This is a genomic window from Geothrix terrae, from assembly GCF_022808775.1.
In the GTDB taxonomy this organism is placed as follows: domain Bacteria; phylum Acidobacteriota; class Holophagae; order Holophagales; family Holophagaceae; genus Geothrix; species Geothrix terrae.
Genome location: NZ_JAKZLA010000001.1, coordinates 393,249 through 449,938 on the forward strand (window position 1 = coordinate 393,249; position 56,690 = coordinate 449,938).

The window sequence follows — 56,690 nt, forward strand, 5'->3', positions numbered from 1 at the left end:
GCGGCAGGCTTCGGCCCTCCACCACCGCCGTCCCCGCCACGACGTCCAGGTCGAAGCGGCGCTTCTCGTTGATGAAGAAGCCCGAGGCCCGGCCGCGGTTGGGATCGACCTCGATGGCCAGGTCCAGCAGGCGGCACAGCTCCCCCAGGGGCACCAGCACGCCGTCCTTCGCGGGAAATCCAGGGAAGGTGCTGCTGACGGTCGACTGGTCCAGACGCAGGGCGAAGAGGAAGACCTCCTCCTCGGAGCGGTTCACGAGCATCCCCGGCAGGGCGGTGGTGTCTGCGGGAGCCAGGCCTCCGGCATGCAGCATGGCCGCCACCCCCAAGAGGGCCGGGCCCAGGAGGGCCTTGCGGACGGCGGGACGGCCCATTCAGGGGGTCGTCATGACGGTTTCCGCGAGCAGGCGGCCGCCATCCAGAACGGGCTGGGAGTAGGCGATGCGGATCCGGCTGCCGGGAGGGATGGGCTGGCCACTCCGGATGGGCAGGGTGACGGTCCGGCCGGAGTTCGGGGTGTATACGGCCAGGCCTGAGGCTTCCGCCAGGACTTCCGGGGCTCCGGCGGCCGGGAGGAGCGTGGCTTTGAGGTCGCCGTAGACCGACTGGTTGCCGCTGCGGTCCAGGCGGAAGCGCAGCACGCCGCCCTTGGCGTCGAAGGTGGGCGCGGTGATGGATATGCTGGCGGACGTCTTGCCGTGTCGCACGATGAGGGGGATGGCGATTCCATAGACGGGCGTGAGCTTGATGGCGATTCCCTTGGGCGCCTCCGCCACGGCCTGGGGCGCGGGCACGGGAGCGTCCGGAGGTACCGCCCGGAAGGTCATGTGCAGGCGGTATTCCCCCTCGGGCAGCTGGGCCGGCTTGCGCACCTGGATGCGCACGGTCTGGGATTCCCGGGGGTCGAGGGTCACCTGCCGGGGGGAGAAGCGGAACAGCGGCCGGAGGTTCTCGGTGCCCGGGTCGAACGGCAGCTCCTTGATGCCGCCCATCTCGTCCATCTCCATGCGCACCAGGGAAATCCGGAAGGTGGCCCGGGCCTGCCCGATGTTCGAGAGGTTCAGCTCGGCACTCCGCTTGCGCTCCTCGAACACCACCCGGGTCGGGGCCACCAGGAGGTCACCGATGCCCCCGTCGGCTGGCGGGGGTGGCGTCTGGGCCGGAAGACCGAGCGCGAGCAGGCCGAGGAACAGGCTGGAGATGACCCGGGAGCGGAGATGAAGCATGAGACCTCAAGTACGGAGAAAACCCAGGGCGCGGGTACGCCCTGGGTGGACCAGCGGATCAGCGGGCCTCAGTTATAGGCGACCGTGACATTGAAGGTGCCGGCGTAGTCGCCATCGGTCTGATTGGCGCCGAGGGTCAGGGTGCCGCCCACCGTAAAGGTCTGCGAGGCGTTGGCCGCGGAGGGGAGCAGGCCGGTGGCCGTGGTCGTGGCGGCGGCGCCCGCGACGGAGGCGGTGAACTTGCTCACGGGCATGGGGGTGCCGGAGCCGGTCAGCGTCACGGTGCCGTCGGCCGGGAGGGTGATGGCATAGGTGGCGCTGCGCTTCCCGGTCACCTTGAATTCCGCGGCGCTGACGGAGCCGGTGGTGCCCAGGGTCGGATTGGTGCTCGTGCGGGTGTTGTTCTGGGGGTCCAGCGTCACGTCGCCACCAGTGGTGCTTGCGAAGATGTCGCCGAAGCTCAGGCCGCCATTGGTGAGGCTCACCGAGATCGGCACGTAGATGCGGGCCGAGGCGGGGACATTGGACGCCGTGGCGGTGGCGGACTGCGCGAAGGCGGCCGGCGCGGCCAGAAGAAGGGCGCCCGCGAAGATACGGGAGAGGGTGTGCATGTGTGGCTCCTTGAGGTGTTTAGAGGGATGGACATGAGCGGGGGTGCCACGTGGCTCCCACATCTCAGACCCGATGTGTTTCTGTTAGGGTTGCATAAATAAATAGTGAATATTCATGGGAAATTTATACTGAGTGCGGTAATTGCCTAAGAGGCTCGATGCCCGGCAATTTTCTTCCTGGGGCGATCGCATGAATGGGCTATGCGTGCCCTGCCAGCATCCAGGCCAGTCGAGTTCAGGCGACGGATCCACCAGGTACGCCTGGGGCGGCACCACGCGCGGCGCCACGCGCGAGACTAGGCCTGGCGCGCCTTCGGGATGGAGGGCGCGGGGTTGACTCGGGGATGGGCGAACTCGTCATATCCGGCTTGACGGCCAGCTTCGCCCCACACCTGAGTTTTGGCCGAAAAGCCTGCGGGTGCCGGGACACTATGCATCCCGACACCCGCAAGGCGCCTTCGGTTGTTCCGGACTGGATCAGGCCATGGCGTCGATGATGGCGTTCAAGGTGGCGCTGGGCCGCATGGCGGAGCCGGTCTTGGCCTTGTCGGGGTGGTAGTAGCCGCCCATGTCCACGGGCTTGCCCTGGGCCGCGATCAGCTCCTCGTTGATCTTCGCCTCGCTGTCGCCTAGCTGCTTTGCCACCTTGGCGAACCGGGCCTGGAGCTCGGCATCCTTCGCCTGGGCCGCCAGGGCCTGGGCCCAGTACAGGGCCAGGTAGAAATGGCTGCCACGGTTGTCGATCTGGCCCACCTTGCGGGCGGGGGACTTGTCGTTGTCGAGGAACTTGGCGATGGCCTGGTCCAGCGTCTCCGCCAGCACACCGGCCTTGGCGTTCTTGAAGGCGTTGGCCACATGCTCCAGAGAGGCGCAGAAGGCCGAGAACTCGCCCAGCGAATCCCAGCGCAGGTAGCCCTCCTTCTGGAACTGCTGCACGTGCTTGGGGGCGGAGCCGCCCGCGCCGGTCTCGAAGAGGCCGCCACCGCCCAGCAGGGGCACGATGGAGAGCATCTTGGCACTGGTGCCCAGCTCGATGATGGGGAACAGGTCGGTGAGGTAGTCGCGCAGGACGTTGCCGGTGACGGAGATCGTGTCGAGGCCCTTCCGGATGCGCTCGCAGGACACCTTCATGGCCTCGTCCGGAGACAGGATGCGGATGTCCAGGCCCTTGGTGTCGTGGTTCTTGAGGTAGGTCTCCACCTTGGCGATCATCTGCGCGTCATGGGCCCGGGCCTTGTCCAGCCAGAAGATGGCGGGGGCGCCGGTCAGGCGGGCGCGGGTGACGGCCAGCTTGACCCAGTCCTGGATGGGGGCGTCCTTGGCCTGGCAGCCGCGGAAGATGTCGCCCTCCTCCACCTTCTGGGAGAGCAGGGTGGCGCCGGACTCGTCCACGATGCGGATGGTCCCGGCGGCCGGGGCGAAGAAGGTCTTGTCGTGGGAGCCGTACTCCTCGGCCTTCTGCGCCATGAGGCCCACGTTGGGCACGCTGCCGATGGTGGCGGGATCGAAGGCGCCGTGCTTCTGGCAGTCCTCGATGACGGTCTTGTACATCGTGGCGTAGCAGCGGTCCGGGATCATGGCCAGGGTGTCGTGGAGCTTGCCGTCGGCGCCCCACATCTTGCCCCCGTCGCGCACCACCACGGGCATGGAGGCGTCCACGATGACATCGTTGGGCACGTGCAGGTTGGTGATGCCCTTGTCGGAGTCCACCATGGCCAGGGCCGGGTGGGTGGCGTAGACCGCCTGGATGTCCGCCTCGATGGCCGCGCGCTGGGCCTCGGGCAGGGCCTGGATCTTCGCGTAGACATCACCCAGCCCGTTGGCGGTGTTCACGCCCAGCTCCCGCAGGGTGGCGTTGTGCTTCTCGAAGACCGGCTGGTAGAAGACGGACACGGCGTGGCCGAACATGACGGGATCGGAGATCTTCATCATGGTGGCCTTCAGGTGCAGGGAGAGCAGGAGGCCGTCCCGCTTGGCCGCGTCGATCTGCTCCGCGTAGAAGGCGCGGAGGGCCTTGACGTTCATCACGGAGGCGTCGAGGACCTCGCCGGCCTGGAGGGGCAGCTTGTCCTTGAGGACCTTCACGGCGCCATCCGCCCCCACGAACTCGATGCGGGCGGTCGTGGCCTTGCCGAGGGTGGTGGAAGTCTCGCTGCCGTAGAAATCCCCGGCGGTCATGTGGACCACGCGGGCCTTGGAGTCGGGGCTCCAGGGCGCCATCTTGTGCGGGTGCTTCTTCGCGTAGTTCTTGACGGACAGCGGAGCCCGGCGATCGGAGTTGCCCTCGCGGAGCACGGGGTTCACGGCACTGCCCAGCACCTTGGCGTAGCGGGCCTGGACGGCCTTCTCCACTTCCTCAGTGGGCTGCTCCGGGTAGTCCGGCACGTTGAAGCCCTGGGACTGCAGCTCCTTGATGGCGGCCTTGAGCTGGGGGATGGACGCGCTGATGTTGGGGAGCTTGATGATGTTGGCCTCGGGCTTCAGAGCCAGAGCACCGAGGGCGGCCAGGTTGTCGGGGACGCGCTGGGCCGGGGTCAGGTTCTCGGGGAAGTTGGCCAGGATGCGGCCCGCCAGGGAGATGTCCGAGGTCTCGACGGAGATGCCGGTGCCCTTGGTGAAGGCCTGGATGATCGGCAGCAGGGAATAGGTCGCCAGCGCGGGCGCCTCGTCGATCTCCGTCCAGATGATCTTCTGCGTGGTCATGGGCTCTCCTTATGGGCGTTTACGGCAGCGCCGGGGCCTGGACCCCCGCTGTTCCGGCACAGGGCATTCAAGGCAGGCTCCCACGGGGAAAGCCTGCCATCAAGCGGGTTTCCCTGTGGGGACGGGGAATTGGGACTTCCGTCACTCCGGCCCTGGGCAGATCTCTCAGCCCACCACCGGCATGGCAGCTCCGGAAGCGGCCCTGACCTCGCCGCGGGCCAGGGTGAAGTCCATGCGGCCGAGGTTCACGCCGCCGAATCCGACCTGGAACACGAGGGTCTCCCCCTGGGCCTGCTTCACCTTCACCGGAGCGTCCAGGAAGGTGTGGCTGTGGCCGCCGACGATGGCGTCGATGCCCGCCACCTGGCCGGGCAGGCGCAAATCGTCATGGGCGGCGTCCTTCACGTCGTAGCCCAGGTGGGAGAGGACCACCACCAGATCCACCTTCTCGACCTCCCGGAGCCGCTTCACCACGGGCTTCAGACTCTCGTAGGGATCTCTCCAGACGATCCCCTCGTGGTTCTTCGGGGCCACCAGGCCCGCGAAGGCCACGCCCACACCGGTGATGCCGACCTTCACGCCCGGGAACTCCCGGACCATGTAGGGCCGGATCCGCTTGGCCAGCTCCGGCGCGCCTTTGCAGTCGAAGTTGCAGTTCAGAAAGGCGAAGGGCGGGTTCCTGTGCTGGAGCTTCTCCATGGACGCCATGGCCTCCACCAGCATCTCCACCCCGTTGTCGAAGTCGTGGTTGCCCAGGGTGGTGGCGTCGTAGCCCACCATCCGCATGAGCTGGTAGTCCAGGCGGCCTTTGTAGCGGTTGAAGTAGGGCGTCCCCTGGAAAGTGTCACCGGCGTCCAACAGCAGCACGGGCCCCAGCTGGCTCCGGAGCTGCTTCACGAGGGTGGCCCGCCTAGCCATGCCGCCCTTGCCGCTGATGGCGCCGTTGCCGGGGCCGAAGGGCTCGATGCGGGAGTGGGTGTCGTTGGTGTGCAGCAGGGTGATGCGACCTGCGGCCGGGCCTTCCGCCGCCTTCATGGGCACCTGGGAGGCGACGGCGGCGGCGCTGAGGGAGGCGAGAAACGTGCGGCGCTCCATGGTCTCTCCTACAACTTGAACGTCTTGTCGCGGATGGCTTCCAGGATCGGGACAGGCACGGTGTAGCGCCCCGGCGCCGGCGGCAGCAGGTCCTTGCCCGCCTTGCCCAGGGCGGCGCACTGGTCCAGGAGCATCTGACGGAGGGTGACGCCCGTGGTGAAAGGCCTGCGGCCCTTCTTCAGGGTGGGGATGGAGTCACCGCCACCATAGAGGTAGTCGGTGGTGGCGACCTTCACCACGGCCGCGGGATCGATGGGGCTGCCATCCTCCCAGGTGACGGTGAGGACGGCCTGCTGCGGCGTCCCCTCCACCTTCACCTTCACGCCGGAGCAGGGCTCGCCGCCCCGGCGGAGCAGCCCCTCCTTCACCACCTGGATGACCTCGGCTCCGGTGAGCTCGATGACGATCAGCTCGTTCTCGAAGGGCATCAGCTCGAAGATGTCGCCCACCTTCAGCTGGCCGGGGCGCAGGTTGGCCCTCAGACCCCCGGCGTTGGTGATGGCGAAGCGCACTGGCGCACCAACCAGGGGCTGGGCCGCGTGGCGCATGACGTCGGAGACCCAGTAGCCCAGCAGGTTTTCCTCGCCCCGTCTCCCGCGGAACACGCCCTGGGGCGCCTGCACCAGCGGCTGGCCGAAGCTGGCCCGGATCTCCTCCGCCAGGGGCGCGATGATCTTCTGGATCTCGGGATCATCCGGGATCGTTTCGGTGACGGGGATGACTTCGGCCTTGACGCTCGGCGGCTGGGCCGTCACGGGGACGGCAAGCAGGAGGGCGAGCAGGACGCTAGCTGGCGATGGCTTCACGGGACAGGTCCTTCAGGGCGGCGCGGGCGGTGCGCACATCGGCATCATGGGCCCAGAACAGGGCGGTGGTGCGCAGCAGCCAGCCCATCAGCCAGCCGTTGAGCAGGGTGACAGCCAGCTGCAGGGCGAGGAACAGGCCGACGCGGAAGGGAGTTCCGCCTCCCATCCGCCAGGCCAGGACCAGGACCAGGAAGGGCAAGAGCGACCTCAGGGCCGCGCCGCCGAGGGAGAGGAGGCTCCATTGGACGGGGTGCGTCCACAGCCGCAGGAAACAGTCGGTCAGGTGGGCGCGGTAGCCGCGGGTCGGGCCGGCTGCGCGCCCCAGGCGGCAGAACCACCACTGGAGGTTCAGGGCCGCCACCGCCGCCATCCAGAGCAGGGGGCGGCCGAAGAAGGCGATCCAGCCCAGACCGTCGATTCCGAGGCCTCCAAGCCAGGTCAGGACGACGTCCCCGAGCCACGCGAGGAGGCCCACGGGAAGGAACCCGATGAGGACCGTGTCCAGCGCGCCCAGCAGCCAGGAGCCCAGGCGGGCCTTCAACCCCGCCCGCTCCGCTTGCATGCGCCAGCCGCACCATAGGACGATCACGAGCCCCAGGCCGAAGAGGTGCACCGTCGGGGAGTTCGCCAGGCGGTGCTGAAGCCCGCCGTTCTCCCATAGCTCCCAGATGTCGCGGGCGCTGATGCGCTCGCCCCAGTGGCTGGGCAGGGCGCTCCAGCCGGCGGCCCGGCGCAGATGGCCGGCCCAGCCCAGCACGGGACCCAGGAGCACCAGCAACCACCCGATCATGAGGCCCCAGCCCCAGCGGCTGAAACCGCCGCGCAGGCCCAGGCGCAGGAAGCGCCAGGGGTCCCTGGGCGCGAGGGCGTCCTCCGCATGGATGGTGGTGGGGCGTTCCTCTGCTGGATCCATGGCCGTCCGCAAGCAATCCTTCATCAAACCACACTTGACAGGGCCTGCGCGGATGGGGTTTCATCGGTTTCATGACGCTGTCCTTCCCGACCCTTCGCCAGGGCTTCCTTCAGGGGGCTTGGTGGTGGCGTGCGGGCTCGGACGGCTCCCTGTGCGAGGCCTAGCGGCCCACGCCAACCCGGACCTTCCGAGCCCGACCTTCCGGTCGGGCTTTTTCTTTGATGTTCTCCGGTGGTTCCGCGCTTCGCGCACACCCCCGGACCCCCACACCCCATCCCGGCAAAGCCGGTCTGTGGTCTTCCAAGGTTTTCCTCATGCACCTGATCCGCCACCCGCTTCCCGCGGACCTGCTCACGCCCCTCGCCGCCTACCTGGCCCTGCGCCCCGCTGGTGCCAGCCTGCTGCTGGAATCCTGCGACCAGGGCGAGCGGGTGGGCCGCCACAGCTTCGTGCTGCTGGAGGGCTCCGCCGAGTGCCGCCTGGACCCGCCGGCCCGGGGCTGGATCGAGTCTCTGCGGGCACTGGCCGGGCCACCGCCCGCGGGCACCGTCCATGATCCTGTCGCGGAACTGCCAGCTTTCAAGGTCCCCCTCCCCATCGGCGTGGGCTGCGCGGGCTACCTCGGTTTCGAGGCCGTGGGGGCCCTGGAGCCCACGCTCCCCCAGCCCGCCCGGGACAGCCTCGGCCTTCCCGGCCTCTGGGTGCGCCGCTTCGACACGGCCCTCGTCTTCGACCACCTGCACCAGGTGGCGGAACTCCAGACCCTGGACGCGGATCCGGAGGCGGGGTCCCGCCGCCTCCGCCGCCTCCGGGCCCAGCTCCTGGCGGGTGTCCGCGATCCAGGTTCCGCCAAGCCGGCTCCGCGGGTGGCCGCCCAGGTGGCCCGTGAAGCCTACGAAGGCATGGTCCGCACCGCCCAGGAGCGGATCCTGGATGGCGACGTCTACCAGCTCGTGCCCAGCCAGCGGTTCCGCATCGAGGACCCGCCCCCGCCCCTGGAAGCCTACCGCCGCCTCCGCCGCTTGAATCCCAGCCCCTACGGCTTCCTGCTGGAGTGGGGGGACTTCTCCCTGGTGGGCGCCTCGCCGGAGATGCTGGTGCGCGTGCAGGACGGCGAGGCCGAGACCCTCCCCATCGCGGGCACCGTGCCCCGCGGCGAGAGCGCCGAGGAGGATGCCGCGCTGTTCGAGGCCCTGAAGCGCGACCCCAAGGAGCTGGCCGAGCACCAGATGCTGGTGGACCTGGCCCGCAACGATCTGGGCCGCGTGGCCGTTCCCGGCGGCGTCCGGGTGGAGAAGCCCCTCGCCCTCCAGCGCACGAGCCACGTGCTGCATCTCACCACCACCGTGAAGGCGAACCTGCGGGAGGGCGTGGATGCCCTGGACGTGCTGGCGGCGGCCTTCCCGGCGGGCACCGTGAGCGGCGCCCCCAAGCTGCGCGCCTGTCAGCGCATCGCGGAACTGGAAGGGGAGATGCGCGGGCCCTACGGCGGCGTGCTGCTGCGCCTCGGGGCGGATGGCGCCCTGGACACGGCCCTCATCCTGCGCACGGCGGTCTATGCGGGCGGTGTCGCCCACATCCAGGCCGGCGCCGGCGTGGTACGGGCCTCCAAGCCCGAGTCCGAGTACTTCGAGACCCTGCACAAGCTGGGCGCCATCGCCCAGGCCCTCGGTGTCCAGCTGCCCGGAGCCTCCCGATGATCCTCCTCATCGATGTCCCGACTCTGCGCGAGCAGGGCGCAGCCCAAGCGCGCAGGAGCGGCGCGGAGGAGCGCCGCGATAGGAGGGAGAGGGCATCGGCTCCCGAGCGGAGGTTGGCATGATCCTCCTCATCGATGCCCTGGATTCCTTCACCTACAACCTGGTGCAGGCCTTCGAGACGTTGGGCGCTCCCGTGAAGGTCGTCCGCCACGACGCCATCACCCTCGACGAGGCCCGGGCCCTCCGGCCCGAGGCGGTGGTGCTGTCGCCGGGCCCCGGCCACCCCACCGAGAGCCCGGCCCACATGGCCCTGGCGGGCTCGGATTGGGGCATTCCCATGCTCGGCGTCTGCCTGGGCCACCAGGCCCTGGCTGCGGCCAGCGGCGGCCGGGTGGTCCGGGCCCTCGAGCCCCTCCACGGCGAGGCCACTCCGCTGGAGCACGAGGGCGACGGTCTCTTCCGGGGCCTGCCTCAAGGTCTCTCCGTGGGCCGCTACCACAGCCTGATCGCGGATCCTGCCGCGCTCCCCGGCTGCTGGCGTGTCACGGGCCGCAGCCCCGGCGGAGAAATCATGGCCATGGCCCACCGGCATCTGCCCCGCTGGGGCGTGCAGTTCCACCCTGAAAGCATCCTCACGCCGGACGGCCCGGCCATGCTCGCGAACTTCCTCCGCCTCGCCAAGGAATCCCACCGATGACCCTGCTCACCACCCACAACCCCATCCGCCCGCTGCCCGAGGCCACGGCGTCGGAGCTCATGCGCATCTTCATCGACCAGGGCACGGACGCCCTGCTGGTGGGAGCCTGCCTGGCCCTCCTGGCCCAGCGGGTGCCCGAGGCCCATGAGCTGGCAGCCTTTGCCGATGCCCTTTCGGAGGTCGCCGTGTCCTTCCCCCAGGTGCCCGACGGCGCCATCGACGTGGTGGGCACGGGCGGCGATGGCGCTTCCACCGCCAACCTCAGCACCCTCACGGCGCTGTTCCTCCCGACCCTCGGCGTACCCGTGGTGAAACACGGGAACCGCGCCGCCACAGGTGTCTGCGGCAGCGCGGACCTGATGGAGGCCCTGGGCTACGATCTGGCCCGCCCCAGCGCCGACCTTTCCCAGGACCTGAAGGCCCACCGCTTCGCCTTCCTCTTCGCCCCGGCCTACCACCCGCTCATGGGCCGCCTGCGGGAGATCCGCCGTCGCCTGGGCATCCCCACGATCTTCAACCTGCTGGGCCCGCTCATCAATCCGGCGAACCCGCCGCTGCAGCTGCTGGGTGTGGCCCGGGAGGATCTGCTGGCGCCCATGGCCGGGGCCCTGGCCCGGCGGCCGACGCTGCGGCGGGCCTTCGTGATCCACGGCAAGGACGCGGAGGGGAAGGGCCTCGACGAAGCCTCCATCGAAGGCCCCACGACGATCCTGGCGGTCACCGATGGCCGGGTCCGGGCGCCTCAGGTGCTCGTCCCCCGGGAGCTGGGCATCACCCAACCCGGCCGCCACGCCCTGCGCGTGGCAAGCCGGGCCGAAGCCCTGACCGTGGCCCGGGGGATTTTCGCTGGCGCCGGCCACGTGGACTTCCGGCCCGCCGTGGCAGACGCCGTGGCCCTCCAGGCGGCCCTGGGACTGGCCCTGCATCGCGACGGCTCGCTGGAGGGTGTGGACGCCAGCTTCCGCGAGATGCGGAGCGCCCTCGACGGCGGCTTCGTCCCGCCCTTTTCCGTGGCGGGGGTGAACCCATGAGCGCCCTCCCGGATCCCGCCTCCCTGGTGCGTGGTACCGGCCTGCCGAAGAGTTCGCACCTCCAGCGGGTGCTGATGTCCGAGCTGGCCCGCCTGTCCTCGACGGGGACCGTGGCGGGGCCTGTGGCGGCGCCCGCCCGGGTCCGCCTGGACGGTCCCGGTCCCTTCGAATCGGCCCTGCGCCGGGATGCCGCGGCCCGGGGTGGCGCCGTCATCGCCGAGTACAAGCAGGCCTCGCCTTCCCTTGGCCCCTTCGCCGCCGGCACACCGCTGCAGGCCCAGCTCCAGGCCTACCGGGAAGGCGGCGCGGCGGCCTTTTCCATCCTGGCGGAACCGACCTACTTCCGCGGGGCGGCCGCCCACCTGACCGCCGCGGCGGCCTTCGGCATGCCGCGGCTCTACAAGGGCTTCGTCATCTCCGAGTCCCAGCTCGCGGAGGCTGAAGCCTGCGGCGCGGAGGCGGTGCTGCTCATCGTCCGGGTGCTGAAGGACCACACGGCCGCCTTCCTGGAAGTGGCCCGTCGACGGGGGCTGGAGGCCCTCGTGGAGCTGCACGACCTCACGGAGGTGCCTTTCGCCCAGGAGGCCGGGGCCCGCATGGTGGGCATCAATGCCCGGGACCTCTCCACCTTCACCCTAGGGGAGCCCACCGCCGCGCCCCTGCGCAAGGCCTTCCCGGAGGCGGTGCTGGTGCGCGAATCGGGCCTCGCCACACCCGAGGACGCCCAGGTCTCGCTGCGGGCGGGTTTCGACGCCGTGCTCATCGGCGAGGCGCTCATGCGCAGCCCGGATCCCAAGGGGTTCCTGGAACGCGTCTTCGCGGACCTCCGCCAGGAGGCCCGATGAGCCTTCTGGCCAAGGTCTGCGGCCTCGTCCAGGCCGAGGACGCGGCCTTCGCCGCGGGGCAGGGCGCGGATCTGCTGGGCTTCGTGTGCCACCCTCCCAGTCCGCGCCACTGTGCGGATCTGTCCGTGGCCGGGCCGTTCCTGGGCTGGGCGGTCCTCGTGATGGTCGCGGATCATGTGGAGACCATGCTCGAGATGGCCCGCCGCCACGGTTTCCGGCGGGTCCAGCCCTACCTGCCGGCGTCCGGACGGGAGCGGGGTGTCGCTTCGCTGCGCGAGGCCGGCCTTGCCGTCCTGCTGCCCTGGGCCGACGAGCCAGGCCAGGTCCCGATACCCGCGGATCTCTACCTGTGGGAGCCCAGTGCCATGCAGACGGGTGTGGCGGGAGGTTCGGGACAGGGCCATGCCATGGCCTTCCCGCCGCCAGGGCCCTACCTGCTGGCGGGGGGGCTGGACGGCGCCAACCTGCCGGGCCGGGCCGCCGCGCTTCCGCCCCTCGCCCGGGCCGCTCTGCGGGGCTTCGACGCCGCGAGCCGGCTGGAAGCCGGGCCCGGCCGGAAGGATCCAGCGAAAGTGGCCGCCTTCGTGACGGCCGTGAGACAGGAATCACGGGCAGGAAAGGGAACCCATGACTGATGCATTCGCGCTTCCCACGCGCTTTGGCGCCGAGTCCCTCGGGGGCTGCTACGCCCCGGAGACGCTCATGCAGCCTCTGCTGGACCTGGAGGCCGCCTTCCGCTCGGCCCTCGCCGACCCGGCGTTCCAGGCGGAGTTGAAGGCCGAGCTGCGCCACTTCGTGGGCCGTCCCACACCCCTGATGGCCGCCCCGCGTTTGGCGGCGGAGCTGGGACTCAAGGCCCTCTACCTCAAGCGGGAGGACCTCACCCACACCGGCGCCCACAAGATCAACAACGCCCTGGCCCAGGCCCTGCTGGCCCGGCGCATGGGCAAGGCGGAGATCATCGCCGAGACCGGTGCGGGCCAGCATGGCGTGGCCACGGCCGCGGCCTGCGCGCGGCTGGGCCTCTCCTGCACGGTGTACATGGGCGTCACGGACATGGCCCGCCAGGCTCCGAATGTGGCCCGCATGCGGCTCTTCGGCACCAAGGTCGTGCCCGTGGAGGCGGGGCAGGGCACCCTCAAGGAGGCCGTGAACGAGGCCCTGCGTGCCTGGGCGGGCCGCTGCGACCACGCCCACTACATCCTGGGCTCGGCCCTGGGACCGCATCCATTCCCGACGCTGGTGCGAACCTTCCAGACGGTCATCGGCGAGGAGGCCCGGTCCCAGGTGCAGGAGCAGGCCGGGGCTCTGCCCGAAGCCGTGGTTGCCTGCGCCGGCGGTGGCAGCAATGGCCTGGGCCTGCTGGTGCCCTTCCTGGGTGATCCCCTGCGGCGCCTCGCCGTGGAGGCCGGCGGCCACGGCCGCGCTCTCGGCGAACACGCCGCGCGGCTGGACGGCGGCCGCATGGGCGTGCTCCACGGCTGCAAGACCCTGCTGCTGCAGGATGCGCACGGTCGCACGGCCGAGACCGCCAGCATCAGCGCGGGTCTGGACTATCCGGCCCTGGGTCCGGAACTGGCCGCTCTCGCGCTGGATGGGCAGGTTGAGGTGCGCCGCGCCTCCGACGATGAGGCCCTCGCCGGGGCCCGGCTGCTCTGCGAACGCGAGGGCATCCTGCCGGCCCTGGAAAGCAGCCATGCCCTGGCCGCGCTGCCCGCCCTCGCCGCCGAGGGCGTCGCCACAGTGCTGCTGGGCCTCAGCGGCCGCGGCGACAAGGACCTGTCCACCTACCAGTCGCGCCTGGAGATCTGACATGAACCCTCTCCTTCCATTCCTGATGGCGGGCGATCCCAGCCTTGAAGCTCTGCCAGCCCAGCTCTCCGAGGCCAGATCCCTCGGCATCGAAGCTCTGGAACTGGGCCTGCCCCATTCGGATCCCATCGCCGACGGTCCCGTACTCCAGGGGGCGGCGCACCGCGCCATCGGACGCGGGGCTACGCCGACCCGGGTGCTGCAGGCCTTGGCGGGCCTTACGGGCAGCCCTGATCTCATCCTGTTCACCTACCTGAACCCGCTGCTCCAGATCGGCGCAGAACGGCTGAAAATGCTGCTGGCCCCCACACCGGTGAAGGCCCTGCTCGTGGTGGACCTGCCTTTCGGGGAGGAGCCGACCTTCGAGGCGGCCCTGCGTGAAGCCGGCTATCCCATGGTGCCGCTGCTGGCGCCCACCACCACGCTGGACCGGGCCCGACAGGTGCTGGCGGCGCGCCCGGATCCCGGGCCGGCCGCGCCCTTCGCGCAGCGCTTCGCCTACGTGGTGGCCCGCCTGGGCGTCACGGGCGAGGGGCAAGACGCAGGGCAAGACGCGGCGCAAGGCACGACGCAGGGCGCAGACCTAACGCCCGTGCGCGAGCGCGTGACCCAGCTGCGGAGCATCTCGGGCCGACCCCTGGCCGTGGGCTTCGGACTCTCGGATGCCGCCAGCCTGGCGACGGTGCGCGCGATGGGCGCCACCCCGGTCGTGGGATCCGCCCTGGTGCGGGAGCTGGCCCAGGGGAAGGGCCTGTCGGCGTGCCTCACTCCGCTCATGGATGGTGACCTATAGGTCGCGATCCTTCCTTAGGGTAGGCTCTCGGGAGTGATTGCAGGTCTGCATCGATTTGGTATTGTGGTCCATCTTCCACCTTCGGAATCGGCTGCCAACAGCCACCCACCCCACCCGGGATTAGGAGCCATGCGCCCATGACCCACCGTTCACGCCTCACCCTCACGGCCTTGACCCTCATCGCCGCCGGCGCCTTTGCTCCCCAGGCCCAGGCCTCCGGCTTCCAGCTCCGCGAGCAGAGCCCGAGTTCCCAGGGCAATGCCTATGCGGGCGTCAGCGCGGGAGGCAACGACATCAGCGCCCTCTTCTTCAATCCCGCGGTGATGACCCAGTACGAAGGCTGGCAGTTCTCCCTCGGCGGCACCTACGTGGGCCTGGATGTGAAGCTCGATGGCATGACGGCCACCCGCACTCCCGCGCTCACCGGCCTCGGCTTCAACGTGTACCCCAACACCACGACCAGCCTGATGCCGATCTCCGGCCCCTCCAGCCACGGGAACTCCGGACAGTCCGCCATCCTCCCCGAGTTCAACATCATGTACAGCGCGAGCAAGGACCTGAAGCTGGGCCTCTCCGTGAACGTGCCCTTCGGCCTCACCACCGAGTACGACGCCAACTGGATTGGCCGCTACCACGGCCTGAAGTCCGATCTGAAGGTCATCGACATCACGCCCAGCCTGGCCTACCGGGTGAACGACCAGTTCTCCTTCGGCGTGGCCTTCATCGCCCGCTATGCCGATGCCGAGCTGACCAATGGCGTGGACTACGGCACCGCGCTGGCCCTGAAGGTGGGTTCCGGACTGGCCGCCGCCGGCTTGTCCCCTGTGGCGCCGAGCCCGACCCAGAACAGCCCCGTGGCCACCATCGCCATGGGCGCGCCCAACGCCACCTTCGGCACGCCCGGCTACGCCATCCCCGGGGCCTGGGACGGCAAGGCCGGCCTGAAGGGCAATGGCTGGGACTATGGCTGGAAGGCGGGCTTCACCTGGCAGCCCACCAAGGACTTCCGCCTGGGCGGCGCGTACTCCGCGGCCGTGACCATGACCCTGAAGGGCGATGCCACCTTCGAGTACCCCGCGGGCATGCCCCCCACGGACCTGGCCGCCCTCCAGGGCGCCGGACTCCGCAACGGCAAGGGCCAGGCTGACCTCGCCCTCCCCGCCACGGCCTCCCTGGGCTTTGACTGGCAGGTGAATCCCGCCTTCTCCCTCCAGGGCGAGGTGGCCCAGAGCACCTGGTCCCGGTTCAAGGAACTCCGCGTGAAGTTCGATACGGGCCTCGCGGATTCCGTCACCGACGAGAGCTGGCGGAACACCTGGTTCTACTCCCTGGGCGGCACCTGGAAGATGGACCCGACCTGGACCTTCCGGGCTGGCGTGGGCTTCGACCAGGGCGCCGTGGACGATAACCACCGCACCCCCCGCATCCCCGACAACGACCGCAAGTGGCTCTCCGTGGGCATGAGCTACGCATTCTCCAAGAAGATGTCCCTCGATGTGGGCTACTCCCACCTGTTCATCAGCGACGCCAAGATCAATCTGACCTCAGCGGGCGACAACCTCACCCGGGGCAGCCTCAACGCCACCATGAAGGCCACCATCGAGATCCTGGGCGCGCAGCTGCGGTACAGCTTCTAGCCTGCGACAGACACATGCAAAAGGGGCCCGGCATGCCGGGCCCCTTTTGCATGTGTCAGCTTCGCTGCGGAACTACACGCGCTCGACGGCCATGGCGATGGCGTTTCCGCCGCCCAGGCACAGGGCGGCGATGCCGCGCTGCTTCCCGTGGCGCTCCAAAGCGTGGAGAAGCGTGGCCATGACACGGGCACCGCTGGCGCCAATGGGGTGGCCCAGCGCCACGGCGCCGCCGTGAACGTTGATGCGGTCGGCCGGCAGCTTCAACTCATTCATCGTGGCCACCAGCTGCACGGCGAAGGCCTCGTTGATCTCCCAGAGGTCCACGTCGCCCACGCTCCAGCCCACCTGGGCCAGGAGCTTGCGGATGGCCTCCACGGGCGCCATGAGCACCCACTCGGGGTCCAGGCCGGCGGTGGCGGTGCCGAGGATGCGCGCCTGGATGGGCAGGCCATGGGCCTTCGCGTAGCTCTCGGTGGTCACCAGGGCGGCCGCCGCGCCGTCGTTCACGCTGGGGGCGTTGCCGGCGGTGACGGTGCCGTCCTTCTTGAAGGCCGGGCGCAGCTTGGACAGGGTCTCGGGCGTGGTGTCCGCGCGCGGACCCTCGTCCTCGGCCACGATCACGTCACCCTTCTTGCCGGGGACGGCGATGGGCACGATCTCAGCCTTGAAGGCGCCGGACTGGATCGCCGCCACGGCCTTGCGGTGGCTTTCGGCGGCCCAGGCATCCTGCGCCTCCCGGCCCACGCCGTACTTGGACGCCACCAGCTCGCCCGTGTGGCCCATGTGCTGGTCCGTCATGGCGCACCACAGGCCATCGAGGATCATGGCGTCCTTGGCTTCCGTATGGCCCATGCGGGCCCCGGCGCGGAGCTTGGGCATGAGATAGGGCGCGTTGGACATGGACTCCATGCCGCCCGCCAGAACCACATCGTGGTCGCCGAGGCGCACCGCATTGGCGGCGAGTTGGATGGCCTTGAGGCCGCTGCCGCAGACCTTGTTGATGGTGAGGGCCGAGACACTGGCGGGCAGGCCCCCCCGCAGGGCTGCCTGGCGGGCCGGAGCCTGGCCCACGCCGGCGCTCACCACATTCCCGAAGATCGCCTCGGTGGGCTCTGCGCCTGGCACGGCCGCCAGGACGGCCTTCACCACCTGGGCGGCCAGATCCGGCGCCGGAAGGGATGCGAGGGAGCCCTGGAACTTTCCGATGGGGCTTCGGAGGACTTTGAGAATGACTGCGTGGGACATGCGAACTCCGGAGGTTGTCAGCTGACGGCCATCGGCTGAGAGCTGACAGCTGATGGCTGAGAGCTAATTCGTGGGCTTGGGACGCCGGACGGGCGGGATGGTGGGCTCGTCGAGGGAGCTGAGATCCAGCCCTTCGAGCTTCAGGGTGGGCGGGGGGGCGAGGTAGATGTCCGGCGCCTCGTCCTGGATGTGGCGGCGGGTCCGCTCCATGAGCGTCTCCACCTCCCGGACGAACCGGGTGCGCTCCATCTTCAGGTTGCGAATCTGGACCTCGAGCTCCACCACATGCTGCTGGGCCTCCCGGATGACCTCATCGGCCTTGAACTGGGCTTCCCGCAGGATGAGTTCCTTCTCGCGGTTGGCGCCGTCCAGCACGTCCTCGCGGGTGCGCTGAGCCTGGAGCAGGGTCTCCCGGAAGATGCGGTCCTGCTCCTGGTACTGGCGCAGGCGCTCCCGGTTGTCGATGATCTCTTCCTTGAGCTTCTGGTTCTCGGCCAGCAGCTCCTCCCATTCCGCGGCCACCTCGTGGAGGAAGGCCCGGACTTCGGATTCCTCAATGCCCCGGAAGGCCTTCTCGAACTCCCGGCGCTGGATGTCGAGGGGCGTGTACTTCATGGTTCACCTCATGAGACCAAGGCCCGGAGGAAGACCCGCTGGATGAGTCCCAGCAGGATCACGGCGATCAGGATGTCGAAGCTGAACCCCCCGATGGATGGCACGAGGGCCCGGATGGGGTGCAGGATCGGGTCGGTGAGGGTGTGGAGCAGTCGGATCCACCGGTTCCGGGGATCGATGGGGAACCAGGACAGGATGGCCACCGCCAGGAGGAGGTAGATCATCACGTCAAGGGCGTAATAGGCGATGGAGAACAGAAGAGGCATGGGCAGGATTCCCGGGACCCGTTCATCATAGCGGGTAGTGAGGATCCCACATGCGCATCGGCATCTCCTGCTACAGCACCTTCGGCGGTTCCGGCGTCGTGGCCACGGAGGTGGGCAAGGCCCTCGCCGCCCGGGGCCACGAGGTGCACATCCTCAGTCCCAGCGTCCCGCCGCGTCTCCTGGGTTTCGAGGACCGCATCAGCTTCCATGAGGTCCGGGCCACCACCTACCCCCTCTTCGAGGACGCCCCCTATTCCATCGCCCTGGGCTCCAAGATGGCAGACGTGGCCGAGCACCATGGCCTGCAGATCATCCATGCCCACTACGCCATTCCGCACGCCATGGCGGCCCTCCTCGCGCGGATGGCCATTCCGGGCCTGAAGGTCGTGACCACCCTCCACGGCACGGACATCACGGTGGTGGGCAGCGATCCCAGCTACCTGCCCATGGTCCGGATGGCCATCCGGGAAAGCGACGGCGTGACGGCCGTCTCCGAGTACCTCCGGGACGAGACCTATCGCACGTTCGGGGTGGAGCGGGAGATCGACGTCATCGGGAACTTCGTCGAGCCTCCGGGCCAGGAGCGTCCGGATTGCCGGGCCTGGCTTGCGCCGAAGGCCACCTCGGTACTGACACACATCTCCAATTTCCGCGCGGTGAAGCGCGTGATGGACGTGCTGAAGGTGTTCGAGCGCGTCCGCCGGGAGGTTCCGGCCCGCCTGGTGATGGTGGGGGACGGCCCCGACCGCGTGGAGGCCGAGGCCTACTGCCGGGATCACGGTTTCGCGGCCGAGGTCCGCTTCACGGGGAAACAGCTCGATATCGGCACCGTCCTGGCCTGTTCCGACCTGTTCCTGCTGCCCAGCGCCACCGAGAGCTTCGGCCTGGCCGCCCTGGAGGCCATGGGCCACCGGGTGCCCGTCATCGCGAGTCGCGTGGGGGGGCTGCCCGAAGTGGTGCGCCACGGTGTGGACGGTTTCCTGGAGCCGGTCGGGGACGTGGAGGCCATGGCCGCCGATGCACTGACGCTCCTGCGCGACGAGACGCTCCGCCGGAAGATGGGGGACGCGGCCAGGGAGCGCGCGCTCGGTGCCTTCGCGGAAGGCCCCATCGTGGACCGCTACGAGGCCCTCTACCGGCGGGTGCTGGGCCAGGTCTGAGCCTGAATCCTGGAATCAGGTCCGGGGTGGAGGATGCCGTTCAGTCGGATGGCAATGGGAGTGGACATGGCGTGGTTGCGGATCCTGCTGGTGGTGGCCCTGGGGGCGCTCCACCTGTCCGCGGACGGCTGGCGCCTCCCCTTCGCGGTGCTCGGCCCCGACCAGGGCCTGCCCTCCGGCGCCATCACCTGCCTGACGCAGGACTCGGACGGGTTCCTCTGGGTCGGGACTGAAAGTGCCCTCCTCCGCTACGAGGGGGGCCACTGCCGCCGGTGGGGCCGGGAGGACGGCCTGCCCTCCGGCTTCATCCACCGGGTGCTCCCCGCCTCGGGCGGCGGGGTCTGGGTGGCCACGCTCCGGGGCCTCGTGAGGATCCGGGAAGGCCGCATCGAGGCCATCACCCTCAATGGGGCCGCCCAGCCCCCGGTCGCAGACGCCTTGGCTCTGGGGCAGGGCGGTCGTCTGTGGGTCCTGACCCGGCAGGGGCTCTTCGTCGAGCAGGAAGGCCTCCGGTTCCACCAGCAGACCGGGCGCCCGGAAGGACGGGTCTTCACCCTCAGCGGCGGGCCCAGCGGCGCCGTGTACCTGGGGACGGAGGCCGGCCTCAAGGCCTTCCTGCCCGACGGATCGGAGCGCGAGTGGGGATCGGACCATGGCCTTCCCGCCACAGGCGTCGCCATGGTGGTGGAAGACGGGGCGGGCCGCATCTGGGCAGGGTCGGGCCGGTCCCTGGCCATGAAGGCGCCCGAGGACCTCTGGTTCACCGACGAGTCCCGGCGCCTGGGGGCGAGCCTCTCTCCCAACAGCATTCCTTTCCTGGATCCAGACGGATCGATCTGGCTGCCGACCCAGGGCGGTGCCCTCCACGTGTCAGGGACGGAGACCACGCAGCTGGATGCCTCGGGAGGACTGCCGTTCCGGTGGGTCCGCACCGTCTTCCGCGATCGGGAGGGCACGCTGTGGATCCTTGGAACGGCGCTGGCCCGGCTGCAGGGCGGGGGACGGGTCTGGAACCACAGCCTGGGTGTGGGGATCTCCGGCGAGGTGGTCTGGTCCATCGCGCGGGATGCCCGGGGCGCCTTGCTGGCGGCCACGGACAACGGGGCCTTGCGGATGGGGGCCGCAGGCCTCACCCGGATCCCCGGCACCGAGGGCCACCGCATCAAGAGCCTGGCCATGGCACAGGGGGGGATCCTCTGGATGGTCAGCACCATCGGCCCCACCCTCTGGCTCCACCCCGGCAGCCGTCAGGCGGAGATCGCGCCGCTGGGCGACTTCGGCTTCGCCGTGAACACCGTGATGACCGACTCGCAGGGAAGGACCTGGCTGGGGCATGCCCGGCAGGGGGTACTCCGTTGGGATCCCGCGGCGCGACGGCTCGTCCAGGAGGTCGGACCGCGCGGCGCGTCCCCGCTCGGCGTATTCCGGATCCGCGAGGATGGCCAGGGCCGGCTCTGGGCGGCGACCACGGCGGGACTCTACCTCCGGGACCCCGCCGGGACCTGGAAGCTCTTCACAGAAGCCGACGGCTTGAAGCCGTTCGGGCTCTACGGCATGGCCTTCCTGCCGGACGGCAGCGCCTGGGTGCACTACCAGGAGCCCCAAGGGCTCACCCGGATCCGGATCGACCAGGGGCGCCTGACGGTGCTGGAGCAGCGGGTCAAGGGGCAGGGGCTCCACTCCAACCTCCTCTACGCCGTGGAGGTGGATGCGCAGGGCCGGACCTGGGCCACCTCCGACCAGGGTCTGGACCGGGTGGACCCGCCCCTGCACATCGGCCGGCAGGAGGGCATGGTCAGCGAGGACTGCGCCATCCAGGCCCTCTTGGCCGAAGGCGGCCGCATCTGGGTGGGAACTGCCGCCGGGCTGGTGCGGTACGACGTCGGCCCTGACCTGCCGAGGGTTCCACCCACCGCCCACATTGTCCAGATCACCCACGGAGCCGGACAGAGCGAGCCGCCCTTCGCCAGCCTCACCCCATTCCCCCGGGGCGAGGCCACGGTGGCTTTCCGGGTGGCGGCCCCCACCTTCCTCGACGAGTCCCAGGTCCGGTTCCAGGTGCGCCTCCAGGGACTGGAGGACGCCTGGCGGGAGACGGATGGCACCCACGTGCGGTACCCCGCCCTGCCGGGCGGCCACTACCGCTTCGAAGTCCAGGCCGCCCAGGGGGACGGCCCCTTCGGGCCCGTCGCTGGCGTCGACTTCGACGTCCGCCCTCCCTGGTGGCGCACCTGGTGGGCCCTGACCCTCGAAACCATGGCCTTCCTCGGGCTCGGCATCCTCATCCTCCGCCTGAGGGTGGCCGCCCTGGCCCGGGGCAAGGCAGAGCTGGAAGCCCTGGTGGCCAAGCGAACCGAAGAACTCCAGGCGCGGAACGCCGATTTGTCCGCGGCCCTGGGCCAGGTGAAGCAGCTCTCCGGGCTGCTCCCCATCTGCGCCAGCTGCAAGAAGATCCGCGACGACAAGGGCTACTGGAACCAGCTGGAGCACTACATCAGCGCCCATTCCGGAGCGGATTTCACGCACGGCATCTGCCCGGACTGCGCGGATGCGCTGTACCCCGAACGCCGGGAGGCCAAGCGGGGAAAGGGATTCGAGCCGGGGGCGTGAAGTCCCCGGGTCCGGATCTCATGGTTCGAGCGCATCGAAAAGCCCCGGCGTGGCCGGACGGTCTGGTTCCGGAACCGCGTACTGGCCAGGCTTGACCAGCGCGCCGGCGCGGACGCCCAGCAGCCTCAGCCTGCGGTCCAGGGCCACACGGCGGAGGTTGCCCCGGGCGGCCTCCAGCAGGGCGGCCGCATCGGCCACGGGATGCGGCAGGGTGTGGTCGCGGGTGACGGTGGTGAAATCCTCGAACCGCAGCTTGATGCCAACGTTCTGGGCCAGGTAGCCCTTGCGGCCGAGATCGCCGGCGAGCCGCTCGCAGAGGTCGCACAGGATGCGGGAGAGCGCGTCCCGATCCAGCCTGGGATGGAGGTCCCGCTCGAAGGTGGTCTCCCGGCTGATGGATTTGGGCTCCCGCAGGATCGCCAGGGGGCGGTCGTCCCGGCCGTTCGCGGCCTGGTGGAGCCAGACCCCATAGCTCTGCCCGAAGTGTTCCACCAGCCACGTGGGATCGGCCTTCGCGAGCTCGCCGATGGTGCGGATGCCAAGGCCCTCCAGCTTCGCGGTGGCTTTGGGGCCGATGCCGTTGACGGCAGAGCAGGGCAGAGGCCAGATGCGCGTGGGAATGTCGTCGTATCCGAGGAGGGTGATGCCATCGGGCTTCTGGAGTTCGGAGGCCAGCTTGGACAGCAGCTTGTTCGGGGTGATCCCGATGGAGCACGTGAGGCCGGTGGCCTGCCGGACGGCCGTCTTGAGCCGCCGGGCCAGCTCCAGCGGGTCGCCTGGAACCTCGGTCAGATCAATGTAGATCTCATCGATTCCGCGGTCCTCGATGAGGGGTGCCACCTCCGCCACGGCGGCCTTGAAGGCCCGGGAAGCCCGGGCATAGGCCTCGAAGTGCGCGGGCAGCAGGATCGCCTCCGGGGCCAGCGCGGCCGCCTTCATGAGCCCCATCCCGCTGCGCACCCCGAAGGCCCGGGCTTCGTACGTGGCGGTGGTGACCACGCCCCGGCCTGCGTAGTCCTTCAACTTTGGGAATCCGCGCTCCTCGGCGGCCACGGCCCGCCGGCCCCCCACCACCACGGGAAGGCCTTTCAGCTCAGGATGCTCGAGGAGCTCCACCGAGGCGAAGAAGGCATCCATGTCCAGGTGGGCGATGCGTCTGGCGATGGGAAGCCGGGTCTCAGCCATGCGATCCAGTGTGGCGGGATCGCCCCCGGTTGACCAACGTGACCCGTCAGCGTCGGGGCGCGGCTCCGCTCCGCCATTCCCAGAGCACGTTCGCGATGGCCCAGCCTTCATGATGGGCCGCCAAGTGGATGAAGGCCGTCCACGGGCCCAGATCCATCCGGGCACTTCCGCTGCGGCCCTGGATGTCCAGGATCTTCACGTCGCCCTCGGAAAACTGGCCCCGGACCGCCTTTCCGAGCAGCGATTGGACACCGATGAGCCGCTGAAGGGCCTCCCGGCTGGAGGCGGCCTCCATCCCCAGGATGTGCTTGGCCAGCGAGGGATGGAGGCAGGCGTACATCGCCTCTGTGTTTCCGTCGAGCCAGGCCGCGGCCCACTGCTGGACCACAGACGCGATGCCATCCGTCCGCGGAGTGGGCCTGAGGGAAAGCGCCGCGGGGGCGGGGGTCGAGTCCTCGGGCGCCTCGGTCATGCCCAAGGTTCCGACAAGCAGCAAGGATGATTTCAAAGCGCCCCGTGGCATGGTGTCCTCCGGTGGACGGAATAGACCCGCATTCCAACGATGAGGTTGAGTCCCATTTGGTTCCCGGGGCGATCCAATCTCACCCGTTCAGCTGGGCCATGGTGGCTTCCGGGTACCGCGGCCCGGCCGCGACCCCCTTCGGCGCCACGGCATCGATTTCGGCCAGCTCCTCGGGGGTGAGCAGGATCTCCAAGGCGGCCAGATTCTCATCCAGGTGGCTGCGCAGGGTGGTGCCCGGGATGGGCACGATGTCCCTCCCCTGGGCCAGCACCCAGGCCAGGGCCAGCTGAGAGGCCTTCACGCCCTTCTGGTGCGCGAGTCCCTCGATCTTCGCCACCAGGTCGAGGTTCTTCTGGAAGTTCTCCCCCTGGAAGCGGGGTGCGTTGCGGCGGTAGTCCCCTTCCGGGAGATCCTCCAGCGTGCGGAAGCGGGCCGTGAGGAAGCCGCGGCCCAGCGGGCTGTAGGCGACGAAGGAGACGCCCAGATCCCGGACGCTGGGGAGGATCTCGTCCTCGGGATCCCGGCTCCACAGCGAGTATTCGGTCTGGAGGGCGGTGATGGGATGGACGGCGTGGGCGCGGCGGATGGTGGCCGGGGCGGCCTCTGACAGGCCGAGGAAGCGCACCTTGCCGGCTTTCACGAGGTCGGCCATGGCCCCAACGGTCTCTTCGATGGGCACGGTGCGATCCACCCGGTGCTGGTAGTAGAGGTCGATGTGGGCCACGCCCAGGCGCTTGAGGGAGGCATCGCAGCAGGCCCGCACGTAGTCGGGCCGGCCGCTCACGCCCCGGAAGCTGCCATCCTCGCCCCGGACGTTGCCGAACTTGGTGGCAAGCACCACCTGGTCGCGGCGGCCCTTGATGGCCCGTCCCACCAGCTCCTCGTTCTTGAAGGGGCCGTACATGTCGGCGGTGTCGAGGAAGTTGAGACCGCAGTCCAGCGCGTGGTGGATGGTGGCCACGGATTCCGCCTCCGTGGCGCCCTTGTAGAACTCGCTCATGCCCATGCAGCCGAGGCCAAGGGCGGAGACGGTCAGATCGGAGTGGCCGAGGGTGCGGGTCTTCATGGGGACCTCCGGGGTAGGGGAGCCTTGCGGAGCCATTATCCGCCTGTGGGGAGCTCTCAGCGTTTTCGTGAAGGTTGCAGAGGCGTGAATGGCTCAAACCTCAGATGGCTGAATCCATTGGGCAGACTCGAACTGGCGTGTGGCTGGGCCCTGGGCCGACGGCTCCGACGCCCCGCTGGGGCGTCTCCACCTGGCCCCTACCGGCCCGCCACACTTTCTCGGCAGTCCGAGTCTGCTTCCACTGCCGGGCGTACAGAAGAAGATCGGAGCCGTGGCTCCGATCTTCTTGGTGGTGGCTGGCGTAAGACTTCGGGCCACGTCCGCGTGGCCCGAAGGAGGCAGACTCGAACTGGCCAGCGGCTGGCCCCGGCCGCGGACGCTGCGCAGGCCCCGCTGGGGTCTTGCTCGCTGCGGCCTACTGGGCCGCCGCTGTTTCTCGGCAGTTCGAGTCTGCCGGCTGCGGTGGGCATACAAAAACACCGGAGCCGCGCGGCTCCGGTGTTTTGAGTGGTGGCTGGAGGCAGACTCGAACTGCCGACCTAGGGATTATGAGACCCTCGCTCTAACCACCTGAGCTACCCAGCCATGAAGGAGCAGTCTAGCGCGAGGGTGGGCTTGCGTCTACGCCTGATCGTCCACGAGCACCACGATGAGGCGCTTGGGGCCGTGGACGCCGTAGGCGAGGGTCTGCTCGATGTCGGCGGTCTTGCTGGGGCCGGAGATCATCAGGGCGTTGGGAGGGAGGGCACGGCCCCAGCCCAGGGCCTTCACGGCGGACCAGAAGGTGTCGTGGATGGTGGAGGCGCGCAGCAGGGCGATGTGGATGGGCGGCACCAGGGACATGAGCCGCGGTTCCGCGGGCCCGGGCATCAGCAGGAGGCCGCCCGTCTCGGCCACGCCGCCCACGGTGCCCGTGAAGCCGGCATCCACGCCGTTGAAAAGCTCCTCCTTGAAGGTCTCCACGGGGCGGTCGTAGGGCTTCAGCGCCGGCCCGCCGGCGGGCCAGGCGGCAGCCAGGGCGGACCCGGCCTCGCTGGTGGGGCCATAGAGCAGGTTCTTCAGGCCTTCGCGTTCGCAGAAGCTACGGATGACGGCGGGCCAGTCCGCAGGGGTGGCTTCCAGGAACTCCGTGTGGACCGCTTCCATGCCCTTGCGGAGCTGGGCGGGGCGCTGGGCCGCGGGCCACTGCCGGCGCTCGAGGACGGCGGTGTCGAGGTCGGGCAGGGGGCCGGAATCGCCAGAGGCGCGGAGGCGGCCGAGAATGGCGGTGCGGGGATCATTCATGGGGGACTCCCTCGGCGCGCATGCGCTCGCTCAGCGAGCGGCGGGCCGGAACGGGTTTGGTGCGGGACTGGGTCCAGTTCTTGATCAGGGGCGCGTTGGCGGGCAGGGCCTTCCCGAAGCGTGTGGCAAACCATGTGGCCACCCGGTACAGGCCCGGGCGCTTGATCACGCCGGCCCACAGACGCCAGGCCCAGTCCTCGGTGGCCGTGCGGCCCGTGCCCTTGCCAGCCACCTTCGAACCCAGGTCCTCGTGGGTGGCTTCCCGGCGCAGGCGAACCAGGATCTCGGGGATGGGGATCTCCACGGGACAGACCTCGCCGCAGGCTCCGCACAAGCTGGAGCCGTGGATGAGGTCATGGCGGACACCCACGCCTTCCATCTGCGGGGTGAGGATCTTGCCGATGGGGCCGGGATAGATGGCCTCGTAGGCGTGGCCGCCCACGCGGGTGTAGACGGGGCAGTGGTTCATGCAGGCGCCGCAGCGGATGCAGCGCAGGGTGGCCCGGAGCTGTGGATCCGCATAGATCCGCGACCGGCCGTTGTCCAGGATGACCAGGTGCACTTCCTGAGGTCCGTCCTTCTCGCCCTCGCCCCGGGGGCCGGTGATGAGGTTGAAGTAGGTGCTCACGGCCTGGCCCGTGGCCGAGCGGGTGAGGATGGAATAGAGCGGCGCCGCGTCCTCCAGCCGAGCCACCACCTTCTCCAGGCCCATGACGGCGATGTGGATGGGCGGAACGTGGGTGCTCATGCGACCGTTGCCTTCGTTCTCCACGAGGCACAGCGTCCCCGTCTCCGCCACGGCGAAGTTCACGCCGGAGAGGCCGGCGTCGGCGTTCAGGAACTTCTCGCGCAGTACCTTGCGGGCCATGGCCGTGAGCTCGTCCACGTCCTCGGTGTACTTCGCGTCCTTGATCTTCTGGCTGAACTGCCGGGCGATCTGGTCCTTGTTCTTGTGGATGGCCGGCATGATGATGTGGCTCGGCGTCTCGCCGTCCTGCTGGATGATGTACTCTCCCAGGTCGGACTCCAGCGCCTCGATGCCGTGCTTCTCCAGGAAGGCGTTGAGGTGCATCTCTTCGGAGACCATGCTCTTGCCCTTGACCATGGTCTTGGCACCGCGGGCCTCGAGCAGGCCCAGGATCAGCTCATTGGCCTGCTCGCAGGTCTCGGCCCAGTGAACCTTGATGCCGTTCTTGGCGCAGCTGGCCTCCAGCTGCTCGAGCAGCTCCGGCAGGCAGAGGAGGCTGCGGGAGCGGATGGCCGTGCTGAGGTCGCGCAGGTCCTGCAGGTCCCGCGGATCGGGGAACTGCGCCTTGCGCTTGGCGATGAGGCCGTCCATGGCCCGGCGGAAGTTGGCCCGGAGCTGGGGATCCAGCAGAGCCTTTGCGGCGGCATCGCGGAAGTGGACTTCGTTCTCAGCGTGCACGGGTGCGCTCCCACAGGAATTCGGCGATGTGCTGGACCTTGAGCTGGCTGCGTTTGGCCTCCAGCGCGCCATTCACGTTCATCAGGCAGCCACCGTCCGTGGACAGGACGACGGAGGCCCCCGTGGCGGTGGCATCGGCGATCTTGTCCGCGACCATGGCCCCGGAGATTTCCGGATGGCGCACGGCGAAGGTGCCGCCGAAGCCGCAGCACTCGTATTCCCGGGCAAGAGGCGCCAGCTCCACGTTCGCAAGCTGGCCGATGAGGGCCTGGGGCTCGCCCTTCAGGCCCAGGTCGCGAACGGCATGGCAGGAGCTGTGCCAGGTGACCTTCACCGGCTCGCCCAGGTCCTTGAGCTTCACGTCCAGCACGTCCACCAGGAACTGGGTCAGTTCATAGACCCGGGCACTGAAGGCGCGGACCTTGGCCTCATCCGGCTGGCCATGGAACAGCTCAGGGTAGTGGACCTTCATCATCCCCGCGCAGCTGCCGGAGGGCAGGATGACGGGCAGGTCCTCGGGGAAGAGGGCCACCTGGGTCCGGGCCACGTCCCGGGCCTCCTCGAAGTAGCCGCAGTTGAAGGCGGGCTGGCCGCAGCAGGTCTGGCCGTCGGGGAAGACGACCTCCACGCCCGCCCGGCGCAGGAGCTGGATGCCGGCCATGCCGGCATCCGGGAAGAACAGGTCCACCAGGCAGGTGCCGTAGAAGTAGACCCTCTTGGGCTTGGTACCGTTCACTTGGAGGCCTCCGGTCGGGTGGCGGATTCGAGAAGGTACAGGAAGCTACGATACACCTGGCCCGTGGACCGGGTCATGCCCACCTCGCAGGTTCGGCTGCTGGCGTAGTAGCCGTCGAAGGACTGGGCCTTCACCTCCCGCGCCTCGTGCTTGGTGGCCGAGGCGGTCAGCTCCGCATGAGTGAAGCCGCGATCCCCGGCGAAGCCGCAGCAGCCCGCGTCCCGGGGCACCACGACCTTCTCTGAGCAGGCCTTGGCGACGCCCTCCAGCTTGGGCAGGAGGTTCATCTTGGTGATGGAGCAGACCGGGTGGAGGACCACTGAGTCGACCTTCTTCGTCACGCGCAGGCGGGGCAGCAGCACATCATTGGCAAAGGATGGGCTGTCGAGGATCTTCAACTTGTCGAACTTCGCCTGGTTCTCGGGCGTGAGGTAGCCGCGGCTGGTGAGCACGCCATAGGTGCAGGGGCTGGTGTCCATGACGATGGCCAGGCGGCCCTGCTGGCTCCACTCCCAGAACTTCTCGATGGTGCGGTTGATCGTGTAGCGGTGGGCCTCGTCGTAGCCTTTGGAGCTGAAGGGCACCCCGCAGCAGATCCCCTCCACGTCGAAGGGGATGTGGACCGGGTAGCCGGCCCGCTGGGACACCTTCACCAGGGCCTCCACCAGGCTCATCTCCTCGGGCTCGCCGGGCAGGTGGCCCATCATGCGGGAGAGGCAGGCGGGGAAGTAGATGGCCTGCGCCCCTTCCAGGGACGTGGAGGGCAGGGGCGCCTTGGCCGGCTTGGGCATCTCCGGGCTCCACTGGTGGGAGGCGCCGAAGGCCTTCATGATCCGGGTGATGAATGGCATGGCCTTGGGACCGAAGATGCTCTGCACCAGGTGGCCGGAGCGGAGCGCCAGGCGCATGGCCGGCTCCACGGTGGCGAAGTTGCGAGCCACGGAGAGGGCGATCTTCTGGGCGCGGCGGCTGTGGCTGGCGCGGCGGAAGCGCTTGGTGAGCTGGCCGGTGTCGATGCCCACGGGGCAGGCCGTGGCGCAGAGGCCGTCGGTCGCGCAGGTGTCCAGCGCCATGTAGGGGAAGGCCTCCTGGAGCGAGGAGAGCAGGGCGGGATTCTCGCGGTTGCCCTCCAGGCGGGCCATCTCGCGGCGCACCACGATGCGCTGCCGGGGCGTGAGGGTCAGCTCGCGGCTGGGGCACTTGGGCTCGCAGTAGCCGCACTCGATGCACTTGTCGACTTCCTCCTCTACGCCGGGCATGGGCTTGAGGTTGGACAGGTGGCAGTGGGGATCGGCGTTGAGGATGACTCCGGGGTTCAGCAGGCGCTCGGGGTCCACCAGGTTTTTGAGCTTCTCCATGACGCCCTTGGCCTCGGGGCCCCACTCGGCCTCCACGAAGGGCGCCATGTTGCGGCCCGTGCCGTGTTCAGCCTTGAGCGCGCCATCGTACTTCTTGACCACCAGTTCCACCACGTCGTCGATGAGGGCCGAGTAGCGGTCCACGGCGGTCTGGTCGTTGAAGGACTGGGTGATGACGAAGTGCAGGTTGCCGTCCTTGGCGTGGCCGAAGAGGATGGCCTCGTCGTAGCGGTGCTTGGCGAAGAGCTTTGTGAGGTCCACGGCGGCGTCGGCGAGCTTCTCGATGGGGAAGGCCACATCCTCGATGAGGACCGTGGTGCCCCGCTGGCGGACCGCGCCCACGGAGGGGAAGGTGCCGGAGCGGATCTTCCACATGAGGGCCTGCTCCACAGGATCGTGGGTGAAGCGGGCGGGCTCCAGCAGCGTCAGGTGGGCGGCAGCGTCCAGGGCCAGGCGCTCAAGTTCGGCGCGGGCGGATTCGTCCTTGCCCTGGAACTCGACCAGGAGGGCGGCGGCGCCCTCGGGCAGGGTCTTGATGGTGGGGGGCACGCCGGCCTGGTTCTCCACGGAGCGGAGCGAGGCACGGTCCAGCAGCTCCAGGGCGGCGGCGCCGGCGTCGCGCAGGGGGACGATGGCCGCGCAGGCGGCATGGAGGTCGGGGAAGATCAGGAAGCCCGTCACCTTGACCGGAAGATCTGGAACGGTGTTCAGCACGGCCTCGGCGATGAAGGCCAGGGTGCCCTCGGAACCCACCAGTACGTTCCGGAAGATGTCCACGGGCCGGTCGAAGTCGATGAAGGCGTTGAGGGAGTAGCCCGTGGTGTTCTTCATCTTGTACTTGGCCCGGATCCGGTCGGCCAGGGGGCGGTTCGCCTCGATCTCGGCCTTCAGCTTCAGCAGCCCCTCGGTCAGGGCCGGCTCAGCCTCGCGGAAGCGTTGGTCGGCATCGGGCGCGGCCGTGTCGATCACCGTGCCGGAGGGAAGCACGAAGGTCAGGGACTCCAGCGTGTGGTAGGCGTTCTGCACCACGCCGCAGCACATGCCGCTGGAGTTGTTGTTGAGGATGCCGCCCACTGTGCAGGTGTTGATGGAGGCCGGATCGGGGCCCATCTTCGCGCGGAACATCCGCAGGGCGTGGTTGACGTGGGCGCCGATGACGCCGGGCTGCACCTTCACCTTGGCGCCGCCTTCCAACACCTGGATGCCCCGCCAGTTGCGGGCTACCTCCACCAGGATGCCGTCGGAGACGGACTGGCCGGAGAGGCTGGTGCCCGCCGCCCGGAACGTCATGGGGGTGCGGGTTTCGTGGCTGACGCGGAACAGGGACTTGACCTCTTCCACATCGGCCGCGAAGACCACCGCCTTGGGGATGAGACGGTAGAAGCTCGCGTCGGCGGCGAAGGCGATCAGGTCCACGGGGCGGTCGAGCACGCGGTCCGGCCCGACGATGGAGACGAGGGAATCCCTCAGGGAAGTGGCGGTGGCGGTACTCATGAGAAACATCCTCTGGGTCGGGGTATCGCGGAAAAAGGTCCCGCCGGCCTGCTGGGCGCGGCGGGACCCGGGTCTTACGTCAAGATGCCGCCCGGCCTACTTGGCAGGGGCGGGGGCGGGCAGGGTGGCCGGAGCGGCCGGGGCCGCCGGAGCAGGCGCGGTCACGGCGGCAGGGGCCGGAGGCAGCTGGGGCATCCAGTTGGCGGGCAGCACCTTCGCGTAGAGGAAGATCACGACGCCGACCATGGCCGCCAGGGCCAGGCTGTGGAAGAACACGTAGCGGAGGATGGTGCCTTCCTCGCCCTGCTGGTTGGTGGCGACGGAGGCCACCACGAGGCTCTGGGCGTCGATCATCTTGCCCATGACGCCGCCGGTGGTGTTGGCCGCGGCGGTGAGGATGGGGTTCAGGCCCAACTGCTGGGCGGTGATCTTCTGGAGGCCGCCGAACAGCACGTTGGAGGAGGTGTCGCTGCCGGTCAGGGCCACGCCCAGCCAGCCCAGCATGGCGCTGAAGAAGGGGAAGAGGACGCCGGTGCTGGCGAAGGCCAGGCCCATGGTGGCGTCGAGACCCGCCGCCTTGGAGGTGAAGCCCAGGGCCAGCATGGCCGCGATGGTGAGCAGGGAGATCTTCACGCGGGCGACCGTCTTGCCGAAGATCTTGAGCAGTTCCACGGGGCCGAAACCGGCCAGCAGGCCGCTGCAGATGCCGGCGAGGAGGAGGCTGGTGCCGGTGAGGGAGAGCCAGTTGAAGGTCCAGACGGCGGGCTCCTTGGAGACCTTGGCCACGACGGGGGGGGCCTTCTGGACATTGTTGTGGAGCAGGGGGATCTCGATGTTCTTGACGGTGTAGCCGTAGAGGAAGTTCGGCTTGTCCTTGGTGCCGCCGTTGAGGAAGGTCTTCACGTGGGGGGTGCCCCAGGCGAACACGAAGAGGGACAGGAACACCCAGGGCATCCAGGCCTTCACGACCTTGCCGGTGCCGTGGCTCGGGCCGGACTCGTGGGCTTCCTCGCGCTCGTGCTCATAGCGCCAGATGGTCTTGGGCTGCCAGACCTTGAGGAACAGGACCAGGGCGACCATGGAGACGATGGCGCCGATGATGTCCACCAGCCAGGGGCCGTGGAAGTTGCTCACAAGGAACTGGGTGATGGCGAAGCTGCCGCCAGCCACGAGGCAGGCCGGCCAGACTTCCAGCATCGCCTTGCGCCCCGCCATGGTCCAGATGATCCAGAACGGCACGATCAGGGAGAAGAAGGGCAGGATGCGTCCCGCGGCGGCGCTCAGCATCTCGAGCGGCAGGCCGGTCACGCCAGCGAGGGCGAGGAGTGGGCTGCCCAGGGCGCCGTAGGCCACCGGGGCCGTGTTGCCGATGAGGGCGATGCCGGCGGCCTGGAGGGGTCGGAAGCCCAGGCCGATCAGCATGGCCGCGGAGATCGCCACGGGCGTGCCGAAGCCGGCCGCGCCCTCGATGAAGGCGCCGAAGCTGAAGGCGATCAGCAGGGCCTGGATGCGCCGGTCGGCCGCCAGGCCGGCGATGGAGTGCTTCACCACTTCGAAATCGCCGGATTTCACCGTGATGTCATAGATGAAGATGGCGTTGAGCACGATCCAGCCGATGGGGAGCAGGCCGTAGAGGGCGCCGTGCACCGCGGCCATGCCCGCCATGCCCGCCGGCATCCTGTAGACGAGGACGGCCACCACGTAACAGGTGAGGAGGCCGAGGATGGCTGAGTAGTGAGCCTTCACATGCTTGGCGAGGAAGCCTAGCAATACGAAGACCGGCAGCGCGGCCACCAGGGCGGAGAGGAAGATATTCCCCGCTACCGGGGAATAGACTTGAGTCCAGGGAGTCATGCTGCCTCCTGAAAAGGGGGTAGGGGATGAAAAGGTAGAGTTTTGGTAAAGAACCTGGCAGAAGCCTACAATGGGTCTAGTGGTCAGACCATACGCAAGAACCCGGTTTTTGATCACATTTCGCATCTCATTCGCTTTTCGTCACTTAGGATGATATGAGTATGGAACTCACCCCCATCAAGACCAAGCGCCTCTACGAAGAGATCGTGGACCAGATCAAGCACCTCATCGCCGAGGGGAAGCTGAAGCCTGGCGATAAGCTGCTCGCCGAGCGGGACCTGGCCGACCGGTTCCAGGTCAGCCGGGCCTCCGTGCGCGAGGCCATCCGGACGCTGGAGATGCTCGGCATCATCGACATCCGGCCTGGCGAGGGCACCTTCGTCCGGGGCACCGAGACCGACGACATCATCCGCCCCCTGGCCATGTTCCTCGCGGTGGAGCGCAACTCGCTCCTGGACATGTTCGAGATGCGTCGGATCTTCGAGACCGCCACGGCCAGCCTGGCCGCCCAGCGGGCCACCTTCGAAGAGCTCGATCAGATCGAATCCATGCTGGCGAACATGCGGGAGCGGCTCAACCTCCAGGACTCGGAGAAGGGCGAGGAGTTCGACGCCGCCTTCCACTACGCGGTGGCCGAGGCCACCCACAACAGCCTTCTGATCAAGCTCTTCAAGACAGTGTCCGAAGAGTTCGCCAAGGCCAACTCCGTGGCGCGCCGCCAGCTGTACCAGGACAACGTCCAGAACGCGCAGAGGATCATCGACCAGCACTCGGAGATCCTGCAGGCCATCCGTTCGGGTTCGCCCCAGAAGGCCTCTGAAGCCATGCTGGCGCACCTGACCTTCGCGGAAGGCGAGTTGAGGAAGTGGATCGTCTGAGCCTGGCGCCGCCTGCGCGGGCCGCGAGGGCGGCGCGCGCAGATGGTGGCCCCGGTGGGGTTCGAACCCACGACCAAGCGGTTATGAGCCGCCAGCTCTGACCGCTGAGCTACAGGGCCGGGGCCAGTGTAGCAAACGCGGAGACAGCCCACGGACGGCACGGACCGCGACAAGAGTGGGCACGGGCCAGGGCGGGGAATGAGGATGGAGAATGGCTGGTAGCATGAACCCTTTGTTCACCACGCCATCGGAGCCGGAACCGTGAAGGATCAGAATCACGCCACAGGGGCCCTGGAAGCCGGACGGGCCGTGCTGGAGGCCGCTCAGGCCGCCCTCAAGGAACTGCGGGATGCCTGGGATCCAGTCCTGGTGGATGACTGGTGCGGCAGCGTGTTGTCCCGCTCTGGCCGGGTGGTGCTCACCGGCATGGGCAAGTCGGGGCTCGTCGCCCAGAAAGTGGCCGCCACCCTGGCCTCCACGGGATGCCCGAGCCTGTTCCTGCATCCGGCGGAAGCCCTGCACGGAGATCTCGGGATGGTGACCCGGGAGGATTCTGTGCTGGCCCTGTCCAACAGCGGGGAGAGCGAAGAGCTCGTCCGGCTGCTGCCAAGCCTCGTCCGCCTGGGCACCCCGCTGGCGGCGATCACCGCCCGTCCCGCAAGCAGCCTGGGACAGGCGGCGCATTGGACCTTCAGCTACCAGCTCCCTCAGGGCGAGGGTTGCCCCCTCGATCTGGCCCCCATGGCCAGCACGACCCTCCAGCTGATCTGGGGGGACCTTCTGGCCGCCAGCCTCATGTCCCGTCGAGGATTCACCCGGGACAACTTCGCCTTGAATCATCCCGCTGGAAGTCTGGGGGCGAAACTCATGAAAGTGAAAGCTTTGATGCATACGACCTGGCCCGTTGTCCGGGCCTCGTCAGGGTTGACCGAAGTGCTGCGGGCCATGACGGGGGGACGGCTGGGTATGACCAGCGTGATGGAGGGCCCGAAGCTCCTGGGCGTCATCACCGATGGGGATATCCGGCGTGCGCTGGAGGGCGCGGAGCGCGAAGGAAGGAATCCGCTCGACCTCCAAGCCGAGCAGATGATGACCCGGACTCCCGCGATGATCGGGGAGGATGCGCTGGCCCTGGAAGCCGCCAGTGACATGGAGACGCGGAAAATCACTTTCCTCATGGTGGGGAAGTCGGACCGTCCCGTCGGCCTCATCCACATCCATGACCTCCTGACAGCAAAGGTTTTGTGAGTTTCATTCCCGGCTTCCGGGTTGATTTCAAGGTTACATAATATACATTATCGAAAGTTAAATCTGGACCTCGAGTGCCTTCCGTTCTGACCCGATACATCCTTCGCCGCTGGACGGTCCCTTTCCTGGGGGCGCTGTTCTTCTATGGGTTCCTCCTGGTTTCGTGGGAGATGATCGCCATCTCGCGGGAGATCTTTTCCCAAGGCGCCCCCCTGCGCTGGATGTTCCCCCTTCTCCTTCTGTCCCTTCCGGAAACCTTTTCCATGGTCCTCCCCATGGCGGCGGTGCTCGGGGGCCTGCTGGGGACACAGCAGATGATGGAGGGATCCGAGCTGGTTGCGGCACAAGGGCTCGGTGCGGGACGCCGGACCTGGTCCTCCCCGTGGCTGATCATGGCCTGTGGCCTCCTGCTCCTGGCTTCCTTCAATGCCCACTTCCTGGTGCCCGCCTCAGCGGGCCTCCAGCAGACCCTGCGCCAAAAGATGTCCGAGGAGGCCAAAGCCAGGTTCCTCCGTCCCGGGAGCCCACCTTGGCACCCCCCGGGTTCTCCGGATACCGCCTTCTGGGTCTCGGAGAACGGCCAGATCCACCTGATGGAATCAACGCCCCAGGGCACCCAGCACATGACCGCCTCCCGGATGACCTACGCCCTGGAGAACACGCTGTCGGGAAATTCGGAGATCCGACTCCACCTGTCGGATCTCCAGGGTGTGCTGTTCCAGTCATCCGGGGACGGCAGCGTCATCCATCTGAGGCAGGAGCAGCAGATCCTCCGGTTCGCCATACCCTCTGGCCCCCGCCTCCTCGCCCAGGTTCCGCTGAGGTACGAGTCCTCCCGTGCCTTGATGCAGATCTACCGGGACCCGGCGGTTCCGGACGCCCAGCGCCAGCAAGCGGCCTTGGAGCTTAGCCGTCGGCTGACCCTCCCGGTGGCCGGGATCGCCCTGCTGCTCATGGGCATCGCCTTGGGATTCAGCCACCCGAGGTTCTACCGTGGTGGGGCCGTCATCAAGAGCCTGGGTGTGATCCTCGTCTACTATTTATTGATGAAGTATTTTGAAAACATGATTTTGAGTGGAAAAGTTAAATCAATATATCCAACACTGCTCCTTCCCATTCTCTTTCTTGGCGCCGGCTGGCTGATCCTCACCCATCGGCTCTCACCCCACCGGACCCGTCGGGGCGTCCTCTCCCGATGGCTTCGTCCCCTGGCTCGCGCCCTGCACCTGACTCCCCTGCATGCGCGTTGGTCGGCCACCAAAGCTTCGATTCTCTGCTGGATCCACGGTCAGGGGACACGGCGCGGCATCTTCAGGCACTGGTCCACCCTGGCCTGGTGGCGCAATTGGGGCCTGACCCTGGGCAGTCTCCTGGCGCTGGACCTCCTCATCGAGTTCTCGAACCTTGCCGGAGACCTGTCGAAGAACAACATTCATCTGTTTGTTTTCATTAAATACTGGATATGGAATCTTCCGCCATTCCTGGAGGTCGCGTTCCCGATCTCCTTCCTCCTGGGCACCATGCTCGCCCTCTCCGAGGCCGCCCTCAACCGGGAATGGCTGGCCATCCGCGCGGGCGGGGTCAGCCTGCTCCAGTGGATCTGGGCCAGCCGTTTCGCCTGGGGCGCAGTGGTTCTTGCCACCTTCCTCCTCCAGGCGGGCCTGGCGCCGCTGGCCAGGACTCAGGCTCGGGCCCTGTATCAGCAGATCCTGCAGCGGCCCAGGGGATCGTCCTCATCCACGCCGTGGATGTACCTCGGCTCCACGGGGGTCCTGTGGCACTTGGCCCCCGAGGCCCGGTGGGGATTCCCCTTGAAGGCTCCGGGCGAAGCTCCGATCCTCCTCCGGTGGCAGCCTGGCGCCGAACGCTCGGAAGCCTTGGCCTGGGGGGGAGCCCACCTGGTAGCCGGCCCAGCCACCCCGGAACTCTTCCCGGATCGGGCCCTTCGGACGGCCCCTTCCGCGGCTGAAGCTTCCACCCTCGATCTGATCCAATGGCAACGGTGGGCTCCGGATCCCGAGCGCTCCTACTTGCTGTGGGGTCGCCTCCTGGGCTGGCTGGCTGGGCCATTGCTCGTCCTAGCCATGCTCTCCTATACCTTCCCGGGCCCCCGTGGGGGACGCGGCCAGGCCATCGGGGCCGGGCTGGTCAGTGGGCTCGTCTTCTTCGGTCTCCAGACGCTGTTCGGCGGGGCGGCCAGAGCCTCTGAAATGCCGGCCTATTGGGGGATCCTGGCTCCCTACCTCCTCCTGGGCGCCGGCGCCCTGCTCCGCGTGTCGAAGCTGCGGACGTGAGGCTGTTGAGAGCCGGTCTCATGGACGGGGTGCCGCCGGGGATGCGAGAATGGGAAAATGCATTCCACGCTTTTCCAAGTGGAGTGCTTGTTTTCTGCTGCTGAATTCGAAAGGGACCTTCTTGGGAATCCGATTGACCACTGACCGACCGACGCCCCCTTCTCCCGACAACGGCGTGGTCGCCAGGTACCGTCCACTGTTCCTCCTGGCCTCCTGGTACCTCGGCCTCGGGTCGTTCCTCCGAGTGGCCCTGTGGCTGACATCGGGTCGGGAGGCTCAAGTGCCCATCGCCTCCCTGCTCTGGGTCCTGCCGGCAGGGCTGGTCTCGGACGCCGTCCAGGCTCTCTACGTGCTCTTCCCTCTGGCCCTGTATCTGTGGCTCAAGGCCCCGGCCGAACCCGGGCGCGTGGGAGCGCCCATCGCCTCCTCCGCCGTCACCTTCCTGTACGTCCTGGGCGGGCTCTTCCTCGCGGCCTGTGAGTTCTTCTTCTTCGAAGAGTTCAACTCGAGGTTCAACCTGGTATCGGTGAACTACCTGATGTACCCGACGGAAGTAGCCGGGGACATCTGGTCGGAATATCCGGTCGTCAAGATTCTCCTCACCTGCGCCATGCTGGCCGCCATCGCCACCTGGCGGCTGCGGAGCCACTGGGCGAAGGCCCTGTCCGCGCCCATGAACCTCAAGAAGCGCAGCTACGCCATGGCCCTCTATGGCGCCGCGCTGGCGGTCGCCATCGCCTGGATTCCCGCCACCCTTGTCGCCGCCTCTCAGAACCGGGTCGCCAACGAGCTGGCGGAGAATGGCCTGTCCACCTTCTTCCGGGCGCTCCGGACGAGTGAGATCGACTATCACGCCTACTACGCCACCCGACCCCGCGCCGAGAACCTGGCGCACCTCGCCTCCCAGTTGTCCGCGGGGGGTGGCACCTTCACCCGGCTGTCTGAAGGCCGCCTGGATCGCCAGTTCCCGGCCCGCCCCGACGGCCTGGGGAAGCTGAACGTCATTCTCGTATCGAGCGAATCCTTCGGAGCCGAGTTCAGCCGCCTGTACGGCTCGTCCCGGGACTGGACGCCCGAGTTCGACCGCTTCGCCCAGAAGGGTCTCTGGTTCAGTCATGTGTACGCCACGGGGACCCGGACGGTCCGCGGTCTGGAGGCCATTTCCACCTCCCTGCCCCCGGTCCCCACCGAATCGATCCTCCGGCGGCCCGGTCATGAAGGCATGGCCACCCTCGGATCCGTCCTCCGGGCCCAGGGCTACCAGACAGCCTTCCTGTACGGGGGCTACGGCTACTTCGACAACATGAATGCCTTCTTCCAGAGCAACGGCTACGACGTCCTCGACCGGACCAGCCTGAAGAACAAACCCCGATTCGAGAACATCTGGGGGGTGTCGGACGAGGACCTGTTCGACATGGCCCTGTCCTACGCGGACCAGCAGTCGGCCAAGGGTGGCCCATTCTTTCTCCACATCATGAATACCTCCAACCACAAGCCCTTCACCTTCCGTCCCGGCCTGGAAGCCATCGGCGTGAAGGCCTCGGGAGGAGGCCGGGAGTCCGGCGTGCGCTACGCCGACTTCGCTCAGGGGCAGTTCCTCAAGGAAGCGGAAAAGCACCCCTGGTTCAAGGACACGCTCTTCATCGTGGTGGCCGATCATGGCGCCAGGGTCTACGGCCGCCAGGAGATCCCGCTCCGGACCTATGAGATCCCGCTGATGTTCTACTCGCCGGCCCACCTGTCCCCCAGGCGCTCGGATGGCCTCATGTCCCAGATCGACCTGGCCCCAACCCTGATGGGCCTGCTCGGCTTGCCCTACACGGCACCCTGGTTCGGCCAGGATGTGCTGAACACGCCGGAGTCAGGTCGGGTCCTGCTGTTCAACCACAACGACCACGTGGCCCTGATGAAGGACGGCCTCCTCACCGTCCTCGGCCTGCATGGCAGCAGGGTGTCGAAGGTCTATGACTTCGAGACGGACAAATACCTCCCCGCCCCTCCTGGGAAGAGCCATGACGACCTCACCGTGGCCTACTACCAGACCGCCTACGAGCTCTTCAAATCCAAGAATTACAATTGACCACGACCTCCATGGCCGCCCCTGGGATCTGAATCGTGAGCTCACTGCTTTCCCGCGCTCAAGCCTCCCTCAGAGAACACCCCTCGCTCAAACCCGGGGACAGGGTTCTTGCGGCCATGTCCGGGGGAGTGGACAGCTCGGTCATGGCCGCCCTGCTCCGCCGGAGCGGCTACGAAGTCATCGGCATCTCCATGCAACTCTTCGACAAGAAGACCGATCAAAGTTCGGATGGGAAGTGCTGCACTCTCGATGATTTCCAGGATGCGCGCCGGGTGGCTTTTGAGATGGGGTTTGCCCATTACGTGATGGATTTCGAAGCCCGGTTCAGGGACACGGTCATCGAAGGCTTCATTCAGGGCTATCTGAACGGAGAAACACCCAGTCCCTGCATTCGTTGCAATCAGCACCTCAAGTTCTCTGCGCTGATGGAGCGAGCCGATTCGCTGGGGGCTCCGTTCGTCGCCACGGGGCACTACGGGACCATCCGGTTGGAAGACGGCCGTTGGCACCTGCGGAAGGCTTCCGATCCCGCCAAGGACCAGAGCTACTTCCTCTTCCATCACACCCAGGCGACCCTCGCGCGGACCTTGTTCCCCCTGGCCCATCTGACCAAGCCTGAAGTACGGAGCCTAGGTGCTGAATTGGGCCTACATCTGGCAGAAAAGGCCGAGAGCCAGGAGATCTGTTTCGTCACCCAGGACCGCTACGACGCCTTCCTGGAGGCAGAGGGACGTGACCCGGGCTTGGGGGATGGGGACATCCGCCACCTCGACGGTCGCATTCTTGGCCGCCATCACGGCTACTGGCGGCACACAGTGGGCCAGCGCCGCGGTCTGGGAGTCGCCTTCGCCGACCCCCTGTACGTGGTCCGGGTCGAACCCGCCACGAACACCGTCTGGGTGGGCGGCGAGTCCGAGCTCTTCAGCCGGGAGTTGGTGGCCCGTGAGCTGAGCTGGGTGGATGCCCCGCCCCGAGGCCCCCTGGCCTGCCAGGCGCGCATCCGCAGCCGGGCTCCTGAGGCTGATGCCCTCGTGATCCCCCTGCCGGACGGCCGGATGAAAGTCGTGTTCGACGAGCCTCAGCGGGCCATCGCTCCGGGTCAGGCCGTGGTCTTTTACCAAGACGGGGACGTACTGGGCGGTGGCTGGATCAGCGCCCGGCCGGAGTAAGGCGGAGGGGTCACTGCCCGCCCAGGGTGTAGGCCACGCCGGGGTAGCTCACGAAGTGGTAGAGGTTGGCTTCCGCGGTCGCCCCCAGGCCCAGATCCCGGACCGGAATCTGGGGGAAGCTGATGGAGGTGCCGAAAGCCACGGGGTGCCCGACGGGGGCAGGCCGTCCCAGGCTCCGGGCGGTTTCATCCAGGAGCAGAAGGCCGAAGGGGATGGAGAACCGGCCACACCAGGGCATGCGGTACTGGTCGGGATCCTGCGGGTTCACCACCGCCTCGTAGAAGGCCCGGACCTTCGCCGACGTGACCGGCCCGGCCAGGGGTCCCTTCAGCAGCTGGCGGTCGCGTTCGACGGCCTTGGTGTAGGCCTGCACACCGCCGCTGCCGTGGGGCGTGTACTTGAAGTCTTCGCCGTAATGGATGCCATCGGAAGAGATGACGATGGCCAGATCCCGGCCGAGCGCCCAACCGCGTGCCCGCACGCTTTCCGCCAGGGCCTTGCCGAGGTGGGATGCCAGCTCCTGGAACCGCTCGAAGGAGGCCGAAGGCAGGAGGATGGGCACGATCTCCACCGTCGGGTCCTGGTGCTTCAGCCAGTAGGCGATGGCCTCGACCGAGTGTTCGCTGTCCTGCATGGCGGCGTCCTGGATGACGTCCGCGGCGGGGATCCGCTTCAACAGGTCCTCCCGCAGGCCGGAGACGGGGATCTCGCCATCCGGGGAGCGCCAGGCCCGATAGGAATCGAACACCAGGGCGTTCTTGGCGCCGAAGCGGCGGTATTTGTGGAAGACCCCTACCAGAACGATGGTCCTGGCCTTCACCAGCGGCATCAGCTGGCGGTACACGCGGCCTGCATAGAGGTAGTCATCGTGGGGGCAGATGAGACCGGCCACGCCCGGGGGAGGCATGGGGTCGAGCGCCTCCGGCGCCGGCGGGAGGGCGGTCCGTTCCCACACCTTGGCCATCTGCTCCGGCGTCGAGGCGAACCCCACAGCGTCCTGCTGACCTCGGAGATCTCCCTGGGAGGGAATGCCCATGGACTTCCTGACCTCTTTCACCGTAGGCCGCTGAGGGGGTACGGGGAGCGTGGAGAGCGAAGCCTGGGCGAGGCCCGGGAGGCATGCGAGGAGACAGGCGCAGAAGAGGGCCGCGGCGCGTTTCATGGGGGGATCTCCGGAACCACCGTAACAGCACGAACGGAGACTACCCGCGACTTCGATTCCGATCGGCCCACGAAAAAACCCCCCTTGCGGGGGCTGGTTGGAGGCGCCGATCGGAATCCGGTTCCCGCCGCGCGGCTGGCTGCGCACGGCCCTGATCGCCGGAAACGCCACATCAAGTGGCGTCCCCGGCGGGGCCTACCTGCGCGCCATCCGCGACTTCGATTCCGATCGGCCCATGAAAAAGCCCCCTTGCGGGGGCTGGTTGGAGGCGCCGATCGGAATCGAACCGATGAATACAGGATTTGCAGTCCCGGGCCTTACCACTTGGCTACGGCGCCTTGCGTTTGGTGCGATGGAGCTTCTGACATGATCCGGGCCGCTTGCGCGGCCCGGGTGGAGTGGAGCGGGTGATGGGATTTGAACCCACGACTTCAACCTTGGCAAGGTTGCACTCTACCACTGAGTTACACCCGCGTGAGACATCAAGACTAGCAATGGCGCGCGATACGGTCAACGGTCTTTTTCGGATCGGCAGGTGGGGCAGAGTCCGAACAGCATCAGTTGATGCCGGGTGATGCGGAATCCCGACAGGGTCTCGAGTTCGATCAGCGATTCGTCGAGACCGCACGCGTCCACTTCCACCGTGCGGCCGCACCGCTCGCATTGAAGGTGGTGGTGGTGCCGACGCGAGTCGCAGCGGACGAAGCGCATCACCTGGTCCGGGCCCATGATGCTCTCGGCCCAGCCCTCTTGCACGAAGCGCTCGAGGTTGCGGTATACCGTGGGCAGGCCCGAGCGGCGCTCCGGCATGCGCTCCCAGATCTCTTCCACCGTGAGCGGGCGATCCGAATTCCGGAGGACCTGGAGAATCCCCTCGCGCTGAGGCGTCTGCCGCATGCCGGCGGCGCGCAGGGAGGGCGAAGGAGCGGGGGCAGGGTCGGGCATGGTCCTAGGATGCCAGATTCGGGCATGCTGGACCCTATGCTCCAGCGCACATTGGGCCGGTTGGGCGCCCCGGACGCCAGCCAGCCGTTCCTTCCCCTCGCCTTCCGGCTCTACGCCAGCTTCGGGCTGCTCGTGCTGCATCTCGCGCTGCCCGCCGAGGGGCGCGTCGCCGGCGCTGGCGAGGATCTGTACCTGGCGTGCCTGGCGCTGCTGCTTCTCGAGTCGATCTGGGAGGTCAGCCTCGGCCTCCGCGCGCGGGACCAGATCTTCCCCACGCCCGCCCTGCCCTGGATCTGGTGGAACCTGGTGCTGGACTTGGCCCTGGTCACCCTGGTCATCGCGTATCAGGGGGTCACCCATGAGCGGTTCTCCACCCTCTACATCTTTCCCGTGCTGGCCTCCGCCTTCTATCTCGGGACCACGGAGATCGTCTGGGTGGGTGTGGTTTCCTCCATCACCCACATCCTCCTGGTGCTGGGCTTCACCTTCGGATTGCTCCCGGCTTTCGGGTTGTCAGGTGAAACCACGGACCCGGAAGGGACCCGCCTGCCCTTCCTGCTCGGCATCGCCTCCCTGCAGATCTTCGCCACCACCCTGGTGGTGGTGCTCATCCGCCGCAACCTCGACCGTCTGCGCACGGATCTCAGCGCCAGCGAAGCCACGGTGGACGAACTGTCGGCCCTGCACCTCCGGGTCGTGGAGTCCATGTCCTCTGGCCTCATCACGCTGGATCTGGCAGGACGGATCACGTCCGGGAATCCGGCCGCGGCGGCCATCCTGGGCCATCCGGTACCCCTGGGCCTCCCCATCCACGAGGTGCTCCCCCTCGCGCAACCCCTTCCGGCTCAGCACCGCTTCGAGGTGACCCTTCCGGTGGCAGGCCGTCCTCCGCAGATCCTGGGTGGGCATCTGACCTCCCTCCGGGCCCCCAGCGGTCAGGAAACCGGCCAATTGCTGCTGTTCCAGGATCTGACGGAGATCAAAGCCCTCGAGGAGCGCACGCGGATCAGCGAGCGGCTGGCTTCCATCGGGCAGCTGGCGGCTGGCCTCGCCCACGAGCTCAGGAACCCGCTGGCCTCCATCAGCGGATGCGTCCAGCTCCTGCAGCGCCCGGAGGCTCCGGAGGACGTCAGGTCTCGCGTGTTGGGCATCCTGGACCGGGAAACCCAGCGGGTGGGCGCCATCGTCTCGGACTTCCTCGATCTCGCCCGGCCAGAGGCCGGCCCAGGGCAAGTGCTCCCCCTCGGCCGGATCCTTGAAGAAGCCCGCGCGAGCTGGGAGATGGACCCCCGGACCGAGGGGCTCCCCCTGGACATGCCGGAGCCGGTGTCAACGTTCATCCTTGCGGATCCGGTCGGGGTGCACCGGATGCTCATGAACCTTCTGAGCAACGCCCGCAAGGCGGTGAATGGCGTCCCACAGCCCCAGGTCCGGCTCACCTGCAGTGTTTCCGGAGGACAGGTCCGGCTGGAGGTCGAAGACAACGGCTGCGGCATGGCCCCTGAACAGCTGGATCACTTGTTTCTGCCCTTCTCCGGCAGCTTCGAGGAGGGGTCGGGACTGGGCATGAGCCTGGTCTACAAGTTTACTGAGGCCATGGGATGGCGCATCGAGGTCCAGAGCCGTCCTGGCGTGGGCACCCGGGTCCGGATTTTCCTACCCGAGTGTCACCAAGGAGAGCCATTGGCACAGCACGAGGATCCGGCGTAAACTTCCGGCAGCTTTCCGTCATCTAAATCAAGACACACCCTTGCAGGGTCCACTTGGCACCTGCCAAAGTGGTTCATCCCCTCTACGGCTTTTGGATCCTGCCTTCAGGCAGGCACCGCCCAGGCTTGAGAGGGAATGGCCACACGCCAATGCCTTTGACATCCCCCCGTACCGCCCACCGGGCCAGGATCTGCCATGAATCGGAAGCTCATCCGACCGAACCTCACCGAACTCAAGGATAAATTGGGCATCCCCGCCAAGGGGGGCGGCGGGGAGGTCATGACGCCGGTCCCGCCTCCCATCACTGCCGGCGGGGAACCGAATCCGGCCGTCAATCCGGCGGCGGCCACCGCGCCCCAGGGACTGGGGAGTCCCCGGCGCAAGATCGCGCCCCCCGAGCAGACCAACGCCGAGAGCTTCTACTACCTCAAGCAGATGCAGTCCAAGACGCCGATGGTGATCGTGCTCCAGGACGACGAGAAGGTGCGTGGCGTCATCGAGTGGTACGACAAGCACTGCCTGAAGATCAACCGGGTGAAGGAACCCAATGTCCTGGTGCCCAAGCACAACATCAAGTACATCTACAAGCAGGAGGAGGAGCCCCGGATCCGCCGCAGCCGCCCGACCAAGAAGGAGGAGCCGCTGAACGCGGAGGTGGAGATCCCCGCTTACGACTGAGGATGGGAGCGCCCGACGGGGACCACCATGAGCCGCCCACCGCACATCGCCATCACCTTGGGGGATCCCTGCGGCATCGGGCCCGAGCTGCTGTTGAGGTCGCTGCCGACCCTGCGCTCCTGGGGTGACGTGACCGTGGTGGGCTCCCGTGCCGGTGTGGACCTGCTTCAGGGGACGGAGGGAAGGCGCGCCATCTGGCAGTGGACGGACGCCCCCGCCCCCGCTCCGGAAGGCTTCCTGGGAACGGCCTGCGGCCTCGAAGTGGGGGATCCAAGCGGGTCGGCCACCGCCCTCTGGCTGGACCCCACTCCGGAGATCCGTGCGGATCGTCTGGAACTGGGCCGCGGGTCCGCCGCCTCCGGTCGGGCCACCGTGGAAGCCATCCGCTGGGCCGCAGGCATGGCCCTGTCCGGCCGCGTGGATGCCCTGACGACCCTGCCCATGGCCAAGTCCGCCGCGCACCTCGCTGGATACCCCATCCCCGGCCACACCGAGTTCCTCCAGACTCTGGCCGGCGCGCCTATCGTCCGCATGGCCTTCGTCAGCCCCCGCTTGTCCGTCGTGCTGCATACGGTTCATCAAAGCCTGCGCTCCGTGGTGGAGGACCTGGACGCGGAAGCCGTGGCCGAGACCTTGGCCTTCTCGGCCGGGCAGTTCATCCGGCTCACCGGGAATCCGGATCTCCGCGTGGCCCTCTGCGCCCTCAACCCTCATGCGGGTGAGGCTGGCGCTTTCGGGGACGAGGAAGGCCTCCTGGCCGAAGCCCGCGACCGGGCCGAGACCGCGTTCCGCGAAGCGGGCCCTGCAGGGCCCTTCGCCGACCTCCCGTCCCCGTTCCCGAGGGATCCCAGAGCCGCCTCGGCGCCTCGGTTCTCCGGTCCCCTGCCCTCGGACAGCCTGTTCCACCGCGCCGTGTCGGGCGAGTTCGACCTCGTGGTGGCCCTGTACCACGACCAGGGGCTCATCCCCATCAAGCTGCTGGAGCCCGCCCGGGCCGTGAATCTCACCCTGGGATTGCCCTACATCCGGACGAGCCCCGACCACGGCACCGCCTTCGACAAGGCGGGAAAGTGGGTGGCGGATCCCAGGAATTTCCTCGAGGCCGCCGCGCTGGGCGTGCGGCTCGCCGGGCGGGCCCGCCAGGAACCCTGGGCCGCCCAGGTGGTCGGATCATGAGTCCGGCCCTCCGGGCGGAATTCGGGCCGGGCGCCACGCTGTCCGGCGTGGATGTCCATGCCGGCGCGGTTCCCCGCACCGCGCTACCCGTGCGCCACGGATCGCCCCTGCACCTGGACGCCCATATGGATCGCCTGCAGGCTGGGGCTGGCGCCCTGGGCCGGTCTCCCGCGTGGCTGGATGATGCCGCCGGAGAACTCCGCCGCTGGCTGGAGCGCCATGCCGCTCCCGAGGCGGCGTTGCGGTTGGAACTCCACCTGGACCTCAACCTCCTGGATGCGCGGCTGGAGCCTCTGCCCCAGGCCACGGCGCCGTACCGGCTCGCGCCCATGCCGCATCCCATGGGGGATCTCCGACCCGATCCCCTGGCGCTCCACAAGGGGCTCTCCGGCCCGTGGCGGCCCCAGGTGCTTTCCGAAGCCTGGCGGCAGGGCGCCGAGGACGCACTGCTGCTGTGGCCCGACGGCACTCTGGCCGAAAGTGCCATCGCCACCGTCGCACTGGAGCACGGGGAATCCCTGATCCTGCCGCCGATCGAAGGCCGCGTGGCCAGCGTGGCGGAACGCATGGATCTCCCGCGCTGGACGGTGGAGCGGGGCTGGCGTGTGCAGCGCGCCCCCATCACCCTCGAGGACTGCGCTCGAGGGCAGCTCTGGTGCCTGAACGCCCTCCGCGGTCTCTGGCCCGCCACGCTGCTGTGATGCACGCCATGGATTTCGCGGACCTGATCTCCGCCCTCCTGCTGCCCCTTCCGCCCTGGCTGGGTTTCTGGATCTTCCGCCGCAGGGGACGCGTGGGGCTCAGCTATGGCTACTTCCTGGGCGGGATCCTCGCGGTACTGGCCCAGCCTTGGGCGCACCTCACCGGCCTGCCCCTGCCAGCGGCTCAGCTCGGCGCCGCCCTGTTCGGATTCACTCTCTTCCTGCAGGCCCAGCGGGAGGGCGTCCAGGGGGTGAGGCGTCTGGCCGTGGGGGTCGGCGGAGCGAGCCTCTTCCTCGCCCTGTTCCTGGCCAGGCTCCACCTGCCCTGGCAGGAGGTCGTGCGCTTCTGGATCGGCGCGGCCTTCGAGGCTCTGCTCTGGCTGGTCCTTTCAGACCTGGCCTACCGGTGGACCCATGGGCGCCAACTGGAACTTCGGATGCCCCTGGTGGGGGCCGCCACCCTGGGCGCGGGGGCGCTGGCCCAGCTCCTGCTGCCGCCAGGCGCGCCGCGGCTCTCCTGGCCAGCGGCCATCCTCGCGGGACTGCTTCTCGGCCTGGTCGCCCTCCAGCAGCTGAGGTGGCTGCGGGAGCAGGGAGCCTGGGTGGAGGGACGCGGCCAGGGGCTCCGCATGGCGCTGGCCCTGATCGAGAAATCGGGTCCTGCGGAACTCCCGGGATTGGCCCTGGGGCTCGATCCCCGCCAGCCCATGTGGCTGGTGGACGACCAGGGCCGCGTCCTCGAATCCAATGGCCCTTTCAGCCAACTGGTGGGGCTGCCCCGCGATCAGCTGCGCGGCTACGTCATGGACGCGCTCTTCCAGGGCGGCGACCAGCCCGTCTGGCAGGCCATCCGGGACCAGCTCCTCCAATTCGGGAGTGCCTCCGTCGTGGCCACCCAGGTCAGCGAAGACGGAACCTTCAGCGAAGCCCTGCTGGAAGCCACGGCCTTCGATCGCGGCATGGGCCTGGTGTGGATCGCCCATTCCGCCGCGGGGGCCTTGACCCTGCAGGCCGGCGGGGCCCTCCGCGCCAGCGGTGACGAGGATCGCCGCAGGCTCGGCGCGAACGCCCTGCTGGCCCTCTCTGCAGCTTCGGACCGCCTGTTGGCCGACGCCCCCGACGGCGTTCTCCGCGAGGCAGCCGGGCGGGTGAAGGAGGCGGCCGGCCGGCTGTACCCACCCCCGTCCGCGCGCGGCCAGGTGGAGGGCCGGCCTGCGCTGGAAAACCTGCTTCCCGGCCTCCGGAAGGTCCTGCCGCCCGGCCGGAGCCTGGATCTCCGCGCCGCGCCCCTCTCCCTGGCGGTGGCGCCGGAATCCCTGAAGCGCATCGCGACCCAGCTGCTGCTCCATGCGCGCGACCGCACGGGCCGGGAGGATCTGGTCCTGATGCTGGATGCCGCAGACCTGGGAGGCCACGACTACGGCCTGCTCCATGCGGAAACCGTGGGGGGAACCGGGGGCTGGTCCCGCGAGCTGTTCGGTCTGGGCTGGTTGCGGGAATCCGTGCTGGAGGCCGGAGGGATGCTGGAGCTGGAGCGGGAGCAGGATAATCAGGCGGGAGTCCGTCCGAGGGTGTACCTTCCCGCCGTCACGGCGACTCGCCCGCTGAATGGACCCATGCTGGCCGGACGGATGCTCTGGATCGTGGACGGCGACCCCTTGGCCCGGAGCGCGCTGGCGGATCTCGTCCACCTTCTGGGAGGGCGATCGGAGAGTTTCGAGGATCTGCCGCACCTCCTGAGGGGAAGCCGGGGGCAGCCGCAGCCCGACGCGCTGATCCTGGAGCGCACCCCGAAGCTCGAACGCTTCCACCGGGCTCTCCGCGCCTTCCAGAAACAGCCCATCCCCAGCCTGGTGATCGGCATGGGCCAGCCGCTGCCCATGGATCCCGGCTCCCTGGGCCTGCGTCGGATCGCATTCCTGGATAAGCCATTCGAATCCGCGGCCTTCGCCAAGTCCGTGCTGGCGCTGCTGCGGGCCCCGACCGAGTGAACCTGGTGGCTGTTGTAGGCTGGAGACTGGAGGCAGCATGTCGACAGTGGCGGTGATCCTGGCGGCGGGGCTTGGAACCCGCATGAAATCGCGGTTCCCCAAGGTCCTGCATCCGATCCTGGGTGATCCCTCCCTCCTCTGGGCCCTGCGAACGCTACCTCCCGACCTGGGCGGGGCGATCGTGGTGGTCCACCACGGCAAGGAGCTGGTCCTGGGCGCGCTCGAAGCCTGGCGGAAGGCCGACCTGCTGCCCTGCCCCGTCACGGCCGTGGACCAGGGCGAGCCCCTGGGCACCGGCCACGCCCTGCAGGTCTGCATCCCCGACCTCGACCGGCTCGGCGCCTCCAAGGTGGTCATCCTGTGCGGCGATGTCCCCCTCACGTCTCCTGCCACGGTGACGCGGCTCTGCTCCGCGGAAGCCCTGCTGCTGGCCATGGACATGCAGACTCCGGGCTCGTACGGCCGGGTGATCCAGCATCCGGATGGCCGCCTGGCGGCCATGGTGGAGGCCAAGGACGCCACGCCGGAGCAGCTGGCGGTGCAGCGCGTGAACGGGGGCGCCTATGCCCTCCCCTGGCCCGCCCTGAGGAAGGCCCTCCAGGGCCTGACCAACCACAACGCCCAGAAGGAGTACTACCTCACGGATGCCGTGGCGGCCGTGGCCCGGGAGCTCCCCGTGGCCGTGGAGGTCTGCGATCCCGAGGAGCTGGCCGGCATGAACTCGCGGCAGGATCAGGCCACGCTTCAGGCCGCGGCCCAGCGGCGCATCCAGCGGCACTGGATGGCCGAGGGGGTGACCTTCCTCCATCCCGACAGCACGCTGGTGGGTCCGCGCGTGGTCCTTTCGCGCGACGTCCTGCTGGAACCCGGCGTCCGCATGGAGGGGACGGTGCGCGTCGGCGAGGGCTGCCGCATCGGCCAAGGGACCGTGATTCTGGACTCCGTGCTGGGCGAGGGCGTGGAGGTGCGGCCCTACTGCATCATCGAGCAGGCCCTGGTGGGCGCCGGAGCCAAGCTGGGACCCTTCGCCCGGCTGCGCGAGGGTACGGACCTGGCTGAGAACGTCCATGTCGGGAATTTCGTCGAAACCAAGAAGGCGAAGCTGCATCGCGGCGCCAAGGCCAACCACCTCGCCTACCTTGGCGATACGGAGATCGGCGAGGGCACCAACATCGGCGCCGGGGTGATCACCTGCAACTACGACGGGGTGAACAAGCACCGGACCGTCATCGGCGATCGCGTGTTCGTGGGATCGGACACCCAGCTGGTGGCTCCTGTGACCATCGGCGATGGCGCCCTCATCGGCGCGGGCAGCACCATCACCCGCGACGTGCCGGCGGATGCCCTGGCCCTGAGCCGGACCGCGCAGACGGAAAAAGAAGGCGGCGCGTCGAAACTCCGCGCCCGGCAGAAGAAGGGTTGACTCGGGTAAGCTGGTTCTTTGCCCCCGGAGCCCCATGGTTCTGACCTTCATCGACAAGACCGGTGCCAGCGTCCTCAGCGCGCTCGATACCGCGGGGGACTTCGCCACGCTGGCGGGGCGGACCTTCGTGGCCATCTTCAAGCGGCCGTTCGACGGCAAGAACCTGTTGAACCAGTTCCAGGCCGTGGGCGTCCATTCCCTGCCGGTCGTGATCCTCACGAGCGTCGCGGTGAGCATGGTGTTCGCGGTGCAGCTGGCCTTCGGCTTCCGCCAGTTCCAGGCCGAGGGCCTGGCCGCGCAGGTGGAGGGCCTGGCCATCGTCCGCGAGCTGGGTCCTGTCATCACGGGCCTCATGCTCTCGGGCCGCATCGGCTCGGCCATGGCCGCGGAGCTGGGCACGATGCAGGTGACAGAACAGATCGACGCGCTGGAGTGCCTGGCGACGGATCCCATCCACTACCTCTTCGTGCCGCGGTTCCTGGCCTCCATCGTGGTGGTCCCCCTCCTGACGGTGATCTCCATCTACGTCGGCTTCTGGGGCGGCTACATGATCCTGGTGGGCGTGGAAGGCCAGAGCGCTTTCGTCTACAGCCACGAGTTCTACAAGCTGCTGGCCTTCCGGGACCTCCGCATCGCGCTCTACAAGGCCTTGGTGTTCGGCATGATCATCGCCCTCGTGGGGTGCTGGAAGGGCTACCGCACCCAGGGCGGCGCCGAGGGCGTGGGCAACGCCCCCACCAGCAGCGTGGTGACCAGCTCGCTGTGGATCCTCATTTCAGATTTTTTCCTGACCAAGCTGCTGCTGGTGTGACGGCATGGCCCTGATCGACGTCGTCAACCTGTCCAAGGCTTTCGGTCCGAAGGTCGTGCTGTCCAACGTGAACCTCCAGGTCCAGGAGGGCGAGAGCCTCGTGGTGCTGGGCGGTTCCGGCACGGGCAAGACCGTGCTCCTCCGCAACATCATGGGCCTGCTCACGCCGGATGCCGGGCACGTGGCCATCGAGGGCAAGATCATCGCCCAGCTCAAACGGGAAGAGCTCTTCAAGGTCCGCCAGAGCATCGGGATGTGCTTCCAGATGGCCGCCCTCTTCGATTCCATGACCGTCTTCGAGAATGTGGCCTTCGGGCTCCGGCGGCACCTCGAGATCTCCGAGGAGGAGGTCCGGTCCCGCGTGGATGAGTGCCTCTCCATGGTGGGCATGAAGGGCACCGACAAGCTGAAGCCCGCGGAGCTCTCCGGCGGCATGAAGCGGCGCGTGGGCTTCGCCCGGGCCATCGCCCTCAAGCCCAAGATCCTCCTCTTCGACGAGCCGACCACGGGCCTGGATCCCGTGATGACCGACGTCATCGGCCGCGTGATTCTTGACCTCAAGCACGAGCTGGGCGTCACCACCATCACCATCACCCACGACCTCAAGTCCGCCTTCGAGATCGCCGACCGCATCGCCCTGCTCTTCCGGGGCGAGTGCATCGCCTGCGAGCCGCCCGACGCATTCAAGGCGAACCCGCATCCCGTCATCCAGCAGTTCCTGCGGGGGGATGCGGACGGCCCGTTTCTTCAAGACCCGCCCCCGCCCAAGCGCAAATCCCAGGAGGCCCATCCATGAAGCCCGAAACCAAGGTCGGCCTCTTCTTCACGGGTGCCATCGTTCTTCTGGCCGTGCTGGTCTTCCGCTCCGAAAAGCTGGAGATCGGCGGCAAGAAGAACCAGTCCGAGCGGTTCACCTATTTCGACTCAGTGGCGGGCCTGAACGTCCAGAGCGCCGTGCGCATTGCCGGCGTGAAGGTGGGCGATGTCCGCACCATCGCCCTCGAGAACGGCAAGGCCCGCGTGGTGGTGGGCCTGGACTCTTCCGTGCCGGTCTATGCGGACGCCTTTGTGTCACTGGGCTCCATCGGCATCCTGGGCGAGAAGTTCATCGATCTGGACGCCGGCCACAGCGCCAAGGGCCCCTTCCCCGAGGGCCAGCCCCTGCCCAGCAAGGCGGGCGTCAGCCTCGACAACCTCATGGAGACCCTCTCGGATATCGGCAAGAACGTGAAGGGCGTCACCCAGGCCCTGAACGAGTCCATCGGCGGCGAGCAGGGCCGGGAGAAGCTTGATGAGATCGTGGACAACATCCGCGTGCTGACCGCCGAATTCCGGTCCATGGCCCAGGAGAACCACAGCGCCATCAACAACACCATGGGCAATGTCGAGGCCATCACCGCCGACCTGCGGGACAAGCTACCCAAGCTGGCCCAACAGTTCGAGACCGTGGGCAAGAACCTCAACGCCATCCTCGAGGAGAACCGGCCCGAGCTGAAGGGCGTGATGACGGATGTCCGCAAGCTGGCCCAGAGCTTCCAGGGCACCGCGGACAACCTGAAGGTGCTCACCGACCGCATCAACAACGGCCAGGGCACCATCGGCAAGCTGCTCAACGACGAGACCACCATCAAGAAGATCAACGAGGCGGTGGACAACGTGAACGGCCTGCTGGGCGGCTTCAACAAGATGGAGTTCCGCCTCGACATGGACGCGGCCCAGTGGGACAAGCGCAACGACAGCCGCGTGGCCCTCGGCCTCGAGATCGCGCCGAAGCCGGACTACTGGTACGCGCTGGGCTTCGCCTCCACGCCCGACGGGAAGCTGAGTGAAAGCACCCGCACGGTGACTCAGCTCGACCCCGTCACGGGTCTCCCCGTCACTGTCCTGGAGAAGACCAGGTCCGTCACGACGGACCAGAGCTTCACCGTATCCGCGCAGTTCGCCAAGCGCCTCGGCGCGGCCGTCTTCTCCGCCGGCATCGTGGAAGGCAAGGGCGGCGGCGGCATCGAGTTCCGCACCCTGGACAACGATCGCCTGCGGCTCGGCGTCCTGGCCTACGACTTCACCAAGCGTCCCGAAAAACCGAATCCGCGCTACCGCTTCACCACCAGCTACCAGTTCTGGAAGGGCGCCTACGTCCAGGCCGGCGTCCAGGACATCGGCAACAAGGACCTCCGCACGGTCTTCTTCGGCGGCGGCCTCCGCTGGAAGGACGACGATCTCAAGAAGATCATCGGCCTGGCCGGAGCCTCCAAGTGAAGGAAACCCGCGCCCTGCCTCAGCCCGGCACCCTGCCGGACGAACGGGGCGCGCTCTTCCTCTGGATCCGCCGGGGTCTGCCCACGGCCGTCTCGGTCGTGGCATTCGCGGGAGCGGCGCTCCATTCCGCGGGCCGTGGATGGTGGCTGCTGGCGGGTGTGGCCGCCCTCGCCGCGGCCTGGCCCAGTTTCCTGCGGGGTGAAGCCCTCCTCCGGAATGGGGCGGCGATCCGCCGCCAGGACAGCATCTGGGCCCACGCCTTCAGACCCATCGCCCGCTGGTTCGGGCAGGAGGACGCCTGGATCCTCTCCTACTGCGGCTACAACAACCAGCAGGTTCGCGAGGCCTTCAGCGGACATCGGGCCAGGCGGGCCCTCATCCTCCTCCCCCACTGCATCCAGATGGCCCGCTGCAAGGCCGGCATCCTCGATGACCTCGAGGCCTGCTACGACTGCGGCCTGTGCCCCGTGGGCGACTACATGAACCTGGTGCTGACAAACCGTTGGGAGGGCCGCATCACCAACCGCAGCCACAAGGCCTACCGCGAAGCGCGGGAATACCGGCCCGACCTGGTGGTGGCCGTGAGCTGCACGGACCGGCTGCTCAAGGGCCTCACGAAAATGCCCGAGATCCCCTGCTATGTGGTCTCCCTGTCTCTGCCCCATGGCATGTGCGTGGACACGGATTTCAGCGTGCCCCACCTGCTGGCGGCCATGGAGGCCCTGGTGGAGCCCCGACGCCCCTCCGGCGAAGTCCAGGCCCTGCGGCGCGAGGGCATCGCGTGACCGGAGGAGCCCACGGCTTCCCCATCCGGGCCTTCTTCCAGCGCCTCCTCGGGCCCAGGACCATGGCCTATCTGCTGCACCTGCGGCCCCTGGAGTGGCCCATCATGACGGCCCACTTCCTGTTGGGCACACTGCTGGCCGCCGGCTGGGCCCTGAAAGCCGCGCCCACGCTGCTGGGATGGCTCGTCTTCGTCGCACTGCTCAACGGCGGCACCCTGGCCATCAACAGCGCCTTCGACAAGGATGAAGGCGACATCGGCTACCTGAAGGCGCCGCCGAAGCCCCCCGAACACCTCCTGGCCTTCTCGTCCGCCCTGCTGGCCGCCTCCGCCCTCCTGGGCTTCCTCCTGCCCCGGCCCTTCGCTCTGATCAACCTCGCCTGCGTAATCATGAGCGTGCTGTATTCGGTGCCCCCGATCCGCCTGAAGGCCCGGGCCGGCTGGGACCTGCTCATCAACTGCGTCGGGTTCGGCCTGTTCACGCCCCTGGCGGGCTGGGCCATCACGGGGCGACCCTTCGATGCGGCCATCCTGCGGGCCTCCTGGGGCTTCGCCTTCCTCTTCGCCACCCTGTATCCCATGACCCAGATCTACCAGGTGGCGGAGGACACCCGCCGGGGCGACCGCACCCTGGTGATCCGGATGGGCGTGGGCCGGAGCCTCGCCTTGGCCCTGGTGGCCGCTCTGGTGGCCCACCTGCTCTTCGGCGCCGCGGTTATGGCCCTGGGACGTCACCTCTGGCCCCTCGGGATCTCTCTGGCCGCCTGGTTGGCCGTGCTCCTACCCTGGCTGGCCGGCTGGCGCGCCTGGAGCGACCACCGGCACGAAACTGGCATGTACTGGGGCCTGGGTGCCTGGGCGGTGACCGACCTGAGCCTTTTGATCCTGCTCTGGCCCTGACCATTTTCATTGAAGGAATCGATCATTCGATCCAGTAGACTAGGAACGAGTGACGACAATCGTTATCTTCATGGAGCAGGCATGGGATTCAAACGGGGAATCCAGAGGCTGGGAATCTTGTGCTTCGTGGGCCTCACCGCCCTGCAAGCGGCCTCCCGCCCCCAGTCGAAGCTCTCGCTCAAGTCGGCCTCGGCGCTGGTGCTGGACCAGACCACCGGCCAGGCACTGATCGAGAAGCAGGCCGGAGCCATCCAGCCCATCGCCTCGCTCACCAAGCTCATGACGGCCATGGTCCTGCTGGACGCCCGCCTGGATCCCCAGGAGATGCTCACCATCACCCGGGATGACATGGACATGCTGCGCCACAGCAAGTCGCGCCTGCCCGTGGGCACCCACCTGCCCCGGGAGCAGGCCCTGCTCCTGGCCCTGCTGGCTTCCGAGAACCGGGCCGCCCACGCCCTCGGCCGCACCTTCCCCGGCGGCCTCTCCGCCTTTGTAGAGGCCATGAACGCCAAGGCCAAGACCCTTGGTCTGGAGGCCGCCCGCTTCGAGGATCCGACCGGCCTCTCCGCCGGCAACGTGGCGACCGCCCACGACCTGGCCCGCATCATGGAAGCGGCCTACCGCTATCCCGAAATCCGCGACTTCACCACCCGACCTGAGACCACCATCCAGTCGGGCCGCCGCAGCATCCAGTTCCCCAACACCAACGCCCTGGTGCGCAGTCCCCGCTGGAACATCGGCCTCTCCAAGACCGGCTACATCGAGGAGGCCGGGCGCTGCCTGGTCATGCAGGCCATGCTGGCCAACCGCCCGGTGCTCATCGTCCTGCTGGATTCCTGGGGCAAGTACTCGCGGCTGGGAGACGCCAACCGCATCAAGTCGTGGCTGGAAGCCAAGCTCGGGTCCAAGGGCTGAGGCCTTGCTCGTCCCATCCGTCCGGCCCCCCTTCCCGCTGAGCTGGGGATTCTCCACCCGCCTTGATCCTCCAGAGGCCCTGCCCTCCCGGCGCCTGAACCAGGTGCATCGCTGCGGCATCGTGGAAGCCACGGATGCGGTCGTGGAGGGCGATGGCCTCTGGACCACCACGCCCGGCACCCGCATCGGCGTGCGCGTGGCCGACTGCGTGCCCGTGCTGCTGGCCGGGCCGTTGGCGGACGGGACGCCGTGGGTGGCCGCCCTGCACGCCGGCTGGCGGGGCGCCACGGGCTATGGGGATCCTGGGTCCGGCGGCGGCATCCTGCGACGCGGCGCGGCACGCTACCGCGCCCTGGGAGGTCGCCCGTCGGATCTCGTCTGGGCCTTCGGTCCCGCCATCCTGGCCTGCCACTTCGAAGTGGGCGACGAAGTCGTCGAGGCCGCACGGCAGGACGCCGCTTGGCACGAGGCCCTGCGCAGCGAAGGCCCTTCCGGCAAAGCCCACCTCGACCTGCACGGGTTCCTGCGCGCCCAGGCCCTGGACCTTGGGTTGGATTCCGGAAAGGAAGGCAGCGTGGCCCTCTGCACCGTGTGTCGCCCCGATCTGCTTTATTCCTACCGCCGTGGCGAGACCACCGGCCGTCAGTGGGGCTGGGTCGAGATCGGCTAACCTGGAGATCGGCTCCGCCCCTGAAGACGGAGGCCGAGGACCGGGGACCGCCATGCTCAACATCACCGATATCCGCATCACCAAGGTGGAAGGCGACGACAAGCTGCGGGCCTTCGCGGCCCTGGTCATCGACGACTGTTTCCTGGTGGGCGACCTGCGGGTGGTGGAGGGCGAGGACGGCTACTTCGTGGCCATGCCCAGCC

At 68.2% G+C, this 56,690-nt stretch carries 49 protein-coding genes and 4 tRNA genes (2 of these 53 cut by a window edge); 29 read left to right on the forward strand and 24 right to left on the reverse strand.

The genetic code is table 11. The features are described from left to right. The 7 genes from MLE42_RS01860 to MLE42_RS01890 all read right to left on the reverse strand — a co-directional run. Window positions 1-373, reverse strand: partial view of a carboxypeptidase-like regulatory domain-containing protein gene (locus tag MLE42_RS01860; protein WP_243286175.1) — the start only. Its footprint begins 2,336 nt before the window's first position; only the first 373 of its 2,709 coding nucleotides appear in the window; it begins with the start codon at window positions 371-373; its stop codon lies beyond the left edge, outside the window. Continuing rightward, a complete protein-coding gene (locus MLE42_RS01865) occupies window positions 374-1,225 on the reverse strand; it encodes a fimbria/pilus periplasmic chaperone (protein WP_243286176.1) in 852 nt (283 codons plus the stop codon). 68 nt (window positions 1,226-1,293) lie between these two features. Continuing rightward, a complete protein-coding gene (locus MLE42_RS01870; protein ID WP_243286177.1) occupies window positions 1,294-1,836 on the reverse strand; it encodes a DUF4402 domain-containing protein in 543 nt (180 codons plus the stop codon). Between the two features lie 477 nt (window positions 1,837-2,313). Then, a complete protein-coding gene (locus MLE42_RS01875; protein ID WP_243286178.1) occupies window positions 2,314-4,539 on the reverse strand; it encodes an NADP-dependent isocitrate dehydrogenase in 2,226 nt (741 codons plus the stop codon). A 165-nt stretch (window positions 4,540-4,704) separates the two neighbouring features. Next, window positions 4,705-5,634, reverse strand: coding sequence for a bifunctional metallophosphatase/5'-nucleotidase (locus MLE42_RS01880; RefSeq protein ID WP_243286179.1), 930 nt, complete (start codon window positions 5,632-5,634; stop codon window positions 4,705-4,707). An 8-nt stretch (window positions 5,635-5,642) separates the two neighbouring features. Next, window positions 5,643-6,440 carry a 5'-nucleotidase C-terminal domain-containing protein gene (locus tag MLE42_RS01885; RefSeq protein WP_243286180.1) on the reverse strand — a complete coding sequence of 266 codons (798 nt, stop codon included), beginning with the start codon at window positions 6,438-6,440 and terminating at the stop codon, window positions 5,643-5,645. Next, entirely contained in the window at window positions 6,421-7,353 is a 933-nt protein-coding gene (locus MLE42_RS01890; protein ID WP_243286181.1) for a hypothetical protein, read from the reverse strand. The genes MLE42_RS01885 and MLE42_RS01890 overlap by 20 nt, the downstream gene beginning before the upstream one ends. Before the next feature lie 314 nt (window positions 7,354-7,667). Between MLE42_RS01890 and MLE42_RS01895 the strand changes: the two genes are divergently transcribed. The 8 genes from MLE42_RS01895 (at window position 7,668) to MLE42_RS01930 (ending at window position 15,868) form a co-directional block, all read left to right on the forward strand. Further along, a complete protein-coding gene (locus MLE42_RS01895; protein WP_243286182.1) occupies window positions 7,668-9,053 on the forward strand; it encodes an anthranilate synthase component I family protein in 1,386 nt (461 codons plus the stop codon). Between the two features lie 118 nt (window positions 9,054-9,171). Continuing rightward, window positions 9,172-9,750, forward strand: coding sequence for an anthranilate synthase component II (locus MLE42_RS01900; RefSeq protein WP_243286183.1), 579 nt, complete (start codon window positions 9,172-9,174; stop codon window positions 9,748-9,750). Next, on the forward strand, window positions 9,747-10,781 hold the full coding sequence (trpD, locus tag MLE42_RS01905; RefSeq protein WP_243286184.1) for an anthranilate phosphoribosyltransferase: 1,035 nt from the start codon (window positions 9,747-9,749) through the stop codon (window positions 10,779-10,781). Before MLE42_RS01900 ends, trpD begins: the two co-directional genes overlap by 4 nt. Further along, window positions 10,778-11,626, forward strand: a complete 849-nt coding sequence (locus MLE42_RS01910; RefSeq protein WP_243286185.1) for an indole-3-glycerol-phosphate synthase — start codon at window positions 10,778-10,780, stop codon at window positions 11,624-11,626. The genes trpD and MLE42_RS01910 overlap by 4 nt, the downstream gene beginning before the upstream one ends. Beyond that, the gene (locus MLE42_RS01915; RefSeq protein ID WP_243286186.1) at window positions 11,623-12,261 is read left to right on the forward strand and encodes a phosphoribosylanthranilate isomerase; all 639 of its coding nucleotides are present in this window, start codon (window positions 11,623-11,625) and stop codon (window positions 12,259-12,261) included. The genes MLE42_RS01910 and MLE42_RS01915 overlap by 4 nt, the downstream gene beginning before the upstream one ends. Then, complete coding sequence (trpB, locus tag MLE42_RS01920; RefSeq protein ID WP_243286187.1) at window positions 12,254-13,438, forward strand: tryptophan synthase subunit beta; 1,185 nt, start codon at window positions 12,254-12,256, stop codon at window positions 13,436-13,438. Before MLE42_RS01915 ends, trpB begins: the two co-directional genes overlap by 8 nt. A 1-nt stretch (window position 13,439) precedes the next feature. Beyond that, window positions 13,440-14,231: a tryptophan synthase subunit alpha gene (gene trpA / locus MLE42_RS01925; protein WP_243286188.1), complete on the forward strand. Its 792-nt coding sequence runs from the start codon at window positions 13,440-13,442 to the stop codon at window positions 14,229-14,231. Between the two features lie 137 nt (window positions 14,232-14,368). Beyond that, a complete protein-coding gene (locus MLE42_RS01930) occupies window positions 14,369-15,868 on the forward strand; it encodes an OmpP1/FadL family transporter (protein WP_243286189.1) in 1,500 nt (499 codons plus the stop codon). A gap of 72 nt (window positions 15,869-15,940) precedes the next feature. On the opposite strand, the gene MLE42_RS01935 is transcribed toward MLE42_RS01930, so the two are convergent. The 3 genes from MLE42_RS01935 to MLE42_RS01945 form a co-directional block, all read right to left on the reverse strand. Further along, window positions 15,941-17,113: a thiolase family protein gene (locus MLE42_RS01935; protein WP_243286190.1), complete on the reverse strand. Its 1,173-nt coding sequence runs from the start codon at window positions 17,111-17,113 to the stop codon at window positions 15,941-15,943. A 63-nt stretch (window positions 17,114-17,176) separates the two neighbouring features. Continuing rightward, a complete protein-coding gene (locus tag MLE42_RS01940) occupies window positions 17,177-17,728 on the reverse strand; it encodes a DivIVA domain-containing protein (protein ID WP_243286191.1) in 552 nt (183 codons plus the stop codon). Window positions 17,729-17,736: 8 nt separating this feature from the next. Beyond that, window positions 17,737-17,994: a YggT family protein gene (locus tag MLE42_RS01945; RefSeq protein ID WP_243286192.1), complete on the reverse strand. Its 258-nt coding sequence runs from the start codon at window positions 17,992-17,994 to the stop codon at window positions 17,737-17,739. A 50-nt stretch (window positions 17,995-18,044) separates the two neighbouring features. Between MLE42_RS01945 and bshA the strand changes: the two genes are divergently transcribed. Then, on the forward strand, window positions 18,045-19,154 hold the full coding sequence (gene bshA / locus MLE42_RS01950; RefSeq protein ID WP_243286193.1) for an N-acetyl-alpha-D-glucosaminyl L-malate synthase BshA: 1,110 nt from the start codon (window positions 18,045-18,047) through the stop codon (window positions 19,152-19,154). A gap of 66 nt (window positions 19,155-19,220) precedes the next feature. Next, on the forward strand, window positions 19,221-21,764 hold the full coding sequence (locus MLE42_RS01955; RefSeq protein WP_243286194.1) for a ligand-binding sensor domain-containing protein: 2,544 nt from the start codon (window positions 19,221-19,223) through the stop codon (window positions 21,762-21,764). An 18-nt stretch (window positions 21,765-21,782) separates the two neighbouring features. Here the strand turns inward: MLE42_RS01955 and dinB are convergent, their stop codons facing one another. The 9 genes from dinB to MLE42_RS02000 form a co-directional block, all read right to left on the reverse strand. Further along, entirely contained in the window at window positions 21,783-22,949 is a 1,167-nt protein-coding gene (gene dinB, locus MLE42_RS01960) for a DNA polymerase IV (protein WP_243286195.1), read from the reverse strand. Window positions 22,950-22,995: 46 nt separating this feature from the next. Then, complete coding sequence (locus MLE42_RS01965) at window positions 22,996-23,421, reverse strand: nuclear transport factor 2 family protein (protein WP_243286196.1); 426 nt, start codon at window positions 23,419-23,421, stop codon at window positions 22,996-22,998. A gap of 130 nt (window positions 23,422-23,551) precedes the next feature. After that, complete coding sequence (locus MLE42_RS01970) at window positions 23,552-24,538, reverse strand: aldo/keto reductase (RefSeq protein WP_243286197.1); 987 nt, start codon at window positions 24,536-24,538, stop codon at window positions 23,552-23,554. A 508-nt stretch (window positions 24,539-25,046) separates the two neighbouring features. Next, window positions 25,047-25,123: transfer RNA gene (locus MLE42_RS01975), tRNA-Met, on the reverse strand. Between the two features lie 36 nt (window positions 25,124-25,159). Further along, complete coding sequence (locus MLE42_RS01980) at window positions 25,160-25,822, reverse strand: LutC/YkgG family protein (protein WP_243286198.1); 663 nt, start codon at window positions 25,820-25,822, stop codon at window positions 25,160-25,162. Then, window positions 25,815-27,248: a LutB/LldF family L-lactate oxidation iron-sulfur protein gene (locus tag MLE42_RS01985; protein ID WP_243286199.1), complete on the reverse strand. Its 1,434-nt coding sequence runs from the start codon at window positions 27,246-27,248 to the stop codon at window positions 25,815-25,817. Before MLE42_RS01985 ends, MLE42_RS01980 begins: the two co-directional genes overlap by 8 nt. Then, window positions 27,238-27,984: a (Fe-S)-binding protein gene (locus tag MLE42_RS16255; protein ID WP_243286200.1), complete on the reverse strand. Its 747-nt coding sequence runs from the start codon at window positions 27,982-27,984 to the stop codon at window positions 27,238-27,240. The genes MLE42_RS01985 and MLE42_RS16255 overlap by 11 nt, the downstream gene beginning before the upstream one ends. Next, on the reverse strand, window positions 27,981-30,836 hold the full coding sequence (locus MLE42_RS01995; protein WP_243286201.1) for an FAD-binding and (Fe-S)-binding domain-containing protein: 2,856 nt from the start codon (window positions 30,834-30,836) through the stop codon (window positions 27,981-27,983). Before MLE42_RS01995 ends, MLE42_RS16255 begins: the two co-directional genes overlap by 4 nt. A 96-nt stretch (window positions 30,837-30,932) precedes the next feature. Then, a complete protein-coding gene (locus tag MLE42_RS02000; RefSeq protein WP_243286202.1) occupies window positions 30,933-32,690 on the reverse strand; it encodes an L-lactate permease in 1,758 nt (585 codons plus the stop codon). Window positions 32,691-32,851: 161 nt separating this feature from the next. On the opposite strand from MLE42_RS02000, the gene MLE42_RS02005 reads away from it, so the two are divergent. After that, the gene (locus MLE42_RS02005; RefSeq protein WP_243286203.1) at window positions 32,852-33,568 is read left to right on the forward strand and encodes a FadR/GntR family transcriptional regulator; all 717 of its coding nucleotides are present in this window, start codon (window positions 32,852-32,854) and stop codon (window positions 33,566-33,568) included. A gap of 43 nt (window positions 33,569-33,611) precedes the next feature. Here MLE42_RS02005 and MLE42_RS02010 read toward each other — a convergent pair. Then, window positions 33,612-33,687: transfer RNA gene (locus tag MLE42_RS02010), tRNA-Ile, on the reverse strand. A gap of 142 nt (window positions 33,688-33,829) precedes the next feature. Here MLE42_RS02010 and MLE42_RS02015 point away from each other — a divergent pair. The 4 genes from MLE42_RS02015 to mnmA all read left to right on the forward strand — a co-directional run bounded on the left by MLE42_RS02015 (window position 33,830) and on the right by mnmA (window position 40,359). Further along, a complete protein-coding gene (locus MLE42_RS02015; protein WP_243286204.1) occupies window positions 33,830-34,816 on the forward strand; it encodes a KpsF/GutQ family sugar-phosphate isomerase in 987 nt (328 codons plus the stop codon). A 74-nt stretch (window positions 34,817-34,890) separates the two neighbouring features. Then, window positions 34,891-37,110: an LptF/LptG family permease gene (locus MLE42_RS02020; RefSeq protein ID WP_243286205.1), complete on the forward strand. Its 2,220-nt coding sequence runs from the start codon at window positions 34,891-34,893 to the stop codon at window positions 37,108-37,110. A gap of 133 nt (window positions 37,111-37,243) precedes the next feature. Continuing rightward, window positions 37,244-39,190: an LTA synthase family protein gene (locus MLE42_RS02025; protein ID WP_243286206.1), complete on the forward strand. Its 1,947-nt coding sequence runs from the start codon at window positions 37,244-37,246 to the stop codon at window positions 39,188-39,190. 44 nt (window positions 39,191-39,234) lie between these two features. Then, window positions 39,235-40,359 carry a tRNA 2-thiouridine(34) synthase MnmA gene (gene mnmA, locus MLE42_RS02030; protein WP_275975681.1) on the forward strand — a complete coding sequence of 375 codons (1,125 nt, stop codon included), beginning with the start codon at window positions 39,235-39,237 and terminating at the stop codon, window positions 40,357-40,359. A 10-nt stretch (window positions 40,360-40,369) separates the two neighbouring features. Here mnmA and amrB read toward each other — a convergent pair whose 3' ends face one another. From amrB to MLE42_RS02050, 4 genes are all read right to left on the reverse strand, one after another. Next, window positions 40,370-41,521 (reverse strand): AmmeMemoRadiSam system protein B, encoded by a 1,152-nt coding sequence (gene amrB, locus MLE42_RS02035; protein WP_243286208.1) that lies wholly within the window; start codon window positions 41,519-41,521, stop codon window positions 40,370-40,372. Window positions 41,522-41,784: 263 nt separating this feature from the next. Then, window positions 41,785-41,859, reverse strand: a tRNA-Cys gene (locus MLE42_RS02040). A 61-nt stretch (window positions 41,860-41,920) separates the two neighbouring features. After that, window positions 41,921-41,995 (reverse strand) — tRNA-Gly (locus MLE42_RS02045). A gap of 36 nt (window positions 41,996-42,031) precedes the next feature. After that, window positions 42,032-42,466: a Fur family transcriptional regulator gene (locus tag MLE42_RS02050; RefSeq protein WP_243286209.1), complete on the reverse strand. Its 435-nt coding sequence runs from the start codon at window positions 42,464-42,466 to the stop codon at window positions 42,032-42,034. A gap of 24 nt (window positions 42,467-42,490) precedes the next feature. Between MLE42_RS02050 and MLE42_RS02055 the strand changes: the two genes are divergently transcribed. The 14 genes from MLE42_RS02055 to MLE42_RS02120 form a co-directional block, all read left to right on the forward strand. Then, window positions 42,491-44,176, forward strand: coding sequence for a two-component system sensor histidine kinase NtrB (locus MLE42_RS02055; protein WP_243286210.1), 1,686 nt, complete (start codon window positions 42,491-42,493; stop codon window positions 44,174-44,176). Between the two features lie 195 nt (window positions 44,177-44,371). Next, the gene (locus MLE42_RS02060) at window positions 44,372-44,854 is read left to right on the forward strand and encodes an LSm family protein (protein WP_243286211.1); all 483 of its coding nucleotides are present in this window, start codon (window positions 44,372-44,374) and stop codon (window positions 44,852-44,854) included. A gap of 27 nt (window positions 44,855-44,881) precedes the next feature. Beyond that, a complete protein-coding gene (locus MLE42_RS02065; RefSeq protein ID WP_243286212.1) occupies window positions 44,882-46,030 on the forward strand; it encodes a PdxA family dehydrogenase in 1,149 nt (382 codons plus the stop codon). Further along, the gene (locus tag MLE42_RS02070) at window positions 46,027-46,731 is read left to right on the forward strand and encodes an aminotransferase class IV (RefSeq protein ID WP_243286213.1); all 705 of its coding nucleotides are present in this window, start codon (window positions 46,027-46,029) and stop codon (window positions 46,729-46,731) included. Before MLE42_RS02065 ends, MLE42_RS02070 begins: the two co-directional genes overlap by 4 nt. Then, on the forward strand, window positions 46,731-48,722 hold the full coding sequence (locus tag MLE42_RS02075) for a PAS domain-containing protein (RefSeq protein WP_243286214.1): 1,992 nt from the start codon (window positions 46,731-46,733) through the stop codon (window positions 48,720-48,722). The genes MLE42_RS02070 and MLE42_RS02075 overlap by 1 nt, the downstream gene beginning before the upstream one ends. A gap of 37 nt (window positions 48,723-48,759) precedes the next feature. Further along, window positions 48,760-50,145, forward strand: coding sequence for a bifunctional UDP-N-acetylglucosamine diphosphorylase/glucosamine-1-phosphate N-acetyltransferase GlmU (glmU, locus tag MLE42_RS02080; RefSeq protein ID WP_243286215.1), 1,386 nt, complete (start codon window positions 48,760-48,762; stop codon window positions 50,143-50,145). Window positions 50,146-50,179: 34 nt separating this feature from the next. Then, entirely contained in the window at window positions 50,180-50,956 is a 777-nt protein-coding gene (locus MLE42_RS02085) for an MlaE family ABC transporter permease (protein WP_243286216.1), read from the forward strand. 4 nt (window positions 50,957-50,960) lie between these two features. Further along, window positions 50,961-51,752, forward strand: coding sequence for an ABC transporter ATP-binding protein (locus MLE42_RS02090; protein WP_243286217.1), 792 nt, complete (start codon window positions 50,961-50,963; stop codon window positions 51,750-51,752). Further along, window positions 51,749-53,215, forward strand: coding sequence for an MlaD family protein (locus MLE42_RS02095; RefSeq protein ID WP_243286218.1), 1,467 nt, complete (start codon window positions 51,749-51,751; stop codon window positions 53,213-53,215). Before MLE42_RS02090 ends, MLE42_RS02095 begins: the two co-directional genes overlap by 4 nt. After that, entirely contained in the window at window positions 53,212-54,000 is a 789-nt protein-coding gene (locus MLE42_RS02100; protein WP_243286219.1) for a DUF116 domain-containing protein, read from the forward strand. The genes MLE42_RS02095 and MLE42_RS02100 overlap by 4 nt, the downstream gene beginning before the upstream one ends. Beyond that, window positions 53,997-54,899, forward strand: a complete 903-nt coding sequence (locus tag MLE42_RS02105) for a UbiA family prenyltransferase (protein WP_243286220.1) — start codon at window positions 53,997-53,999, stop codon at window positions 54,897-54,899. Before MLE42_RS02100 ends, MLE42_RS02105 begins: the two co-directional genes overlap by 4 nt. Before the next feature lie 81 nt (window positions 54,900-54,980). Further along, window positions 54,981-55,817: a serine hydrolase gene (locus MLE42_RS02110; RefSeq protein WP_243286221.1), complete on the forward strand. Its 837-nt coding sequence runs from the start codon at window positions 54,981-54,983 to the stop codon at window positions 55,815-55,817. 4 nt (window positions 55,818-55,821) lie between these two features. After that, window positions 55,822-56,487 (forward strand): purine nucleoside phosphorylase YfiH/LACC1 family protein, encoded by a 666-nt coding sequence (locus MLE42_RS02115; RefSeq protein ID WP_243286222.1) that lies wholly within the window; start codon window positions 55,822-55,824, stop codon window positions 56,485-56,487. Window positions 56,488-56,539: 52 nt separating this feature from the next. Next, window positions 56,540-56,690: the beginning of a SpoVG family protein gene (locus tag MLE42_RS02120; protein WP_243286223.1), read on the forward strand. It continues 209 nt past the right edge of the window; the window shows 151 of its 360 coding nt (coding positions 1-151); its start codon is at window positions 56,540-56,542; its stop codon lies off the right edge, out of view.

Coding starts and splice junctions, on each gene's coding strand:
- MLE42_RS01980 (WP_243286198.1), bottom strand. CDS start 25,822: ATGAATGATCCCCGCACCGCCATTCTCGGCCGCCTCCGCGCCTCTGGC.
- MLE42_RS02095 (WP_243286218.1), top strand. CDS start 51,749: ATGAAGCCCGAAACCAAGGTCGGCCTCTTCTTCACGGGTGCCATCGTT.
- MLE42_RS01930 (WP_243286189.1), top strand. CDS start 14,369: ATGACCCACCGTTCACGCCTCACCCTCACGGCCTTGACCCTCATCGCC.
- MLE42_RS01940 (WP_243286191.1), bottom strand. CDS start 17,728: ATGAAGTACACGCCCCTCGACATCCAGCGCCGGGAGTTCGAGAAGGCC.
- MLE42_RS01915 (WP_243286186.1), top strand. CDS start 11,623: ATGAGCCTTCTGGCCAAGGTCTGCGGCCTCGTCCAGGCCGAGGACGCG.
- MLE42_RS01900 (WP_243286183.1), top strand. CDS start 9,172: ATGATCCTCCTCATCGATGCCCTGGATTCCTTCACCTACAACCTGGTG.
- trpB (WP_243286187.1), top strand. CDS start 12,254: ATGACTGATGCATTCGCGCTTCCCACGCGCTTTGGCGCCGAGTCCCTC.
- MLE42_RS01870 (WP_243286177.1), bottom strand. CDS start 1,836: ATGCACACCCTCTCCCGTATCTTCGCGGGCGCCCTTCTTCTGGCCGCG.
- MLE42_RS01945 (WP_243286192.1), bottom strand. CDS start 17,994: ATGCCTCTTCTGTTCTCCATCGCCTATTACGCCCTTGACGTGATGATC.
- MLE42_RS02085 (WP_243286216.1), top strand. CDS start 50,180: ATGGTTCTGACCTTCATCGACAAGACCGGTGCCAGCGTCCTCAGCGCG.
- MLE42_RS01890 (WP_243286181.1), bottom strand. CDS start 7,353: ATGGATCCAGCAGAGGAACGCCCCACCACCATCCATGCGGAGGACGCC.
- MLE42_RS01935 (WP_243286190.1), bottom strand. CDS start 17,113: ATGTCCCACGCAGTCATTCTCAAAGTCCTCCGAAGCCCCATCGGAAAG.
- MLE42_RS01865 (WP_243286176.1), bottom strand. CDS start 1,225: ATGCTTCATCTCCGCTCCCGGGTCATCTCCAGCCTGTTCCTCGGCCTG.
- MLE42_RS01970 (WP_243286197.1), bottom strand. CDS start 24,538: ATGAAGACCCGCACCCTCGGCCACTCCGATCTGACCGTCTCCGCCCTT.
- MLE42_RS02000 (WP_243286202.1), bottom strand. CDS start 32,690: ATGACTCCCTGGACTCAAGTCTATTCCCCGGTAGCGGGGAATATCTTC.
- MLE42_RS02075 (WP_243286214.1), top strand. CDS start 46,731: ATGCACGCCATGGATTTCGCGGACCTGATCTCCGCCCTCCTGCTGCCC.
- MLE42_RS02110 (WP_243286221.1), top strand. CDS start 54,981: ATGGGATTCAAACGGGGAATCCAGAGGCTGGGAATCTTGTGCTTCGTG.
- MLE42_RS02060 (WP_243286211.1), top strand. CDS start 44,372: ATGAATCGGAAGCTCATCCGACCGAACCTCACCGAACTCAAGGATAAA.
- trpA (WP_243286188.1), top strand. CDS start 13,440: ATGAACCCTCTCCTTCCATTCCTGATGGCGGGCGATCCCAGCCTTGAA.
- MLE42_RS01875 (WP_243286178.1), bottom strand. CDS start 4,539: ATGACCACGCAGAAGATCATCTGGACGGAGATCGACGAGGCGCCCGCG.
- glmU (WP_243286215.1), top strand. CDS start 48,760: ATGTCGACAGTGGCGGTGATCCTGGCGGCGGGGCTTGGAACCCGCATG.
- MLE42_RS02050 (WP_243286209.1), bottom strand. CDS start 42,466: ATGCCCGACCCTGCCCCCGCTCCTTCGCCCTCCCTGCGCGCCGCCGGC.
- MLE42_RS02090 (WP_243286217.1), top strand. CDS start 50,961: ATGGCCCTGATCGACGTCGTCAACCTGTCCAAGGCTTTCGGTCCGAAG.
- MLE42_RS02070 (WP_243286213.1), top strand. CDS start 46,027: ATGAGTCCGGCCCTCCGGGCGGAATTCGGGCCGGGCGCCACGCTGTCC.
- MLE42_RS01995 (WP_243286201.1), bottom strand. CDS start 30,836: ATGAGTACCGCCACCGCCACTTCCCTGAGGGATTCCCTCGTCTCCATC.
- MLE42_RS01955 (WP_243286194.1), top strand. CDS start 19,221: ATGGCGTGGTTGCGGATCCTGCTGGTGGTGGCCCTGGGGGCGCTCCAC.
- MLE42_RS01880 (WP_243286179.1), bottom strand. CDS start 5,634: ATGGAGCGCCGCACGTTTCTCGCCTCCCTCAGCGCCGCCGCCGTCGCC.
- MLE42_RS01910 (WP_243286185.1), top strand. CDS start 10,778: ATGAGCGCCCTCCCGGATCCCGCCTCCCTGGTGCGTGGTACCGGCCTG.
- MLE42_RS02005 (WP_243286203.1), top strand. CDS start 32,852: ATGGAACTCACCCCCATCAAGACCAAGCGCCTCTACGAAGAGATCGTG.
- MLE42_RS01895 (WP_243286182.1), top strand. CDS start 7,668: ATGCACCTGATCCGCCACCCGCTTCCCGCGGACCTGCTCACGCCCCTC.
- bshA (WP_243286193.1), top strand. CDS start 18,045: ATGCGCATCGGCATCTCCTGCTACAGCACCTTCGGCGGTTCCGGCGTC.
- MLE42_RS02065 (WP_243286212.1), top strand. CDS start 44,882: ATGAGCCGCCCACCGCACATCGCCATCACCTTGGGGGATCCCTGCGGC.
- MLE42_RS02055 (WP_243286210.1), top strand. CDS start 42,491: ATGCTGGACCCTATGCTCCAGCGCACATTGGGCCGGTTGGGCGCCCCG.
- amrB (WP_243286208.1), bottom strand. CDS start 41,521: ATGAAACGCGCCGCGGCCCTCTTCTGCGCCTGTCTCCTCGCATGCCTC.
- trpD (WP_243286184.1), top strand. CDS start 9,747: ATGACCCTGCTCACCACCCACAACCCCATCCGCCCGCTGCCCGAGGCC.
- dinB (WP_243286195.1), bottom strand. CDS start 22,949: ATGGCTGAGACCCGGCTTCCCATCGCCAGACGCATCGCCCACCTGGAC.
- MLE42_RS01965 (WP_243286196.1), bottom strand. CDS start 23,421: ATGACCGAGGCGCCCGAGGACTCGACCCCCGCCCCCGCGGCGCTTTCC.